Source organism: Kitasatospora sp. Xyl93 (genome assembly GCF_055383135.1).
The window spans coordinates 7,386,174-7,440,955 of record NZ_AP029185.1; the positions used below are offsets into that span (position 1 = coordinate 7,386,174).

51 protein-coding genes and 2 pseudogenes (2 of these 53 cut by a window edge) are annotated in these 54,782 nt (G+C 74.5%); 26 read left to right on the plus strand and 27 right to left on the minus strand.

Annotated elements, in window-relative coordinates; genetic code table 11:
- From ACZ5GH_RS32085 to ACZ5GH_RS32095, 3 genes are all read left to right on the plus strand, one after another.
- A protein-coding gene (locus ACZ5GH_RS32085) for a cytochrome P450 family protein (protein WP_387753927.1) crosses the window boundary here: on the plus strand, nt 1–711 show its 3' portion. Its footprint begins 483 nt before the window's first position; 711 of the gene's 1,194 nt are visible here — the last part of the coding sequence; the start codon falls outside the window, past its left edge; it ends in the stop codon at nt 709–711.
- Nucleotides 712–949: 238 nt separating this feature from the next.
- Entirely contained in the window at nt 950–2,065 is a 1,116-nt protein-coding gene (locus ACZ5GH_RS32090; protein ID WP_464336023.1) for a TerD family protein, read from the plus strand.
- A 129-nt stretch (nt 2,066–2,194) separates the two neighbouring features.
- Nucleotides 2,195–2,806, plus strand: coding sequence for an SUKH-4 family immunity protein (locus ACZ5GH_RS32095; RefSeq protein ID WP_464336024.1), 612 nt, complete (start codon nt 2,195–2,197; stop codon nt 2,804–2,806).
- 71 nt (nt 2,807–2,877) lie between these two features.
- Here ACZ5GH_RS32095 and ACZ5GH_RS32100 read toward each other — a convergent pair whose 3' ends face one another.
- Complete coding sequence (locus tag ACZ5GH_RS32100; RefSeq protein WP_464336025.1) at nt 2,878–3,597, minus strand: TetR/AcrR family transcriptional regulator; 720 nt, start codon at nt 3,595–3,597, stop codon at nt 2,878–2,880.
- A 135-nt stretch (nt 3,598–3,732) separates the two neighbouring features.
- On the opposite strand from ACZ5GH_RS32100, the gene ACZ5GH_RS32105 reads away from it, so the two are divergent.
- On the plus strand, nt 3,733–4,770 hold the full coding sequence (locus tag ACZ5GH_RS32105) for an aldo/keto reductase (RefSeq protein WP_387754075.1): 1,038 nt from the start codon (nt 3,733–3,735) through the stop codon (nt 4,768–4,770).
- 141 nt (nt 4,771–4,911) lie between these two features.
- On the opposite strand, the gene ACZ5GH_RS32110 is transcribed toward ACZ5GH_RS32105, so the two are convergent.
- Complete coding sequence (locus ACZ5GH_RS32110) at nt 4,912–5,880, minus strand: NAD-dependent epimerase/dehydratase family protein (protein WP_464336026.1); 969 nt, start codon at nt 5,878–5,880, stop codon at nt 4,912–4,914.
- 383 nt (nt 5,881–6,263) lie between these two features.
- Here ACZ5GH_RS32110 and ACZ5GH_RS32115 point away from each other — a divergent pair, with 383 nt between their 5' ends.
- The 7 genes from ACZ5GH_RS32115 (at nt 6,264) to ACZ5GH_RS32145 (ending at nt 15,580) form a co-directional block, all read left to right on the plus strand.
- Entirely contained in the window at nt 6,264–9,023 is a 2,760-nt protein-coding gene (locus ACZ5GH_RS32115) for an SdrD B-like domain-containing protein (RefSeq protein ID WP_464336027.1), read from the plus strand.
- 147 nt (nt 9,024–9,170) lie between these two features.
- Nucleotides 9,171–10,181 (plus strand): hypothetical protein, encoded by a 1,011-nt coding sequence (locus tag ACZ5GH_RS32120; protein WP_464336028.1) that lies wholly within the window; start codon nt 9,171–9,173, stop codon nt 10,179–10,181.
- Nucleotides 10,182–10,332: 151 nt separating this feature from the next.
- Nucleotides 10,333–11,223 carry an ABC transporter substrate-binding protein gene (locus tag ACZ5GH_RS32125; RefSeq protein ID WP_387753910.1) on the plus strand — a complete coding sequence of 297 codons (891 nt, stop codon included), beginning with the start codon at nt 10,333–10,335 and terminating at the stop codon, nt 11,221–11,223.
- A gap of 31 nt (nt 11,224–11,254) precedes the next feature.
- The gene (locus ACZ5GH_RS32130) at nt 11,255–12,262 is read left to right on the plus strand and encodes an amino acid ABC transporter permease (protein ID WP_464336029.1); all 1,008 of its coding nucleotides are present in this window, start codon (nt 11,255–11,257) and stop codon (nt 12,260–12,262) included.
- The gene (locus tag ACZ5GH_RS32135; protein ID WP_464336030.1) at nt 12,259–13,059 is read left to right on the plus strand and encodes an amino acid ABC transporter ATP-binding protein; all 801 of its coding nucleotides are present in this window, start codon (nt 12,259–12,261) and stop codon (nt 13,057–13,059) included. Before ACZ5GH_RS32130 ends, ACZ5GH_RS32135 begins: the two co-directional genes overlap by 4 nt.
- Nucleotides 13,060–13,067: 8 nt before the next feature.
- Nucleotides 13,068–14,714: an N-acyl-D-amino-acid deacylase family protein gene (locus ACZ5GH_RS32140; RefSeq protein WP_464336031.1), complete on the plus strand. Its 1,647-nt coding sequence runs from the start codon at nt 13,068–13,070 to the stop codon at nt 14,712–14,714.
- A complete protein-coding gene (locus ACZ5GH_RS32145; RefSeq protein ID WP_464336032.1) occupies nt 14,711–15,580 on the plus strand; it encodes a serine hydrolase in 870 nt (289 codons plus the stop codon). Before ACZ5GH_RS32140 ends, ACZ5GH_RS32145 begins: the two co-directional genes overlap by 4 nt.
- 96 nt (nt 15,581–15,676) lie before the next feature.
- On the opposite strand, the gene ACZ5GH_RS32150 is transcribed toward ACZ5GH_RS32145, so the two are convergent.
- Both ACZ5GH_RS32150 and lysA read right to left on the minus strand, forming a co-directional pair.
- Nucleotides 15,677–16,600: a LysR family transcriptional regulator gene (locus ACZ5GH_RS32150; protein WP_387753900.1), complete on the minus strand. Its 924-nt coding sequence runs from the start codon at nt 16,598–16,600 to the stop codon at nt 15,677–15,679.
- Between the two features lie 66 nt (nt 16,601–16,666).
- Nucleotides 16,667–18,079, minus strand: coding sequence for a diaminopimelate decarboxylase (lysA, locus tag ACZ5GH_RS32155; RefSeq protein WP_464336909.1), 1,413 nt, complete (start codon nt 18,077–18,079; stop codon nt 16,667–16,669).
- 183 nt (nt 18,080–18,262) lie between these two features.
- On the opposite strand from lysA, the gene ACZ5GH_RS32160 reads away from it, so the two are divergent.
- Together ACZ5GH_RS32160 and ACZ5GH_RS32165 are read left to right on the plus strand one after the other, a co-directional pair.
- The gene (locus tag ACZ5GH_RS32160; protein WP_387753896.1) at nt 18,263–18,931 is read left to right on the plus strand and encodes a GntR family transcriptional regulator; all 669 of its coding nucleotides are present in this window, start codon (nt 18,263–18,265) and stop codon (nt 18,929–18,931) included.
- A gap of 85 nt (nt 18,932–19,016) precedes the next feature.
- Nucleotides 19,017–20,264: an MFS transporter gene (locus ACZ5GH_RS32165; RefSeq protein WP_387753894.1), complete on the plus strand. Its 1,248-nt coding sequence runs from the start codon at nt 19,017–19,019 to the stop codon at nt 20,262–20,264.
- A 364-nt stretch (nt 20,265–20,628) separates the two neighbouring features.
- On the opposite strand, the gene ACZ5GH_RS32170 is transcribed toward ACZ5GH_RS32165, so the two are convergent.
- A complete protein-coding gene (locus tag ACZ5GH_RS32170; RefSeq protein ID WP_464336033.1) occupies nt 20,629–22,695 on the minus strand; it encodes an MDR family MFS transporter in 2,067 nt (688 codons plus the stop codon).
- 185 nt (nt 22,696–22,880) lie between these two features.
- Here ACZ5GH_RS32170 and ACZ5GH_RS32175 point away from each other — a divergent pair, with 185 nt between their 5' ends.
- Nucleotides 22,881–24,386: an MFS transporter gene (locus ACZ5GH_RS32175; RefSeq protein ID WP_387753890.1), complete on the plus strand. Its 1,506-nt coding sequence runs from the start codon at nt 22,881–22,883 to the stop codon at nt 24,384–24,386.
- Nucleotides 24,383–25,024 (plus strand): maleylpyruvate isomerase N-terminal domain-containing protein, encoded by a 642-nt coding sequence (locus tag ACZ5GH_RS32180; RefSeq protein ID WP_387753888.1) that lies wholly within the window; start codon nt 24,383–24,385, stop codon nt 25,022–25,024. Before ACZ5GH_RS32175 ends, ACZ5GH_RS32180 begins: the two co-directional genes overlap by 4 nt.
- Nucleotides 25,025–25,037: 13 nt before the next feature.
- On the opposite strand, the gene ACZ5GH_RS32185 is transcribed toward ACZ5GH_RS32180, so the two are convergent.
- The gene (locus ACZ5GH_RS32185; protein WP_464336951.1) at nt 25,038–25,352 is read right to left on the minus strand and encodes a hypothetical protein; all 315 of its coding nucleotides are present in this window, start codon (nt 25,350–25,352) and stop codon (nt 25,038–25,040) included.
- On the opposite strand from ACZ5GH_RS32185, the pseudogene ACZ5GH_RS32190 reads away from it, so the two are divergent.
- A pseudogene (locus ACZ5GH_RS32190) lies at nt 25,309–25,398 on the plus strand (DNA-binding response regulator); the annotation flags it as partial. The gene ACZ5GH_RS32185 and the pseudogene ACZ5GH_RS32190 sit on opposite strands and share 44 nt — an antisense overlap.
- Before the next feature lie 99 nt (nt 25,399–25,497).
- Here ACZ5GH_RS32190 and ACZ5GH_RS32195 read toward each other — a convergent pair.
- From ACZ5GH_RS32195 to ACZ5GH_RS32215, 5 genes are all read right to left on the minus strand, one after another.
- Nucleotides 25,498–26,337 (minus strand): SAM-dependent methyltransferase, encoded by an 840-nt coding sequence (locus ACZ5GH_RS32195; protein ID WP_464336034.1) that lies wholly within the window; start codon nt 26,335–26,337, stop codon nt 25,498–25,500.
- Between the two features lie 114 nt (nt 26,338–26,451).
- A complete protein-coding gene (locus ACZ5GH_RS32200) occupies nt 26,452–27,201 on the minus strand; it encodes a hypothetical protein (protein ID WP_464336035.1) in 750 nt (249 codons plus the stop codon).
- A gap of 373 nt (nt 27,202–27,574) precedes the next feature.
- Complete coding sequence (locus tag ACZ5GH_RS32205) at nt 27,575–28,585, minus strand: SdpI family protein (RefSeq protein WP_387753882.1); 1,011 nt, start codon at nt 28,583–28,585, stop codon at nt 27,575–27,577.
- A complete protein-coding gene (locus tag ACZ5GH_RS32210) occupies nt 28,582–28,929 on the minus strand; it encodes a GntR family transcriptional regulator (protein WP_464336036.1) in 348 nt (115 codons plus the stop codon). Before ACZ5GH_RS32210 ends, ACZ5GH_RS32205 begins: the two co-directional genes overlap by 4 nt.
- A 75-nt stretch (nt 28,930–29,004) precedes the next feature.
- Nucleotides 29,005–30,795, minus strand: a complete 1,791-nt coding sequence (locus tag ACZ5GH_RS32215; protein ID WP_464336037.1) for an oleate hydratase — start codon at nt 30,793–30,795, stop codon at nt 29,005–29,007.
- Nucleotides 30,796–31,067: 272 nt separating this feature from the next.
- Here ACZ5GH_RS32215 and ACZ5GH_RS32220 point away from each other — a divergent pair, with 272 nt between their 5' ends.
- Nucleotides 31,068–31,631: a universal stress protein gene (locus ACZ5GH_RS32220; protein WP_464336038.1), complete on the plus strand. Its 564-nt coding sequence runs from the start codon at nt 31,068–31,070 to the stop codon at nt 31,629–31,631.
- Nucleotides 31,632–31,944: 313 nt separating this feature from the next.
- Here the strand turns inward: ACZ5GH_RS32220 and ACZ5GH_RS32225 are convergent, their stop codons facing one another.
- Both ACZ5GH_RS32225 and ACZ5GH_RS32230 read right to left on the minus strand, forming a co-directional pair.
- A complete protein-coding gene (locus ACZ5GH_RS32225; protein WP_387753872.1) occupies nt 31,945–32,373 on the minus strand; it encodes an RNHCP domain-containing protein in 429 nt (142 codons plus the stop codon).
- A 31-nt stretch (nt 32,374–32,404) separates the two neighbouring features.
- The gene (locus tag ACZ5GH_RS32230) at nt 32,405–32,773 is read right to left on the minus strand and encodes an RNHCP domain-containing protein (RefSeq protein WP_387753870.1); all 369 of its coding nucleotides are present in this window, start codon (nt 32,771–32,773) and stop codon (nt 32,405–32,407) included.
- Between the two features lie 314 nt (nt 32,774–33,087).
- Between ACZ5GH_RS32230 and ACZ5GH_RS32235 the strand changes: the two genes are divergently transcribed.
- Together ACZ5GH_RS32235 and ACZ5GH_RS32240 are read left to right on the plus strand one after the other, a co-directional pair.
- Nucleotides 33,088–33,732, plus strand: a complete 645-nt coding sequence (locus tag ACZ5GH_RS32235; protein WP_464336039.1) for a GNAT family N-acetyltransferase — start codon at nt 33,088–33,090, stop codon at nt 33,730–33,732.
- A gap of 165 nt (nt 33,733–33,897) precedes the next feature.
- Complete coding sequence (locus ACZ5GH_RS32240) at nt 33,898–34,818, plus strand: Clp protease N-terminal domain-containing protein (RefSeq protein WP_387753866.1); 921 nt, start codon at nt 33,898–33,900, stop codon at nt 34,816–34,818.
- 84 nt (nt 34,819–34,902) lie between these two features.
- Here ACZ5GH_RS32240 and ACZ5GH_RS32245 read toward each other — a convergent pair whose 3' ends face one another.
- Complete coding sequence (locus tag ACZ5GH_RS32245; RefSeq protein ID WP_387753864.1) at nt 34,903–35,319, minus strand: DUF3592 domain-containing protein; 417 nt, start codon at nt 35,317–35,319, stop codon at nt 34,903–34,905.
- A gap of 163 nt (nt 35,320–35,482) precedes the next feature.
- On the opposite strand from ACZ5GH_RS32245, the gene ACZ5GH_RS32250 reads away from it, so the two are divergent.
- Both ACZ5GH_RS32250 and ACZ5GH_RS32255 read left to right on the plus strand, forming a co-directional pair.
- Nucleotides 35,483–36,469 (plus strand): right-handed parallel beta-helix repeat-containing protein, encoded by a 987-nt coding sequence (locus ACZ5GH_RS32250; protein WP_464336040.1) that lies wholly within the window; start codon nt 35,483–35,485, stop codon nt 36,467–36,469.
- A 210-nt stretch (nt 36,470–36,679) separates the two neighbouring features.
- Nucleotides 36,680–36,847, plus strand: a complete 168-nt coding sequence (locus tag ACZ5GH_RS32255) for a hypothetical protein (protein WP_387753861.1) — start codon at nt 36,680–36,682, stop codon at nt 36,845–36,847.
- A gap of 159 nt (nt 36,848–37,006) precedes the next feature.
- Here ACZ5GH_RS32255 and ACZ5GH_RS32260 read toward each other — a convergent pair whose 3' ends face one another.
- The gene (locus ACZ5GH_RS32260) at nt 37,007–38,371 is read right to left on the minus strand and encodes a hypothetical protein (RefSeq protein WP_464336041.1); all 1,365 of its coding nucleotides are present in this window, start codon (nt 38,369–38,371) and stop codon (nt 37,007–37,009) included.
- A complete protein-coding gene (locus tag ACZ5GH_RS32265) occupies nt 38,361–39,131 on the minus strand; it encodes a hypothetical protein (RefSeq protein WP_464336042.1) in 771 nt (256 codons plus the stop codon). The genes ACZ5GH_RS32260 and ACZ5GH_RS32265 overlap by 11 nt, the downstream gene beginning before the upstream one ends.
- A gap of 29 nt (nt 39,132–39,160) precedes the next feature.
- Between ACZ5GH_RS32265 and ACZ5GH_RS32270 the strand changes: the two genes are divergently transcribed.
- Nucleotides 39,161–40,039: a glycosyltransferase family 2 protein gene (locus ACZ5GH_RS32270; RefSeq protein WP_387753855.1), complete on the plus strand. Its 879-nt coding sequence runs from the start codon at nt 39,161–39,163 to the stop codon at nt 40,037–40,039.
- A gap of 23 nt (nt 40,040–40,062) precedes the next feature.
- On the opposite strand, the gene ACZ5GH_RS32275 is transcribed toward ACZ5GH_RS32270, so the two are convergent.
- The 3 genes from ACZ5GH_RS32275 to ACZ5GH_RS32285 are packed head-to-tail and all read right to left on the minus strand — an operon-like array spanning nt 40,063 to nt 43,370.
- Nucleotides 40,063–41,226: a DegT/DnrJ/EryC1/StrS family aminotransferase gene (locus tag ACZ5GH_RS32275; RefSeq protein WP_464336043.1), complete on the minus strand. Its 1,164-nt coding sequence runs from the start codon at nt 41,224–41,226 to the stop codon at nt 40,063–40,065.
- Nucleotides 41,223–42,278, minus strand: coding sequence for an NAD-dependent epimerase/dehydratase family protein (locus tag ACZ5GH_RS32280; protein WP_464336044.1), 1,056 nt, complete (start codon nt 42,276–42,278; stop codon nt 41,223–41,225). Before ACZ5GH_RS32280 ends, ACZ5GH_RS32275 begins: the two co-directional genes overlap by 4 nt.
- 18 nt (nt 42,279–42,296) lie before the next feature.
- On the minus strand, nt 42,297–43,370 hold the full coding sequence (locus ACZ5GH_RS32285; protein WP_464336045.1) for an NAD-dependent epimerase/dehydratase family protein: 1,074 nt from the start codon (nt 43,368–43,370) through the stop codon (nt 42,297–42,299).
- 127 nt (nt 43,371–43,497) lie between these two features.
- Here ACZ5GH_RS32285 and ACZ5GH_RS32290 point away from each other — a divergent pair, with 127 nt between their 5' ends.
- Nucleotides 43,498–44,859 (plus strand): tetratricopeptide repeat protein, encoded by a 1,362-nt coding sequence (locus tag ACZ5GH_RS32290; RefSeq protein ID WP_464336046.1) that lies wholly within the window; start codon nt 43,498–43,500, stop codon nt 44,857–44,859.
- Between the two features lie 89 nt (nt 44,860–44,948).
- Here the strand turns inward: ACZ5GH_RS32290 and ACZ5GH_RS32295 are convergent.
- The 5 genes and pseudogenes from ACZ5GH_RS32295 to ACZ5GH_RS32315 form a co-directional block, all read right to left on the minus strand.
- Nucleotides 44,949–45,830, minus strand: a pseudogene (locus ACZ5GH_RS32295) (IS256 family transposase); the annotation flags it as partial.
- Nucleotides 45,831–45,941: 111 nt separating this feature from the next.
- Complete coding sequence (locus ACZ5GH_RS32300; RefSeq protein WP_464336047.1) at nt 45,942–47,207, minus strand: NAD(P)/FAD-dependent oxidoreductase; 1,266 nt, start codon at nt 47,205–47,207, stop codon at nt 45,942–45,944.
- A 187-nt stretch (nt 47,208–47,394) separates the two neighbouring features.
- Nucleotides 47,395–47,826 carry a nuclear transport factor 2 family protein gene (locus tag ACZ5GH_RS32305; protein ID WP_387753842.1) on the minus strand — a complete coding sequence of 144 codons (432 nt, stop codon included), beginning with the start codon at nt 47,824–47,826 and terminating at the stop codon, nt 47,395–47,397.
- A gap of 7 nt (nt 47,827–47,833) precedes the next feature.
- On the minus strand, nt 47,834–48,637 hold the full coding sequence (locus ACZ5GH_RS32310) for an MBL fold metallo-hydrolase (protein ID WP_387753839.1): 804 nt from the start codon (nt 48,635–48,637) through the stop codon (nt 47,834–47,836).
- A 180-nt stretch (nt 48,638–48,817) separates the two neighbouring features.
- On the minus strand, nt 48,818–49,405 hold the full coding sequence (locus ACZ5GH_RS32315) for a hypothetical protein (RefSeq protein WP_464336048.1): 588 nt from the start codon (nt 49,403–49,405) through the stop codon (nt 48,818–48,820).
- Between the two features lie 164 nt (nt 49,406–49,569).
- Between ACZ5GH_RS32315 and ACZ5GH_RS32320 the strand changes: the two genes are divergently transcribed.
- The 3 genes from ACZ5GH_RS32320 to ACZ5GH_RS32330 all read left to right on the plus strand — a co-directional run bounded on the left by ACZ5GH_RS32320 (nt 49,570) and on the right by ACZ5GH_RS32330 (nt 52,950).
- Nucleotides 49,570–50,427, plus strand: a complete 858-nt coding sequence (locus ACZ5GH_RS32320; protein ID WP_387753835.1) for a PhzF family phenazine biosynthesis protein — start codon at nt 49,570–49,572, stop codon at nt 50,425–50,427.
- 66 nt (nt 50,428–50,493) lie between these two features.
- On the plus strand, nt 50,494–52,020 hold the full coding sequence (locus ACZ5GH_RS32325) for a phosphotransferase family protein (RefSeq protein WP_464336049.1): 1,527 nt from the start codon (nt 50,494–50,496) through the stop codon (nt 52,018–52,020).
- A gap of 9 nt (nt 52,021–52,029) precedes the next feature.
- Entirely contained in the window at nt 52,030–52,950 is a 921-nt protein-coding gene (locus tag ACZ5GH_RS32330; protein WP_464336050.1) for a LysR family transcriptional regulator, read from the plus strand.
- Between the two features lie 7 nt (nt 52,951–52,957).
- On the opposite strand, the gene ACZ5GH_RS32335 is transcribed toward ACZ5GH_RS32330, so the two are convergent.
- The 3 genes from ACZ5GH_RS32335 to ACZ5GH_RS32345 all read right to left on the minus strand — a co-directional run.
- Nucleotides 52,958–54,172 carry an MFS transporter gene (locus ACZ5GH_RS32335; protein ID WP_464336051.1) on the minus strand — a complete coding sequence of 405 codons (1,215 nt, stop codon included), beginning with the start codon at nt 54,170–54,172 and terminating at the stop codon, nt 52,958–52,960.
- A 176-nt stretch (nt 54,173–54,348) separates the two neighbouring features.
- A complete protein-coding gene (locus ACZ5GH_RS32340; RefSeq protein ID WP_387753827.1) occupies nt 54,349–54,606 on the minus strand; it encodes a ferredoxin in 258 nt (85 codons plus the stop codon).
- Nucleotides 54,603–54,782, minus strand: partial view of a cytochrome P450 gene (locus tag ACZ5GH_RS32345; protein WP_387753825.1) — the end only. It continues 1,035 nt past the right edge of the window; only the last 180 of its 1,215 coding nucleotides appear in the window; its start codon lies off the right edge, out of view — the gene reads right to left on this strand; its stop codon occupies nt 54,603–54,605. Before ACZ5GH_RS32345 ends, ACZ5GH_RS32340 begins: the two co-directional genes overlap by 4 nt.

The following is a 54,782-nucleotide window of genomic DNA, read 5'->3' on the forward strand; positions in this document are numbered from 1 at the left end:
TGGACCGACTCCCTGATCACCCCCGACCCCGACCGCCCCGAGGCGGCCAGGGCCGCCGTCAAGGCGATGCTCGGCTTCTTCACCGGCCTGATCGAGCGCAAGCGCACCGAACCCGGCGACGACCTGCTCTCCGACCTGATCGCCGCCCGGGACGACCAGGAGGGCGGCGGACGGCTCAGTGAGGACGAGCTGACCTCGCTCGCCTTCCTGATCCTCTTCGCCGGCTACGAGAACACCGTCCACCTGATCGCCAACGCCGTCCTGGCCCTGCTCACCCACCCCGGGCAGCTGGCCGCCCTGCGCGCCGAACCGGAGCTGATCGGCGGAGCGGTCGAGGAGTTCGCCCGCTTCGACGGCCCCGCCCCGCTGGCCATCCGGCGCTTCCCGCGCGAGGACCTCGCCATCGGCGGCGTCACCGTCCCGGCGGGGGAGACCGTGCTGCTCGCGCTCGGCTCCGCCAACCGCGACCCGGAGCAGTTCACCGACCCCGACCGGCTCGACCTGCACCGCCGGGAGACCGGCCACCTCGCCCTCGGGCACGGCATCCACTACTGCCTGGGCGCGCCGCTCGCCCGGATGGAGACCGCCCTCGCGCTCACCGCGCTGCTGCGCCGCTTCCCCGGACTCGCCCTGGACGTGCCGGTCGAGCGGCTGCGCCACCGGCCCACGCTGCGCGCCCGGGGGCTGTTGGAGCTGCCCGTCCGGTACTGAGACCGGTGCCGAGACCGGTGCCGAGACCGGTGCCGGGAGGGCCGCCGAAGGGCGCCCGGGGCGTCGCCCCAGGCGCCGCTCGGGGTCTTCCGGCGCCGGTCGGGCGGGGTTCCGCCGCTGGTGGGGCGGTGTTCCGGCGTTGACGGAAAACCGACGGTTCGCCCGGGAACCGATGCGAGTTCTACAGCGTTGTCGAGGTTGAAACAGCGGTACTCGTACGGTGGTGGAGGAAGTTTCCATGAGCGTGGCCCTGACGAAGGGCGGCAACGTCTCCCTGGGCAGGCAGGCCCCCGGGCTGCAGGTGGTGCGAGTGGGCCTCGGCTGGACGGCCGGGGCCGGGTACGACCTGGACGCCAGCGCGCTGCTCTGCGGGGCGGACGGGAAGGTCGCCTCGGACCAGCACTTCGTCTTCTTCAACAACCTGCGGAGCCCGGACGGCTCGGTACGCCACCAGGGCGCGACCGGCGGCGGCGCGGACCGGGAGCAGATCGAGGTCCGGCTCGCGGAGGTCTCCGCCGCGGTGGAGCGGATCGTCTTCGCGGTGGCGATCTACGACGCGGCGCAGCGGCGGCAGTCCTTCGGGCAGGTCCGCGGCGCCCACATCCGGGTCGTCGACCCGGACGGCGGCGCCGAGGTGGCCCGGTACGACGTGGCGCCGGAGGCCGGCAGCGAGACGGCGATGGTGTTCGGCGAGCTGTACCGGCACGGCGCGGACTGGAAGTTCCGGGCGGTCGGGCAGGGGTACGCCGCGGGGCTGGCGGGCATCGCCGCCGACTTCGGGGTGGACGTCCTGCAGCCGGCGCCCGCCGCCGCCCCGGCCGTGCCACCCGCCCCGCCCGCCCCGCCCGCCCCGATCGCACCGCCAGCCCCGCTCGCTCCGGCGAAGCCGCCGGTCGCGCCGCCCGTCGTCCCGGTCGCGGCGGTGGCGGCGCCGGTGCCCGCCGTGGCGCCCGCCGCCGCACCCGCCGTTCCGACGGCCTGGCCCGGATCAGGGAGTTCCCCCGTGACGTGTTTCTTCGACCCCTCGCACGGCGCCGGCACCGCGGCGGTGCTCTGGTCCCCGCAGTGGGGCGCGCCGCGCCAGATCGAGGCCTGCGCGGCCTGCGCCCAGCGGGTGCAGACCACCGCGCCGCCGTTCTACACCCCGGCGCAGGGCGGCTACCCGCAGCCGGTCCCGCAGGGCCAGCCGCAGTCCCCCGGCCAGCAGGCCCAGGGCGGGCGGCGCTTCGGGGCCGGCGCGCTGATCGGGGCGGGCGCGGCCGGCCTGGTCGGTGGCGCGCTGCTGAACGAGGCCTTCGACGACGACCCGCAGGTGGTCGTCAACAACTACTACGAGGACGACGGCTTCTTCTAGGAGGCTTCCGCCAGGCCGTCAGGCCGTGGTCCCCGGAGGGGCCGCCGGGGACGCCCCCGGCGGCCCGCGCCGTCGGTGCGGTGCGCTTGAATGCCCGGGAGCACCGTTCCGACCGGGGGAGATGTACCGATGACCACGTCCGACGCCGAACTGGCGGCCGCCGCCGCGAACCCCACCGCGGCCTGGCTGGAGTCCTGCTTCGGGCCGGGCGCGCTGTGGCGGCCCGAGCCGGGGGAACTGCCCGGGCGGCTGACGTCGCAGGGCGCCCGGGCGTTCCTGACCGAGGTCGGCCTGCCGGCCGTCGAGCTCGGCTTCCTCGGCTTCGACGCCACCGACCTGCCCGAGCGCGGGATGTGGGAGGCGGATCTGGACGACCTGTTCGGCGAGCGCACGCCGGACGACGACACTCCGCCGAGCAACTGGGGTTACTGCGTCGGCACCTTCGACGCGTGGCACCTGATGGTGGCCGGCGACGGCGCCGTACGGATCTACAACGCGGACGGCTGGGACCACGGGCGCGGCTACGGCGGCTGGGCGGCCGACTCGCTGCCCGCGCTGGTCGGCGCGCTGGCGGTGCTGGCCCGGCTGGAGGAGCGGATCCGCGAGGGCGACGCCGGGGCCGCGCTGGACGGGTTCGCCGCGCTGGTGGCCGAGTTGGGGCAGGGGCCGGACGACTCGGACCTCTGGGTGCGGCTGCTGGAGGACCTGCGCGAGGAGTACGCGGAGCCGGACGAGGACTGACCGTCCCGTGCCGGGCGGCCGCACAACGCTTCTGCGCTGTGCGGCCGTCGGCGTTCTCGCCGGCCGTGCGGTCAGGCTCCCCGGCGCCGGTACGCCCCGGCCCGGGCCGCCGCCACGGCGGCCTCCGCCGCGCGGTCGGCGGCCGCCTCGTCCAGCGGTTCGGCGGTGGTGAGCATCCGGTAGTAGAGCGGCGCCGAGACCGCCCGGACGACCTCGAACTCATCTGTGTCCGCCGGGAGTTCGCCGCGTTCGACGGCCGCGGTGACGCACGGCGCCCACTCCTCGACCCGGCGCCGGTAGAAGTGCCGCAGCGCCTCGGCCGCGTCCGGGTCGCAGGTCGCCGCCACGATGACGGCGCGGAACAGCGCGCCCTGCCGGGGGTCGGCCAGGGTCTGCTGGACGAGCCGGGCGTTGGCCCGCAGGTCCCCGGCGAGGGAGCCGCTGTCGGTGCGCGGCAGCGACTGTTCGGCCATGTCCGCGAGGAGGTCCGCGACCAGTGCGGTGGTGCCGCCCCAGCGGCGGTAGACGGTGGTGCGGCCGACCTCGGCCCGCTGGGCGATGTCGCCGAGGTCGAGGCCACTGAAGCCGTGCTCGACCAGGGCGTCCTCGGCGGCGCGCAGGACGGCGGCGCGCACCCGGGCGGTCCGGCCGCCGGGGCGGACCGTGCCGGGCGTCGTCGGCTCGGGCGTCGAAGGCTCGGGTGTCGTCGGCTCGGACGGGGACGATTCGGACCGGGACGAGTCGGGCGGGGACGGCTCGGACGACGGCGCCGGCGGGGAGGGCTCGACCATTAACGGGATTCCTGTTCCATTAGGCGGCTGGACTCTGCTAGGTTCGAGGCATCCTAACGGAACGGGAGTCCCATTAGGGGCTTCGAGGGGAGAACCGTCATGACCGACACCACCGGCACCGCAGGCACCACCGCCATGGAGTACCGCCGCCTCGGCGCGTCCGGCCTCAAGGTGCCCGCACTCAGCCTCGGCACCGGCACCTTCGGCGGCCGCGGCCCGCTGTTCGGCGCCTGGGGCACCACCGACGTCCAGGAGGCCCGCCGGCTGCTCGACATCGCCATCGACGCCGGGGTCACCCTCTTCGACACCGCCGACGTCTACTCCGACGGCGCCTCCGAGGAGGTGCTCGGCCAGGCCGTCCGCGGCCGCCGCGACCAGGTGCTGATCTCCACCAAGGCCGGACTGCCCACCGGCGACGGCCCGCAGGACGCCGGCACCTCCCGCGCCCGGCTCGTCCGGAGCGTGGACGACGCGCTGCGCCGCCTCGGCACCGACTACCTGGACCTCTTCCAGCTGCACGCCTACGACGCCGGCACCCCGATCGAGGAGGTGCTCGCCACCCTGGAGGACCTGGTCCGGGCCGGCAAGATCCGCTACACCGGCGTCTCCAACTTCTCCGGCTGGCAGCTGATGAAGTCCCTCGCCCTCGCCGACCGGCACGGCCGCCCCCGGTACGCCGCGCACCAGGTCTACTACTCCCTCGTCGGCCGCGACTACGAGTGGGAGCTGATGCCGCTCGCCCGGGAGGAGGGCGTCGGCGCCCTGGTCTGGAGCCCGCTCGGCTGGGGCCGGCTCACCGGGAGGATCCGCCGGGGGCAGCCGCTCCCGGCCGGCAGTCGGCTGCACGACACCGCGGACTACGGCCCGCCGGTGGAGGACGAGCTGCTGTACCGGGTGGTCGACGCGCTGGACGGGATCGCCGCCGAGACCGGCCGCACCGTCCCCCAGGTGGCGATCAACTGGCTGCTGCGCCGCCCGACCGTCTCCTCGGTCATCATCGGCGCCCGCAACGAGGAGCAGCTGCGCCAGAACCTCGGCGCGGTCGGCTGGTCCCTGACGGAGGAGCAGGTGGCCCGGCTGGACGCGGCCAGCACCCGCACCGCGCCGTACCCGTACTTCCCCTACCGCCGGCAGGAGGCCTTCGCCCGGCTGAACCCGCCGCTGGCCGGCTGAGGTCCCGGTCGGGGGACACTACGCACCGTCACCTCGCAGCGTTCCCGGCCACGCGCGGTGAGACCGGATCGGCGCGTGTTGCCGGGGTGGGGAGGTGTCGTAAGGCTGATGGCCCCGCAGGAGCGAGGGTGACGGCGGGCCCTAGCGGCGGTGCCAGGCGGCGAGGAGCGCGGCCTCCCGGGCGGGGTCGAGGGTGCCCGGTACGGGCGGGAACGGCTGGATGTCCCGGGCGGTGTCGGCCACCGGGCGCAGGGCCAGGCCGGTGGCGAGGGCGGCGGCCGGATCGGCGGTGCTGGTGGCGCGGGTCTCCGGGGTGGCCGGCCAGAGCGGGAGCGCCTGTTCCGTGACCCCGGCCGCGCGGAGGAACTCCTCGTCCACCCAGGTGAGAGCGGTGCCGGGCGGGGCGACCGCCGAGGCGACGGCGTCGAGCAGGTCGCCCAGACCGAACGGCGGGGGAGTGGCGGCGTGGTACGCGCCGGAGGCGCCGCGCTCCAGCAGGGCGAGCATCCAGGCGGCGAGGTCGCGGGCGTCGACCACCTGCACCGGTGCGTCCGGCCGGCCGGGGGCGAGCACCTCGCCGCCGCGGGCGAGGCGTTCCACCCAGTAGTCGAAGCGGTGGGTGTAGTCGTGGGGGCCGATCACGTACGTCGGGCGGATCAGCAGCGCCCCCGGGCCGAAGGCCTCCCGGGCGGCGCGCTCGCACTGGACCTTGAGGACGCCGTAGCTCCCGGCGGTGACCTCCTCGGCCTCCGGTCCGTCGGCGGGCAGCAGCGGGGAGTCCTCGGCGTAGCCGGGGGCGGCCGGGACGTCGTACACCGCGAGCGACGAGACCAGCAGGTAGCGCCCGGCGCTGCCGGGGTCGAGGGCGGCCGCCAACTCCCGGACCTGGCGGGGGAAGTAGGCACAGAGGTCGACGGTGGCGTCCCAGCTGCGGCCGCGCAGCACGGACAGGTCGGCGTCGCGGTCGGCGATCAGGTGGGTGGCGTCCGGGAGCAGTCCGGCGCCGGACCGGCCCCGGTGCAGCACCGTGACGTCGTGCCCGGCGGCCAGTGCCGCCTCGGCGAAGTGGAGACCGATGAAGCGGGTGCCGCCCATGACCAGAATGCGCATCAGAACATCGTGCCAGCCCGCCCGGTGCCGGTGCCAACCGGCGCCGGATTGGTGCCCGAGTTGTGGGTGGGGTGCGTGAGTCCGTGGGCGGTGTGTACGGTTCCGGGGGGAACCGTGTTCGACGGCCGACGACATCGAACGGCGGCCGTCGGCCCTGGTGGAACGCGGTGGGCCCGATCGTCGCTGGTCGGCCGCCCGGCGGCGGCGCGGCGAAGCGGAACCGTGACGGCCTCGTAACTCCTGATGCGCCGTCAAAGTTCCTTGTTTCCCGGCGAACTTGTGTGAAGGCCCTTTAAGCTCCCGTTAACAATGGCGGTTTTTCGCCGCTCACGAACTCCCTCACGAGGTCGGGCGGAAGGCCCAACTGAACAATGAGAGCAGGGATGACGACGACGACTGAACGAACGGCCGGTGGCGCGCGCGGCCCGGACCGTCGGCGACACGGCGGGGCCGGTCGCACCGTGGCCGGTGCGGCGGCCCTGGCCGTGGTGATCGGCGCCGGCGCGTTGGCGGCGGCCCCCGCGGCCTTCCCGGCGGCCGGCGACGGGACGGTGACGGTCCGGGTGATCCGGGCCGTGGACACCGACGGGGTGTGGTCGCCCGGGCTGGAATCGACCATGGCGGGCGTGCGGGTGACGCTCACCGACGACGCCGGGGTGGCCGTCGAGGGCACCACGGCGGCCGACGGCACGCTGACGCTGTCGCCGGCCACGAGCAAGCTGACCGGCGGCAAGTACCGGGTGCAGGTGGTGAACCCGAAGCCGGGCGTGCTCCACCCGGCCTTCGCCTCGCGCCAGGGCCTGGACGGCGCGCCCAACCAGCTGAGCTCCAACGAGGAGTTCGTCGACCTCTCCGGCGGCAAGAAGGTCGAACTCACCACGGGGCTGTGGAGCCCGGGTGACTACTGCCAGAAGAACGCGCCGCTGGTGTCGACCTGTCAGAACCCGCCCGGGGAGGGCGACGCGCAGCACACGCTGGTGTCCTTCCCGTACCAGTCCCGGGGGACGGCCGGCACGGGCTTCACCCTGACCGACGTGGCCACGGCCGGGCAGACCGGGAACCTCTACGGCATCGCCTGGAACAAGGCCGACCGGCGGGTGTTCTCCTCGGCCCAGGCCAAGCGGACGACCGCCTACGGCCCCGGCGGCCCCGGCGGCGTCTACGTCACCGACTGGGACACGAAGAAGACCACGCTGTTCACCACCGTCCCGGACGCGGGCACCACCCCGCACGGCCCGGGCAACGACGACGGCTTCCTGGCCGCGGTCGGAAAGGAGAGCCTCGGCGGCATCAAGATCACCGACGACGGCAAGGACCTGTTCGTCGTCAACCTCCACGACCGCAAGCTCTACCGGTACGACGCCACCGCGGCGACGGCGGCCGCGCCCAAGGCCGCCTACGCCATCCCGGACCCGGGCTGCCCGGCCCCGCGGGACTGGCGTCCGTACGGCCTCGGCATCCAGGACGGCACCGGCTTCCTCGGCGGTGTCTGCTCCGGCGAGTCCACCGGCAAGGCCGCCGACCTGCGGGCCGTGGTGCTGCCGTTCGACCTGGCCACCGGCGCCTTCAAGCCGGCGGTGCTGAACCAGCCGCTCGACTACCCGCGCGGCACCACGGTGGGCGGGCCGTGCCCGGGCACCGGCTGGTTCCCGTGGCAGGACACCTTCCCGACCACCCAGAACGGCCAGGCCTGCGGGGACAACTACCTCGCCAACCCCGAGCCGGCGGTGGCCGAGATCGCGTTCGAGACGGACGGCTCGATGCTGCTCGCCTTCCGGGACCGCTTCGGAGACCAGTCGGCGGCCAACCCGACGGGCAACGTGATGGCCAAGGTGCTGCCCGGCGGTGACCTCCTCAAGGCCTGCCTGTCGAACGGCACCTACGTGCTGGACACCAACCTGGGCTGCGGTTCCACGGCCCGGGGCCAGCGGTTCTTCGACAACGCCCGGATCGGCCACAACAACCCCGCCAACGCCGGGATGGCGTTCTCGAAGGTCGAGGACTCCATCGTGGCCTCGGGCTACGACAGCGACAGCCGCGCCTACGGGTACGGCAGCGCCTTCCAGAAGCGCAACGGCAAGGCGGACGGCGGCGTACGGCTCAACGCGGGCGCGGGCATCCCGCCGTTCGGCAAGGGCGCCGCGATGGGCGACCTGGAGGTCCTCTGCGACCAGGCACCGCTCCAGATCGGCAACCGGGTCTGGTACGACCCCGAGCGCAGCGGCCTCCAGCTGCCGGGCCAGCGCCCGGTGCCGGGTGCCACCGTCCACCTGTACGACGCGGCGGGGAAGCTCGTCGGGACGACCAGGACGACCAAGCGCGGCGAGTACTACTTCGACGACAGCAATGTCGAGGGCGGCCTCAAGCCGCGGACCAAGTACACGATCAAGCTGGACAACCCGGCGGACTACGCCAAGGACGGCCCCCTCTTCCAGTGGGTGCCGACCGCCAACGAGGTCGGTGACAACCACTTCATCGACTCCAAGGGCGTCGTCCCGAAGGACGGCAGGTACCCGGAGCGGGCGCTGACCACCGGCGGCCCCGGCGAGAACGACCACACCTACGACTTCGGCTTCCGCCAGCAGGAGGGCGCGCTGCGCCTGGTCAAGCACGACCAGGACGGCAAGCCGCTGGCCGGCGCCAAGTTCCAGTTGTGGCACGAGACCAACGGGACCGACGGGCTCCAGTCGACCGGCGACAAGCCGGACGCCAAGGTCGGTGCCCCCTGCACGACCGGGGCCGACGGCATCTGCCGGGGCACGGGCGTACCCGGCTCGTACTACTGGCAGGAGCTGAGCCCGCCGGACGGCTACGCGGCGCCGGAGGTCACCGTCTTCGGCCCGCTGAAGCTGACCTCGGCGAACCTCGACGCCGGTGTGGAGGTGACGGCCGTCAACAAGCTGATCCCCACCCCGACGCCGACGCCCACCCCGACCCCGACCCCGACCGTGACGCCGACCCCGGCGCCGACGTCGGCGGCTCCGGTGCCGCCCGCACCGCAGCCCCCCGCACCCGGGCACCTGCCCAACACCGGTGCGGGCGAGGGGATGCCGATCGCGCTGACCAGCGCGGCGGCGCTGATCGTCCTCGGCACCGCCATGGTGCTGGTGGTCCGTAGGCGCAAGGCCGCCCAGCGCGGCTGACCCTGACGGGCGCCCGGAAGCGGGGCGCCCGTCGTGGGGCCCGGTGCGGGGAGACCCGTCCCGGGCCCGATCGGGCGGGTTCGTGGGACCTCTGGTCCCCGGGCCCGCCCGACTGTCGTGTCCGACCGAGGAGAGGGAGCGGGCCGTATGCCCCGCAAGACGAAGGCCGACGGTGTGCCCCGCGAGGCGCAGGCCGCGGACGTCCCGCGCAAGGCGCAGGCCGCGGACGTCCCGCGCAAGGCGCAGGCCGCGGACGTCCCGCGCAAGGCGCAGGCCGCGGACGTCCCGCGCAAGGCGAAGGCCGGCGGTGGGTCCCGAAAGGCGGAGGCCGGCGGGGGCGGGCGCGGGCCCCGGCGGTCCGGCTGGCTCAAGGCGCTGGTCGCGGTCGTGGTGTGCGGCACCGCGGCGGGCGGCCTGGCCGTCTACCGGACGGTCTCCGACGAGGCCGCCGAACGCCCGGTGACCACCGACGAGGCGGGGCGGCTCGCGCTGTCCCGCCTGAACCTCTACCAGGCCAGCCCGGTGGCGGTGGCGGTCACGGCCGACGAGGGCGGCGGCGTGAGCATCCGGGTCGAGGGGGTCGTCGACTACCGCAACCACCGGGGGGTGGGCCGCTACCGGACCACGGGCGCGAGCGGACCGCTGGACCACGGCCTGATCGTCTGGGACACCGGCGGCCTGGGGCTGGCTCCCGAGCCGTCCGCCGGCACCGCCGCCTCCGGTACTGGCGGCCCCGGTACCGGCAGCCCCACCAGTGCCGCCCCCGACACCCCGGCCTGGCAGCAGGCCGAGCACATCCCGCGCCAGGGCTGGTCACCGCGCGGCTACACGGCGGACCCGCTGGACGCCGGGCTGAACCTGCTGGTCCAACTCGGTGCGGACCGTCCCGACAACCCGCTGCTGGTCGGCCAGTCCGGGGCCCGCTGGCTGGGCCGGGACCGGATCGACGGCCGGAGCTACGACCGCATCGCCGGGCCGCGCGCCCAGGGCGCCGCACCCGACGGGGCCCGCTCGCCGCTCACCTACTGGGTCGACGGCGACGGCGGACTGCGCCGGGTGACGATGCGGATGCCCGGGCTGGGCACCCCGACCACCGTCGAGTTCACCGGACGGCAGCCGGACGCCAAGCTGCCCGAGGCTCCGTGGCTCACCGGCTGAGCCGGTTGACCAGCCCCTGCCGCAAGCCCGCAGGACAGCGCGGTCAGCCGTACAAAAACCGTTGGTGAGGCAGCAATAGCTTCATCATCTTCCGTTCACCCGGACTCGGCTGCCAGCATCGGCGCACCGTCACCGCCCGAGGGAGTAGCCGATGAACCGCCCCCGTTCCCTGCGCTGTCTGGCCGCACTGTCCCTGGTCGTCCTGGCCGCCACCGCCTGCGGGCGCTCCGACCAGGGCGGCGCCACGGCCGCCGGCGCGGCGCAGGCCGGGCAGGACTCCGGGAAGAGCGCCGCCGAGCTTCTCCCGGCGAAGAACAGGCAGAGCGGTGTGCTCAGGGTGGCCACCTCCGTCGGCTACCCGCCGATGGAGATGTACAGGACCGGGACCACCGAGCTGACCGGGGTCGACCCGGACCTCGCCGCCGCCCTCGCCGGAAGGCTCGGCCTGAGGCTGGAGCTCTCCAACTCCTCCTTCGACGGCCTGATCCCCGGCCTCCAGGCCGGCCGCTACGACCTGGTGATGTCCTCCATGACGGACAGCGCGCAGCGCCGCCAGGCGGTCGACTTCGTCGACTACTTCCGCACCGGCGGGGTGATCATGACGAAGAAGGGCAACCCGGAGGGCATCAAGTCCCTCGACGACCTCTGCGGCAGGAAGGTCGTCCTCGCCAAGGGCAGCTCCAACCTGGAGATCGGCGAGCAGCAGAACGCCGAGTGCGCCACCAAGATGGCGATCTCGCAGAGCGAGGACGCCCCGACCGGCCTGCTCCAGCTGGACAGCGACCGGGCGGTGGCCACGATCGTGGACTACCCGGTGGCGCAGATGTTCGTGCGGAACAGCGGCTCCTACGAGGTGCTGCCGGAGCAGTACGGGACGGCGCCGTGGGGCATCGCGGTGGCGAAGAAGGACTCCGGGCTGCGCGACGCGGTGCGGAAGGCGCTCCAGGAGCTGATCGAGAGCGGCGAGTACCGCAAGGTCCTGGACACCTACCAGGTCGGCGGCAGCGCGGTGGAGCGCGCCACCGTCAACGCGGCGCAGTGAGAACGGCGGCACCGACGAGATGAGCACCGACATGAGAGACCCTTCGAAGCCCGCCGACCCCGCGAAGCCCGCCGACTCCCTGAAGCCCGCCGACCCGCCGGAGCCCGCCGCGGCCGCCGAGGACGACCTGGCCTTCGAGGTGACCGGCCGGCCCCGCCCGGCGCGCTGGTTCGCCGTGCTGGCGGCCGCCTTCACCGCCGTCTGGCTGGCCTGGACCGTCATCGTCAACCCCAACCTGCACTGGGACGTCGTCGCCAGGTACCAGTTCGACGGCGTGGTCCTGGAAGGACTCTGGGTGACGGTCCAACTCACCCTGATCTCCCAGGCGGTGGGGATCGTCATCGGCGTGGTGGCCGCGGTGATGCAGCTGTCCGACAGCCCGGTGCTGCGGACCACCGCCGGGGCGTACACCTGGTTCTTCCGCGGCACCCCGCTGCTGGTCCAGCTGATCTTCTGGTTCAACCTGGCGCTGCTCTTCCCGGAGATCAGCATCGGCATCCCGTTCGACGGGCCCAAGCTGGTCAGCTGGCAGTCCAACACCCTGATCACCGGCTTCGTGGCGGCGCTGCTGGGCCTGTCGATCAACGAGGGCGCCTACATGTCCGAGATCGTCCGGGCCGGCATCCAGAGCGTCGATCCCGGGCAGCGCGAGGCGGGCGCCTCGCTGGGCATGTCCAACCGGCAGATCCTCACCCGGGTGGTGCTGCCGCAGGCGATGCGGGTGATCATCCCGCCGTTCGGCAACCAGTTCATCTCGATGCTGAAGACCACCTCGCTGGTCTCGGTCATCGCCGGCGCCGACCTGATGACCGTCTCGCAGCACCTCTACCTCGCCAACTTCGAGGTGATCGCGCTGCTGATCGTCGCGTCCGTCTGGTACCTGGTGCTCACCACCGTCGCGAGCGTCGCCCAGCACGCGGTGGAACGGAAGTTCAACCCGGCCGGCGCCCCGCCGGCGCTGCACCGCCGGGTACTGGCCAACCTGCGCCCGGGGCGCGGCGGAGCGCGCAAGCGCGTACGGAAGGGGGAGGGCGAGTGAGGAGCGCGGACCTGGAGAAGCAGGCCGGCGAGGTGGTCCTGTCGGCCCGGAGGGTGCGCAAGCGCTTCGGGGACCTGGAGGTGCTGCGCGGCATCGACCTGGAGGTCCGGGCGGGGGAGGTGCTCTGCGTGATCGGCCCCTCCGGCTCCGGAAAGTCCACCCTGCTGCGCTGCTTCAACCACCTGGAGAAGATCGACGCCGGGCGGATCGAGGTGGACGGCGAACTCGTCGGCTACGAGCCGCACGGCGCCTCCGGCAGCGGGCTGCGCGAGCGCCGGCCGCGCGACATCCGCCGCCAGCGCGAGCGGATCGGCATGGTCTTCCAGCGCTTCCACCTCTTCCCGCACCGCACCGCGCTGCAGAACGTGATGGAGGGCCCGGTCGCGGTCAAGGGCCGCCCGCGCGCGGAGGCCGAGCGGCAGGCCCGCGAACTGCTCGCCCGGGTCGGCCTGGCCGACCGCGCCGACCACTACCCGGGCCGGCTCTCCGGCGGCCAGCAGCAGCGGGTGGCGATCGCCCGGGCGCTGGCCATGGAACCGACCCTGATGCTCTTCGACGAGCCCACCTCCGCGCTCGACCCGGAGCTGGTCGGCGAGGTGCTCGGGGTGATGCGCGACCTCGCCCGCAGCGGCATGACGATGATCGTCGTCACCCACGAGATGGGGTTCGCCCGCGAGGTCGCCGACCGGGTCGTCCTCATGGACCGGGGCGCCGTCGTGGAGGCGGGCCGCCCGGCCGAGTTCTTCACCGCCCCGCGGCACGACCGCACCCGGGCCTTCCTCTCGACGGTGCTCTGATGGGAGCCATGGGACTGATGGGAGCGGACGTGGCCACGACCCCGGCCGACCTGCTGCTGCGCGGCGCCGCCCTGGTGGACGGCACCGGGGCGCCCGCCCGCCCGGCCGACCTCGCCGTCACCGCGGGCCGGGTCACCGTCCTGCCACCGGGCACCGCGGTGGCCGCGACCGAGACCCTGGACGTCACCGGACGGGTCGTCACCCCCGGCTTCATCGACGTCCACACCCACTCGGACGCGCTCGCCGCCCGCTTCGGCGGCGGCCACCTCGACGACGAGGCCCTGGACGAGCTGCGGCTGGCCCCGCTGCTCCAGGGCGTCACCACCGAGATCAGCGGCAACTGCGGGATCAGCCTGTTCCCCGCGCTGCCCGGGCGGCTGCCCGAGCTGGCCGGGCACCTGCGGGTCTCCTTCGGCCTCGGGCCGGTGCTGCCCGCCGAGGACTTCGACGCCTTCGCCGCCGGCCAGCGGCCCGAACTGCGCCGCAACCACATCGCCTCGCTGGTCGGCCACGGCACGCTGCGCGCCGGGGTGATGGGCTTCGAGGACCGCCCGCCCACCGCTGAGGAGCTGGCCGCCATGTGCGGGCTGCTCGACCGGGCGCTGGCCCAGGGCGCGGCCGGACTCTCCACCGGTTTGATCTACCCGCCCGGCGTCTACGCCGGCACCGAGGAGATCGTGGCCCTGGCGAAGGTCGCCGCGCGGCACGGCAAGCCGTACGTGACGCACCTGCGCGACGAGATGTCCCAGGTGGAGAAGGCCCTGGAGGAGGCGCTGGAGATCGCGGCGCGCTCCGGCGCCGCGCTCCAGGTCTCCCACCACAAGACCGCCGGGCGGCACGCCTGGGGCGCCACCCTGCGCACCCTGCCGCGTCTGGAACGGGCCCGCGCGGAGGGCGTGGACGTGCTCTGCGACGTCTACCCGTACACCGCCGGCAGCACCGTGCTGCACGCGATGCTGCCGCCGTGGACCAGCGAGGGCGGGCCGGCCGCCCTGCTGGAGCGGCTGCGCGGCGGGGAGGTGCGGGACCGGATCCGGGCGGACATCGCCCACGGCGTCGAGGGCTGGGAGAACACCGTCGGCAACGGCGGCTGGGACCTGATCTCGGTGGCCGCCGCCCCGGCCCGCCGCACGGCCGAGGGCCGCCGGATCGCCGACCTGGCCGCCGAGGCCGGCACCGACCCGGTGGACTACGTCTGCGACCTGCTGCTGGAGGCGCGGGGCGAGGTCACCATCATCAGCCACTCGATGCGCGAGGACGACGTCCGCCGGGTGCTGGCCAGCCCGCTGTCGATGATCGGCTCGGACGGGGTGCCCAAACCCGGCCGCCCGCACCCCCGTTGGGCGGGCAGCTTCGCCCGGGTGCTCGGCCACTACGGGCGCGGGCACGGGCTGCTGTCGCTGGAGTCGGCGGTGCACAAGATGACCGGTCTGCCCGCCGAGCGCTTCCGGCTGGCCGGGCGGGGCGTGGTCCGGGACGGCGCCGTCGCGGACCTGGTGGTGCTGGACCCGGCGGCCGTCCTGGACGGCGCGACCTTCGAGCAGCCGCTGCTGCCGCCGGTGGGCGTGGAGACCGTGGTGGTGGCCGGGCGGGTCGCGGTGCGCGACGGCCGGCCGACCGCCGACCGGGCCGGAGAGGTGGTGCGGGTCCGATGAGCCTCGCCCAGGTCGCCGCCGCCGCGCGCAGCTCGGCGGCGCTCCCGCTGACCCTCGCGGTGGCCGCCGTCGACGTGGACGCCCCTGCGGAGGACGAAGCGGTCGGCGGCGCGGCGGTGGGGGTGGACGACACCGTCGTGCTGCCCGTCGCCAGCGCCTCCAAGCTGCTGCTGCTGGCCGAGGTCGCCCGACGGCTGGACACCGGAGAACTGACGGCCGGGCAGCCGGTGGAGATCCTCCCCGAGGACGTCACCGGCGGCACCGGCCTGCTCGGCCGGCTGAGCCGCCCCGGCTGGACGGTGGAGGACCTGGCCTGGCTGACCGCCGCGGTCAGCGACAACACCGCCACCAACGCGCTGCTGCGGCTGGTCGGCCTGCCGGCCACCGCGCGGCTGGCGGCCGGGCTCGGCCTGGACCGGCTCACCCTGCACGACCGGGTGCGCGACGAGCGCGGGCCCGACGTCCCGCCGGTCTTCGCCACCGGCACCGCCCGCGACCTGGCCCGCCTGGTGGCCCTCGCGGTCCGGGGCACCATGGCGTCCCCGGCGGCCTCGGCCCGGCTGCTCGGCTGGATGCGCGCCAACACCGACCACGGCCTGGTGCCCGCCCTGATCGACCACGACCCGTACGCGCCCGGCTTCCCCGAGCCGCTGCCCGGCCGCCTGCTGGTGGCCAACAAGACCGGGACGGACACCGGGGTGCGGGCCGACGCGGGCGTCATCGTGGGCGCCCGGCGGGTGGCCTACGCCGTCGTCGCGCACTGGGACGTGGCGCTCGGGCCGAGCACCGAACGGACCGCCGTGCACGACATCCGGGACGTCGGCCTGGCCCTCGCGGCCTGGGCGCAGCGGCCCGCCCGGACCTGACCGGTCGCCGCCGGGGAGCCGGTCCGGACCGGGCCCTCGGACCGGCCGGCTCCGGGTCGGGCGGGCCGTGAGCGGGGAGGAGCCGAGCCGGAGGGATCAGGCCCACCGCATGTCGAGCAGCGACCTGATCTCCCCGGCGGCGGCGCCGAGTTCGGCGAGGAAGGCGCGCAGCACCGGGTTGCGGTTGGTGGCCCGGGTGGCCACCCCGATCCGGCGGTGCAGCTGCGGGTGGTCCAGCCGGCACACGTGCACCCCGGCGCTGTCGGCCAGGCCGAGCGCCGGGATCAGCGCGACGCCCATGCCGGCCCGCGCGAGGTTGATGGTCACCTGGTAGTGGTCGCTGCGGCAGCGCACCCGGGGGCGGAACCCCTCGGCCGCGCAGGCGCGTTCGAGCACCGGCTCGCCGGTGCTGCCGCCGTGGGTGCCGATCCAGCTCTCGCCCTCCAGCTCGGCCAGCCGCACCACCGAGCGCCGCCCGAGCCGGTGCCGCAGCGGCACCACGACCAGCTGCGGCTCCTCGAAGTACATCCGCACGTCCACCGCCGCCCGGCGGCACCACGGGTCCAGCGGGTGCTCGAAGACCACGGCCGCGTCCAGCCGGCCCGCCTCCAGGTCCGGGACCAGTTCGTGCGGCTGGCCCATGATGAGCTCCAGCTCCACCCGCGGGTTCCCGGCGGCGAACGAGGCCAGCGCCCGGGGCAGCAGGTCCAGCCCCGCGGAGGCGAAGAAGCCGATCCGCAGCACACCGGCCGCACCCTGGGCGTGCGCCCGCAGGTCGTCCTGGGCGACGGCCATCAGGTCGGCGATCGCCTGGGCGTGCTCGGCCAGCCGGATCCCGGCGGGCGTCAGGCGCAGGGACTGCGGCGCCCGTTCCACCAGCGCGACACCCAGCTCCTGCTCCAGACGGGCGAGTTGGTGCGAGATGGCGGACGGGCTCAGGTGCAGCGCCTGCGCCGCGGCCACGATGGTGCCCCGGCGGGCGATCTCCAGGAGGACGAGCAGTCGGGCGCTGTTCAGCATCGGCCCAGGTTACGGCCCGTGTCGTGGCCCGGGCGGGGTTCGCGACGCCGCTCCACCGCGCGGGCCTCAGGACGCGTACGCCCGCTGCGCGGCCGCCGGCTCCCCGGCGCCGGCGGCGGCGGCCACGTCCAGCCTGAGCAGGTCGTGCTCGGTCTCCCGGCGCACGACCGGGCGGGCCTCGCCGTCCCGGACGAAGACCACGGCGGGCCGCGGCAGCTTGTTGTAGTTGGACGCCATGGCGTAGCCGTAGGCGCCGGTCACCGGGGTGGCCAGCAGGTCGCCCACCCGCAGGTCGGCGGGGAGCGCGGCGTCGTCGATGATCACGTCGCCGCTCTCGCAGTGCTTGCCGACCAGCCGGGCGCGCCGCGGCCGGGGAGCCTCGGGGCAGCGCGGCAGGAAGGCCTCGTAGCGGGCGCCGTACAGCGCGGGGCGCAGGTTGTCGCTCATCCCGCCGTCGACGCTGACATACGTACGCACGCCCTCGATCCGCTTGACGGTGCCGACCCGGTAGAGGGTCAGCCCGGCCCGGGCGGCGATCGAGCGGCCGGGCTCGACGCCCACCGCGCCGCTCCAGCCGGCGCCGCGCACCGCCGCGCCGACCCGCTCGGCCCAGACGGCGAAGGAGGGGGCGCTCTGCCCGCCCAGGTAGGCGACGCCCAGGCCGCCGCCGACGGTCAGCCGGCGCAGTCCGTGCTCGACGGCGAACCGGGCCACCGCGGCGGCGCCGTCGGCCAGCTCGGCCGGGTCCAGTACCTGGGAGCCGACGTGGGCGTGGACGCCCTCCAGCCGTACGGCGGCGGAGGCCTCGGCCCGGCGCACCGCGGCCGCGGCGGCGCCGTCGGCCAGGCCGAAGCCGAACTTGGAGTCGTGGCCGCCGGTCCGGATGGCCTGGTGGGCGCCGGCCGCGACGCCCGGCGCCACCCGCAGCCGGACCCGGGCCGGGGGCAGGCCCTCGGCCCGGTGCAGCCGCTCGATCCGGTCCAGCTCGTCGAAGCTGTCCACCACGATGTGGCGCAGGCCGACGGTCAGCGCGGTGCGCAGCTCGGCCTCGTCCTTGTTGTTGCCGTGCAGCACGATCCGGTCCGGGTCGACCCCGGCGTACAGCGCGGTGCGCAGCTCGCCGCCGGAGGCGACGTCCAGCAGCAGGCCCTCCTCGGCGGCGAGGCGGGCCATCGCGGTGCACAGGAAGGCCTTGGAGGCGTAGGCGACGTTGCCCCGGCCGAAGGCGGCCACCGCCTCGCGGCAGCGCCGGCGCAGGTGCTCCTCGTCGTAGACGAACAGCGGGGTGCCGTACCGGCGGGCCAGCTCGTCCAGCAGCACGCCGCCGACGGACAGGCCCTCGGGGCGGGACTCGGCGGTGAGCGGCAGCAGGCCCGGATCGACGGGCGGCAGGGCCGGTGACTCGGACTGCGGCGACTCGGGGGCCGGTGGCTCGGGGTGCAGCGGCCCGGGGTACGGCGGGCCGGGGTACGGCGACACAGGGGACAAGGCTTCCTCCCGACAGAGCTGGTGGCCCGGCCCATCCTCGGCCCTGCCGGAGGGGCTGAGAAAGCGCATTCTTCCGGCGCTGAGCAGTACCGAAACCGTTGCTCCGGCCCGGCCGGGCGGCCCTGCCAGGGATGTTGCATCTAAGCTTGCATCTATGGTGCTACGGTGTGCTCCATGGCCGACACCCCGCCCCCCGCCCGCGTCCCGGCCGCGGACCGCGCGTACGAACTGACCAAGGACCTCATCCTCGGCGGCGGCCTCCCCGGCGGCACGCTGATCAGCGAGGGCGAGATCGCCGAGCGCGCCGCGATCAGCCGCACGCCGGTCCGGGAGGCCTTCCTGCGGCTGCAGGCCGAGGGGCTGCTCCAGCTGTTCCCCAAGCGCGGAGCCGTCGTGGTGCCGGTCGGCCCCGGCGAGGCCGAGGACGTGCTGGAGCTGCGCGAGGCGCTGGAGAGCACCGCCGTCCGCCGGATCACCCGCCGCCCCGACGGCCTCGACGCGCTGGTCCGGCAGCTGTCCGAACTGATCGACCAGCAGCGCGAGCCCGCCCGCCGGGCCGACCTCGGCGCCTTCGCCGACGCCGACGAGGCCTTCCACCGGGGCATCGTGGCGGCCTCCGGCAACCAGCTCGCCGAGCGGTTCTACGGGACGCTGCGCGACCGCCAGCGCCGGATGGCCGTCCAACTGCTCCAGGTGCGGCCGGAGCGGCAGCCGCAGCGGCTGGCCTCGCTGGTCGAGGAGCACACCGTGCTCGTCGAGCGGATCGCGGCCCGCGACGCCGAGGGCTTCACCGCCGCCCTGCGTACCCACCTGGACGCCCACCGCGCCGTCACCGACCGCTGAGCCCGCCCCGTCGCGCGCCGGACGCTCGGGGCGCACGCCCCGACCGACCGCCGGGACCGACCATCCGACAAGGAGCAGCACCGCCATGAGCACCACCCGGCCACCGTCCGCCGGTCCCGTCGCACCGTCCGGCCGGGGACGGCCGTGGCTGGTCGCGGCCCTGGCCATGCTCTGCTGCGGGTGGGGCGGCAACCAGTTCACCCCGCTGCTGCTGATGTACCGCCACCTCGGCGGCTACTCGGAGGTCACCGTGGACGCCTTCCTGGGGGCGTACGTCCTCGGGCTGGTCCCCGGACTGCTGGTCGGCGGCGCCGCCTCGGACCGCTACGGGCGCCGCCCGTTGATGATCGGCGCGGTGGCCGCCTCGCTCGCCGCCAGCGGGGTGCTGTGCGCCGGCACGGCCGGTCAACTCCCCATCTACGCCGGGCGGTTCCTCACCGGCACAGCCGTCGGCATCGCGATGGCGGTCGGCACCAGCTGGGTCAAGGAGCTCTCCCAGGCCCCGCACGACCCGGCCGCCGACGCCGGCGCCGGTGCCCGCCGCGCCTCCCTCGCCCTGACCGTCGGCTTCGGCCTCGGCGCGGGGGCGGCCGGGGCGCTCGCCCAGTGGGGCCCCTGGCCGATGGTCAGCCCGTACCTCGCCCACCTGCTGGTCACCCTGCCCGCGCTGTTCCTGCTCCCGAGGGCCGTCGAGACCCGGGCGCGCTCCGCCGCCGTCCGCAGCCTCGTGGCCGACCTCAAGGTCCCGGCGGCCGGGCACCGGCGCTTCGTACGGGTGGTCCTGCCGATGGCCCCCTGGGTGTTCGGCTCGGCCGGCGTCGCGTACGCGGTGACCCCGCAGCTGGTCGGCGACCGGCTCGGCGACTGGTCGCTCGCCTACGCGACCCTGCTGACCGTCCTCACCCTCGGCACCGGCGCCCTCGTCCAGCCCTTCGCCAAACGCCTGGACTCGCTCTCCTCGGCGCGCGGCGTCATCGTCTCCATGGCGCTGATGGCCTGCGGCATGGCCGTCTGCGCCGCCGACGCCGCGGTCCGCTCCCCGCTGCTCGGCCTGGCCGGCGCCGTCCTCCTCGGCGCCGCCTACGGCATCGGGGTGGTCTCCGGGCTGCTGGAGATCCAGCGCATCGTCACCCCCGACGACCTGGCCGGCATCACCGGCGTCTACTACGCGTTCTGCTACTCGGGCTTCCTGCTGCCCGCCGTGCTCGCGGCGCTCTCCCCGCTGGCCTCCTACACCGTGATGCTCGGCGTGCTGACGGCCCTCGCCCTCGCCAGCCTCACCGTGATAACCGTCTCCTCCCGCCGCCCCACCCCGGCCGAAGCCACCCGTTGACGACGGACTCCGGCACGAGCGGGGCAGGCCCGGAGAACAGACGGTCGGGACACGTCCAATCCCGGTCGGTCGGCCGGCCGTCCGTACGGTCTGGGAGACAATCGGGAAGGGAAGGAGACGCGTTGTGAGTACAGCGCCCCGGGTCCCTGGCGACTACAGCATCGTCAGCGATCCCGAAAGGGCTCTGAAGTACGCGATCCGGCAAACGGCGGGCGACCGCACCGAGATCATCGAGGGCGTCATCACCCCCATGTCGCCGTCATGGGCGCACGAGTCCGTCGCCGAGAGCGGCCCGCATCCCTTCGGCACCCCCGTCCGCCTCCCGGCGCCCTTCGACCTCGATCTCGACCTCGACACCACCCGGCTAGACCTTCGCCACCTCCGTCGGGCGGGCGTGGGCGGGGAGGCCGTTGGTGAGGTCCTCGACGAGGAGGCGCCAGGCGATGGCGTCGGCGGCGGCGCGGAGGCGGGGGCTGCGGGGGCGGCCGGCGTCGGCGTCGAGGCGGGCGTTGAGCCAGTCGGACCAGGCCCGGGCGAGGGCGCGGACCTCGTGGGTGCCGGCCTCGGTGGGGGAGAGGCGGTCGCCGTCGCGGAGCAGGTAGCCCTCGGTGGTCAGCCGGGTGAAGACCGGCTCCAGGACCTCGGGCGGCACCCGCTTGCGGGCGGCGATGAGGTCGAGCGAGGCGTGGCCGACGGCCTTGGTGTGGCCGGCCACCTCCATCAGCGCCCAGGCCCCGGCGAGGTCCACCCGGGTGTCGGCGGTGGAGACGATCGACCGGACGGTGTCGAGATCGACGCCGCGCACGATCCTGCAGACCGAGTACTCCAGGTGCGGGTCGGAGTCGGCGGTGGTCGGCTGGGCGAAGCCCTCGCCCATGTCGGTGGAGCCCGCCCGGGCGGTGTCGCGCAGCTGCACCTGTTTGAGGAAGAGCGCCACCACGAAGCCGACCACGGCGACCGGGATGGTCCACAGGTACACGGTGTGCAGCGCGTCGGAGTAGGCCTGGACGATCGGCGCGGCCTGGTCGGCGGGCAGCTGGTGCAGGCCCTGGGGGCTCTGTGCGGCGCGGCTGAGCACGGCCGGGTCGGCGCCGGAGAGCCGGGCGGCGGTGCCGACCCCGTCGGTGAGCTCGGTCTTCAGGCTGTTGGCGTAGATGGTGCCGAACACCGCGGTGCCGAAGGAGCTGCCGATGGTGCGGAAGAAGGTCACGCCGGAGGTGGCGGTGCCGAGGTCGGCGTAGTCGACGGTGTTCTGCACGGCGATGGTGAGCACCTGCATGCTCAGCCCGATGCCGGCGCCGAGCACGAACATGTAGAGCGAGGCCAGTGCGGTTCCGGTGCCGGGTTCGAGCCGGGAGAGCAGGTAGAGGCCGAGGGCCATCACGGCGGTGCCGACGATCGGGAACAGCCGGTACCGTCCGGTCTTGCTGACGGCGTTCCCGCTGCCGATCGAGGCGATCAGCAGACCGATCACCATGGGCAGCGTCCGGACGCCGGAGACGGTCGCGGAGTCGCCGTCCACGTACTGGAGGAAGGTCGGCAGGAAGGTCAGCGCGCCGAGCATGGCGAAGCCGACGATGAAGCTGAGCACCGAGCAGACCGTGAACACCGGGTTGCGGAACAGCCGCATCGGCAGCATCGGTTCGGCCGCCCGGGCCTCCACCCGGCAGAACAGGCCGAGCGCCAGCGCCCCGCCGGTGAACAGGCCGATGATCACCCCGGAGCCCCAGGCGTACTGGTTGCCGCCCCAACTGGTCGCCAGGATCAGCGCGCCCGCGCCGGCCGCGACCAGCACGATGCCCAGGTAGTCGACGACCGGGCGGGTCGCCGAGCGGACCGCGGGGATGGTCCGGGCGGCCGCGGCGACCACCACGACCGCGATCGGCACGTTGACGTAGAACGCCCAGCGCCAGGACAGGTGGTCGGTGAACAGCCCGCCGAGCAGCGGCCCGACCACCGTGGCCACGCCGAACACCGCGCCGATCGCGCCCTGGTACTTGCCGCGCTCGCGCAGCGGGATGACGTCCGCGATCAGCGCCATGGAGGTGACCATCAGGCCGCCCGCGCCGAGGCCCTGCACGGCCCGCCAGGCGATCAGCAGGGTCATGTCGGTGGCCAGACCGCACAGGAACGAGCCGCCGACGAAGACGATCGCCGAGACCTGGAACAGCAGCTTGCGCCCGTACAGGTCGCCGAACTTGCCGGCCAGCACGGTGGCCACCGTCTCGGCCAGCAGGTAGGAGGTCACCACCCAGGACATGTGGGCGGCCCCGCCGAGGTCGGAGACGATGGTGGGCAGAGCGGTGCCGACGATGGTCTGGTCGAGGGCGGCCAGCAGCATGCCGAGCACGATGGTGGCGAAGACGACGTTCCGCTGCCGGACGTCCAGCACCGGCGGGGCGGAGGGCGCGGTCTCGGTGGCGACGGTCATGCCGTCAGCCTCCGGGGTGCGGACGGCGGTCGCGATCCGGTTCGGCCGTTCGGGTGAAGCGGGCCGTCGCGGCCCGGTCGGCGGCCCGGGTGGCGGCCCCGGGTGGGCCGGGCGACGATGGCCGGACGACGCCGGCCTACGGTCCCCCTGGGCCAGGACGCCCCGGCCCCCGGGAAGAGGCCCCCATGAACGCCGACCCCCCGCGCGGCACCGCGCACCCGACGCACCCCGGCGCCACCGCCGTGGGCGGCCGGGCCGCCGCCCGGCGCTGGCGGGCGCTCGCGGTCTGCCTGGTCGCCGGCTTCATGACCCTGCTGGACGTCAGCATCGTCAACGTCGCCCTGCCGACCGTGCGGGACGGGCTGCACATGTCCGACAGCGGCCTGCAGTGGGTGATCACCGGGTACTCGCTGGCCTTCGGCCTGGTGCTGGTGCCCGCCGGGCGGCTCGGCGACGCGCGCAGCCGGCGGGCCGTCTTCCTCGCCGGGCTCGCCCTGTTCACCGCGGCCAGCGCGCTCGCCGGCGCGGCCCGCAGCCAGGAGTGGCTGGTGCTGGCCCGGCTGTTCCAGGGCGCGGCCGGCGGGGTGCTGGTGCCGCAGGTGTCCGGCTTCATCCAGGTGCTGTTCCAGGGCCCCGACCGCGGCCGGGCCTTCGGCGCCCTGGGCGCGACCATCGGGCTGTCCACCGCCGTCGGGCCGCTGCTCGGCGGGCTGCTGATCCACCTGGTGGGCCCGCAGGACGGCTGGCGCTGGGTGTTCCTGGTCAACCTGCCGATCGGCGTCGCGGCCCTGCCGATCGCCTACCGGCTGCTCCCGGCACCGCCGCCCGCCGCCCAGCGGGCCGGGCACCGGGACTTCGACCCGGTCGGCGTGCTGCTGCTCGGCGCCGGGACGGTCGCGCTGCTGCTGCCGTTCGTCCAGGCGCAGCAGTGGCACGGCGCGACGCGCTGGCTGCTGCTGCCGCTGGCGGCGGTGCTGCTCGCCGCCTTCGTCGGCTGGGAACTGCACTACGGGCGGCGGCGCGAACCGCTGGTGAGCATGGCGCTGTTCACGGTGCGCCCGTACGCGGCGGGGGTGCTGCTGTCGCTGGTGTACTTCGCCGGGTTCACCGCGATCTTCTTCATCTTCACGCTCTACCTCCAGGCGGGCCTGCACTACTCGGCGCTGACGGCGGGCCTGGCGATCACGCCGTTCGCGGTGGGATCGGGGGTGTCCGCGGCGGTGGGCGGTCGCCTGGTCAGCCGGCTGGGGCGGCGGCTGGTGGTGACCGGGCTGGTGATGGTGCTGACCGGACTGCTGGCCGCGGCGCTCGCGGTGCAGCTGTGGTCGGGGCCCCGGGTGGGCTGGACGACGGCGCTGCCGCTGCTGGTCGCCGGGGCGGGCAGCGGGCTGGTGATCGCCCCGAACCAGACGCTGACCCTCCAGCAGGTGCCGGTGGCCCGGGCGGGCAGCGCGGGCGGGGTGCTGCAGACCGCGCAGCGGGTCGGCTCGGCGGCGGGCATCGCCGTCGTCGGCTCGGTGTTCTTCGCCCACGCCGCCGGCCCCCGGCCGGACTGGGCGCTGGCCTTCCAGCTGGGGGTGACGGTGGCGGCCGGCCTGGTGCTGACGGCGCTGCTGGTGGCGGTCGCCGACATGGCGTCGGGCCGGGGGAGTTTCCGGGCCGCCGGGCCGCGGGTAGGGGACGGGCCGTGACGGACCCCCGAACGGACTTCCTGGCCGCCGCCGGCGCGGCCGAGGACCTGCTGCGCCGCCCCGAGGTGGCGCAGGCCTGGCAGCGGCCGAGCGCGCTGGAGCGGTGGAGCGTCGGCGGCCTGGCCGGGCACCTGGCCTACCAGGTCTTCTGCGTGCCGGAGCTGCTGGCCGCCGCCGTGCCGACGGAGCCGGTGGTCGGTCTGCTGGACCACTACGCCCGGTCGGCCTGGGTCGGCGCGCCGCCCGACGCGGACCTCAACGTGCGGATCCGGCAGGGCGGCGAGGCCCTCGCGGCGGACGGCCCGGCCGCCCTGCACCGCCGGCTCGCCGCCGTGCTGCCGGAGCTCGCGGCCGACCTGGCGGCGGCGGACGGCACCCGCCCGGTCCGGCTGCCCTTCTGGGGCCCGTGGTCGCTCACCCTCGACGACCTGCTGGCCACCCGGACGATGGAGCTGGCCGTCCACGGCGACGACCTGGCGGTCAGTGTCGGGCTGCCGAGCCCGGAACTCCCCTGGGACGCCGCCGAGTCGGTGTTCGGCCTGTTGACCCGGCTGGCCGCCCGGCGGCACGGCCGGGCGGCGGTGCTGCGGGCGCTCAGCCGGGCCGAGCGGGCGCCGGGGAGCATCGCGGCGTTCTGAGCCCGCGGTCGGGTCAGTGGTCCCGGCGGTGGACGGCGACCGCCGCGACGGCCACCGAGGCCGGCGACCACACCGCGAAGGTGATCCAGGCGCCGGTGACGGTGGCCGGGTACTCGGACGGGCGCAGACCCGCCAGGGTGGTCCGGGCCAGCCGCTGCCAGGCGGGCAGCGGCAGGGCGTGCAGCAGGTCGGCGCTCCAGCGGTAGCGCTCGGTGATCAGCGTCGCCCTCCGGGCCGGCGCGGCCCGCCGGGTGATCGGCCGTCGGCCGGAGCGGGTCGCCCTGCTGCCGGCCGAGCTCGTCGCCCGGGACCGGGTGCAGCTGGTCATCCTGGCGTACGAGGCGGGCCTGGTCTCGGTCTCGGCGTCAGGCTGACCGGAACCGCCGCGGAAACGACCCGCCGCGGAGCGATTCCGCCGAAGGAACGACCCCGCCGCGGAAACGATTCGGCGGTCGATCGCGAAGCGCCGGCGCTCAGCGCTTGATCGCCACGCCCGCGTACATCGCGATGTCCTGGTCGCGGACGGGCGCGGCGTCGGCGTCCGGGCGCCAGTGGTGCACCAGCGTGACGCCCGGGTCGAGCAGCTCGTAGCCGTCGAAGAACGCCTCCGTCTCGGCCTTGTTCCGGATCTGGAGCGGGATGCCGCGCGCGTTGTACTCGCGGCCGACGCCGCCCACGCCCACCGGGTCGGTGTCGCCGGTGAAGACCGTCAGGGCGAGGAAGCTGCCGGGCGCCAGTGTGTCCATGAAGCGGCGCACGATGCCCTGCGGGTCGTCCTCGTCCAGCACGAAGTGGACGATCGCGATCAGCGACAGCGCCACCGGCTGCGAGAGGTCGAGCACCTCGCGCAGCCGGGGGTCGGCGATGATCGACTCCGGGTCGCGGAAGTCGGCGTCCACGTAACAGGTGCGGCCCTCGGGCGAGCTGTCCATCAGGGCCCGCGCGTGGGTCAGCACGATCGGGTCGTTGTCCACGTACGCGACCCGGGCCCCGGGGGCGACCGCTTGGGCGATCTCGTGCACGTTCGGCGACGTCGGGATGCCGGTGCCGATGTCGAGGAACTGCCGCACGCCGTACTCCTCGGCGAGCCGGCGCACCGAGCGCTGCATGAACTCGCGGGTGGTGCGCATCGAGATCGGCAGCGACGGCCAGGCCTGCACCGAAGCGTGCGCGGCGGTGCGGTCCGCCTCGAAGTTGGTCTTGCCGCCGATGAGGTAGTCGTAGACCCGGGCGGAGTGCGGAACGTCCATCCGCAGGTCCACCGACGGGTAGTCCTCGCGCGGACCGTGCTCCGTCCGGATCTCGTTCGCCATGCTCGTTCTCCCGCTCCTGGACATCCGTTCCCGGACGACCCGTCACCGGCCGCCGTGGTGGCGGTCCACGGTGCGCATGGTAACGGTCGCCGGATACGGCGGGGTGACGGGGTCTCAGGCCGGTGCCTCCGGGGAACTCGGTTCGAGCACGACGGCGCCCGGCTGGCGGGGCACCGCGGCGGTGTCGGCGTCGCGCCGGCCGTGCGCCGCGAGTTCGAGCGCGGCGCCGATCCAGGCGGTGCCGAAGGCCCAGGCCGCCAGCCACTCGGACAGGTAGAGCGGCCGCACCGACCAGTCGGAGCCGACGCCCGCCGCCCCGGCCAGGACGGAGAGCGCCAGGGCGGCCAGGATCACCACCCCGGCCACCAGGTAGGCCCTGCCCACCCGGGCCGACTGGGCGGAGCGGGGATTGCGGAAGGAGTAGAGGCAGAACAGCGCCAGCATGACGAACAGCAGGCCGGCGAAGACCAGGTGGAGCACCCCGATGGTGCGCTGGACGCCGGACGCGCCGTCCGGGGTCGTCGGGCACAGCGCGACCCCGAGCGCGAAGAACCCGGCGGCCGTGCTCCAGCGGTCGTCCCGGCGGTCGAAGCGGTAGCAGATCAGGAACACCCCGAGGGCGCACAGCCCGCCGACGAAGAGGTCCCGGGTGTCGGTGTAGTAGGAGCCGCTCATCGAGTCCGGCCAGAAGCCGTCGGTGCTGCGCCCCATCACCTGGGCGGCCAGCCAGTTGCCGAACGGCAGGGCCGGCGGCAGCAGGATGCCGATCAGGCCGACGCCGAGGCGCAGGATCGCGATGGTCCGAACGTCCTGGGCGCTGTGCCGGACGTCGGGGGAGTGCTGCGTGCGCGAGTCGTTGGGCACGGACGCCTCCTTGCCTTTCGCACGGGCGCGGGGCCCGCTGGTCCTCCGGTCGCGAGGGGACGGCGCGGGGCGGGGCGGACGGGCGCCACCACACACCTGAGCGACCGTCGACTTGTGTACCCGGATCGGCGTTCGAAGCACCACCGATCCAGGCGGTTTACGTCCTCGGTGACCGTCCGGAGAACCAGGGTCACCATCGACCACGGCTGCCCGGGCCGTACCGGTCCGACGGCCCCGGGCGGGTCGGGTCGGCGCTCCGGGAACGGGGGTCGGACCAGCGGACCGGCGGCGCGAAGCGGGGGAGTCCTGACGACGGCGGAGGCGGTCCGGCCACCACGGCCGGACCGCCTCCGCCACTTGCGGCCGAAACGGCTCAGCCGGTGGGCTGCCGGGTGTGCGCGATCAGCGCGTTGAGCAGGGCCGCCCCGCGCTCGGCGTCGTCCACGCTGACCGCGAAGTCCGTGCCCCGGCGGGTGCGGACCACCAGGCAGACACCCCGGCGCAGCATCACGGTGGTGCCGAGCCCGTTGATCCGGTAGCCCCAGCCGCCCGTCTGCGCGGCGGTGCGCTCCTCGGCGCGGGCGGAGTCGAGGTCGGCCGGGGACCAGTGGCGGGCCGGCCAGCCGAACGGGCCGAAGCCGACGGTCAGGCCGCGGGCGGTCACCCGTACCCGCACCGAGCAGCAGGCCAGGCACGCGAGGGAGGCGACGGTGAACGGCAGCACCAGCGGCCAGTCCAGCTCGGAGACCCCGCTCACGACGGCCAGCAGCCCCGCCGCCGCGGCCAGTCCGAACACCGCCGCGGCCAGCTGCAGCCACGGGTTGGCCGCCCGGGACAGCCAGACGAACCGCTCGCCCGCCGGCACCTCCAGCGCCGGCGCCCCGGCCGCCGGGCGCGGATCGGGCCGGCCGCCGTAGCGGCGGCTCGCCAGCCAGACCAGCAGCCCGGCGAGGCCGGTGGCCAGCAGGACGAGGAGCACCTCGACGCCCATCGGTGCGGCGTCCTGCCAGCGGGTGCGGTCCAGGTTGGCGTGCACGATGGAGGCCTGCGCCCCCGTCAGCAGCACCCCGCCGGTCGCCAGCGTGGCCGCCGCCGCCCCCGGCAGCCGACCGGCCCGGTAGCGCTGCAGGGCCACCGCGGTCAGCACCAGCACCGCCCAGAACAGCGCCGGGACGAGCGTGGCCGCCGTCAGCGACATCGAGTCGTTCGGCTTGCGCCCGTCCCAGTGGGTGGCCAGCTGGTCCGGCAGCCGGTGGCGTGCCACCAGCGGCAGGGCGATCAGCAGCGCCAGCACGCCGACCGACCAGGCCGCCGCGGCCCAGACGGCACCGCGTGGTGCCCGCCGCTGCGCCGCCGTCGGCTCCGTCGTTCCCTCGTCCGTCACGACATCCCCCTGATCATGTCCACGAGATCGTTCCTGCTATAGCCGTCCCGGGCCGCGTCCTCGACCAACCGCCGTACCCGCTCGACCAGTTCGGAGCGGGTGTCGGCGCCGGTCGCGATCGTGATGCCGCGGCCCCGGCGGAACTCCAGCACCCCCTCGTCGCGCAGCGTGCGCAGCCCGCGCAGGACGGTGTTGGTGTTCACCCCCAGGGCCCGGGAGAGCTCCCGGGCCGGGGGCAGTTTGTTGCCGGGGGCGCATTCGCCCTCGGCGACGGCGCGTCTGATCGCTCCGGCGACCTGTTCGTGCAGTGGTCGGGTGTCCCCGATGTCCAGCTTCAGCAACATGGTGCTAGTGACGATAGCACCATTCATCGCTGAAGCCATCCTCCCCGCGCCCGCCCGTTCCGCCGCGCGCGGCGACTACCCCCGCTCGTCCCCGATCAGGCCGAACTCCTGCATCAGCTCGCCGATCTCGGTGGCCTCCAGCCGGTGCAGCAGCCGCTTGCGCAGGAACTCCGGCCCGGGCAGGTCGAGTTCGGCGCCGTCCCGGAGCCGGGTGGTGGCGGCGAGCAGCTTGCGCACGTCGTAGGTGGAGTTGAACACCTCGGGCACGCCGCGCTCGACGTCGAGCAGCCGGTAGACGGCCTCCATGCCGGTGCGCACCGAGTACTCGGTGGTGAAGACGCAGTCCCGGGTGGTCTCCGCGAACTGGCCGATGAAGGCGAAGTTGACGGCGCCCTCGGGCACCACGTCCGGCCGGTCGCCCGCGTGCCGGGGCAGGAAGAAGGACGTCACGTACGGCATCATCACCGGCACGCAGCGGGCGGCCCGCGCGGCCAGCTCGGGGATCTCCTCGACCGGCACGCCCAGGTGGTACAGCCACTCCTGGGTGATCTCCTCGCCGGTGCACTCCTGCATCGGCTTCTTCACGAAGTCGCCCGGGCGGTCGACGAACAGCGAGTAGACCCAGGCCACGACCTGGTCGGCGGGCTGCTTCCTGAAGTGCGGCTGGCGGTTGACCGTCCAGCTCAGCAGCCAGGAGGAGTCCCGGGCGGTGACGATGCCGCCGGTGACCACGCCGCCGCCGAACGGGTCGCGCCCGGCGACCTTCCGGATGTAGTGCGGGATGCGCGCGTCCAGGGTGGTGACGGTCGCCGACTCCCACTTGCTCTCGGCGATGTTGCCGCAGAACACCTCGGGGCGGCCGAACGCCGGGTCCTTGGCGGCGATCCGCCGCCACAGGTCCCAGGCCGGGGCCGGGCCCTCGTCCAGCCGGGCCGGGGTGTGCTGGTCGCCGTCGTCGGAGTTCTCGGTGAGCGAGCCGATGGTGGTGAACACCAGGTCGTCCGGGCCGAGGTCCACCCCGCCCTCCCGGCCGGCCTCCCGCCAGTGGATCCGGGTGGCCTGCTTGCGGGCGGGGGAGTCGGCGGTGGCCGGGGTGAGGTCGAAGTCGATGTCGGTGACCTCGACCCCGTAGCGGAACCGCACGCCCTGGTCCATCAGCCAGTGGGTGAGCGGCAGGACCAGGGACTCGTACTGGTTGTACTTGGTGAACTTCAGCGCGGACAGGTCCGGTAGGCCGCCGATGTGGTGGACGAAGCGGTGCAGGTAGAGCTTCATCTCCAGCGCGCCGTGCCACTCCTCGAAGGCGAACATGGTGCGCCAGTACAGCCAGAAGCCGCTGTCCAGGAAGTTCCGCGAGAAGACCTCGTCGATCCGCTTGCCCTCCAGCTCCTCGCGGGTGGCGAGGAAGACCCGGACCAGGTCCTTCTGCGCCTTGTCGTCGAGCGCGAACCGGCCGTCGGTACGGGCGTCCTGGCCGCGGCGCTCGGTGACCCGCTGGAGCGAGAAGTTCGGGTCGTCCTTGTTCAGCCAGTAGAACTCGTCCAGCACGGACGCGCCGTCGACCTCCAGCGAGGGCACCGAACGGAAGAGGTCCCACAGGCACTCCATGTGGTCCTCCAGCTCGCGCCCGCCGCGGACCACGAAGCCCTTCTCGGGCACCTCGATCCCGTCCAGCGCGCCGCCGGCCAGCTTCAGCCGCTCCAGGACGGTGATCCGCTCGCCGGGCACCTGGCCGTCCCGGACCAGGAAGGCCGCGCCGGCCAGGGCCGCGATCCCCGACCCGACGAACCACGCCCGCTTGCGGTCGGCCCCCTCCGGCTTCCTCGGCCGGGCGAACGCCTCGTAGTTGCCGCTGCTGTAGTACAAGCCCGTGCTCCCTAGAAAGTTCGGCATCGAACCGCCCGTCGGGCATGCCGCATCCCGGCGGGCCTCTCCATCCACCCATCCGTTGGTGATCTTCGCCTGCTGAGTAGGCCGAACGGGGGACGCGCGGACGGGCCGGACACCCGGCGGGCCGCGTATGGAGGGCGTTGGGAACACCGCCCGGAACGTCAGGAAGTCGTCAAGGAGCGCAGGTCAGCCCGGCTGCGGCGGTTGGCTGGGGAGCGACGCGGAACACGACCACACGAGGACGGATCATGCACGGCAACGGGCGGCACGCGGACGGCGCGGCGCCCCGGGTGGTGGTCGGGGTCGGTGGGTCGCTGGGAAGCCTGGCGGCCCTGCACCGCGGCCTCGCCGAGGCCCGCGGCCGCGGCGCGGACCTGGTGCCGGTCCTCGCCTGGGAGCCGCCCGGCGGCGAACACGGCTACCGGCGCTCGCCCTGCCCGCCGCTGCTCGCCGCCGTCCGGGAGGCCGCCGAACAGCGCCTGCGGGACGCCCTCGACGCGGCCTTCGGCGGCGCCGACCCCGGCGTCCCGCTGCGCCCGGTGGTGATCCGCGGCGAGGCCGGCCCGGCCCTGCTGCACGTCGCCGACCGGCCGGACGACCTGCTGGTCCTCGGCCGGAGCGGCGGCCCGCTGCACCGCCGGCTGCGGCGCTCGGTGCCCGGCTACTGCTCCCGGCGGGCGGGCTGCCCGGTGCTGACCGTCCCGGTGCCCGAGCTGCTGCACGACCTGCACCGGCTGGAGTCGGCGCGGCGGCGCGCCCGCCGGCACCTGCCGGCCGGTCCGCTGCCAGGGCTCCTCGCGGCGGAGCGGTAGAGCGGTGGTCCGCGGTGCGGACGCACTCGGCCGGCCCGGGGTGTCGCCGCTGCGCTTCGACAGCCCGCGCTGAGCCGCACTCCGCGCTGCGGCGACGCCCCCGTGGACGGTCCGCCGGTGGACGGTCCGCCCGTACGGACGGACCTGACCGAGCACCCGGGGCTCCGGCCGGTATCCGGAGCCCCGGCGAACGGGTGGGGACAGGTGGCCGGACGCGCGGGGCGGTCGCCGGTTCGGATGGCGGCCCCGCCCGTACGGACGGGCCCGCCGCGACCACCCCGCGCGCTCCACTCGGGTCGTGCGGATCGAGCGGTTACAGCGTGAGCAGCGTGCGGTGGGCCAGGGTGGTGTCCCGCAGCGGTTTGAGGGCCAGGCGGACCAGGGCCAGGGCGTTGTCGTCCCCGGCGATCCGGTTGGCGCTCAACTCACCGCAGGACAGGCACTGGTGGATGATCATCCACTCGCCGTCGGCACGGACCGACAGGCTCAGCACCGCCATCCGGCCGCCGCAGCCGGCCGCCCGGTCACCCGGTATCCGGCCGTCGACATGACGGCTGGCCAGGCAGTTCGGGCAGTGGTTGCGATGGGCCGTGCCGGGGGCGTCCAGCGGGACGTCCAGCCGGCAGTCCACGCAGCGGAAGGCGTTCGCCCGGTGGCCGCCCTGCTCGTGCAGGACGTCCTTGTGCCGCTGCGGGCGGCGTTCCCGCCGGCCCCCGCCGTCGGTGTTCTTGCGTCGTGGCATGGTTCGCCGCTCCCTCCTCTCCCTGCGCGGTTCAGAGGGTGCCGAACGCTTCGAGCGGGAACGGCGGTTGGGCGAGCGGCCGGACGGCCATCCGCATCAGGACGAGCTGGTTGTCGTCCGTGCAGACCGGAGTGGACGTCAGCTCGTCGCACCGCACGCACCGGTGGACGACCGTCCAGTCGCCGGTGCGCAGCACGGCGATGGCGATCGGCGACATCCGGCCGTGGCAGTCGCTCGGACCGCCCTCGACCTGGTCGACGACGTGCCGGGAGTGCAGGCAGGACGGGCAGTGGTTGCGCCGCGTGCCGTCGGCGGCGTAGGTGGAGACGGTCAGACCGCACCAGGCGCAGGCGAAGGTGGAGGTCTTCAGGACGGGGGGAGTGCTGGAGGTGCTGGACACCCGGGGTGCTCCTTGCTGGGGGGTTCGTGCGATGGCAGCAAGAGCAGGCCGAGTGGCCTCGACGGTTCGTCAGGCAGGGGCCGTCAGGCGGCGTGGCGAGGCGCACTCGGCGCAAGGCGGGACATCAAGACACCCTCTCGTCGGGCACGCGGCCCGGGTCGTCGACCGGTACGGAACGGCGTCAGCGTAACCACGGCGGTCGCGCCGGCGCCAACGATTTATCCGTCGGCCCGTTCGTCAGCCTGCCCGTCCGCCCCGCTCGTCAACCGGCCCTCGCCGCCGCGCCGGAGATAAAGGGCACGCAGGATGTCCGTATGCAGATGACCAACGTGCCGCAGGCCGCCACGCTCGATGACGCGTCGTCAGTCAGCCGGTCCCTGGCCCTCGCCTTCGCCGACGACCCGGCGATGTGCTGGCTCTTCCCCGACCCGGCCACCCGGCCGGCGGGGCTGGACGGTTACTTCACCACACTGTTCACCCGGCAGTACGTCCGGCACGGGGTGTGCGAGCGGACCGCGGACGCCGCCGCCTTATGGATGCCGCCGCAGGCGCAGGACAAGGCCGTCCCGGACGCGCAGACGCTCGGGGAGCTGACGGCGCTCGTCGGTGACCGGGCCGAGCCGTTCCGGCGCTCCATCGACGCGGCCGCCGCCAACGTGCCGCAGGAGCCGCACTGGTACCTGGCGGTCATCGGCACCGACCCGGCGGCCCAGGGCCGGGGGCAGGGCGCCGCACTGCTGCGCTCCGGGCTGGCCAGGGCCGACGCGGAGGGCCTGCCGGTCTACCTGGAGTCCTCCAAGGAGACGAACCTCGCGGTCTACCGGCACTTCGGGTTCGAGGTGCTGGAGGAGGTCCGGCTGCCGGAGGACGGGCCGGCGCTCTGGGTGATGCGGCGCGGGGCCGGGGCCCGAGGGCAGGACGCGCCCCGGCGCCGGCCCCGGGCAACCCGTCCTCGGTGAAGACCACCGCCGAGCCGAGCGCGTCTGTTCCTCCGCGTCCGTCCGCCGGGTCCGGTCGGGTTCCGCGTCCGAGCCGCCCGGACGCGGTCCCGGTGTGCGGGAAACTCTAAAGAGAAGGAAAAGCGGGCATATGGTTCCAGTAAAGCCGCAGTCGTGGGAGGGCCGATGGAGACGACCATGCTGGAGCCGGACTGGCACGCGCTCGGCGAGCCGGGGGCGGGGCGGCTCGGGACGGAACACCTGTTGCTCGCCGTGGCCGGGGGGACGGGCCCCGCCGGCCACGCCCTCGCCGCCGCCGGGGCGGGCGTGGACACCCTGCGCGCCCTGCTCCGGGAGCGCGAGGGGCGCTGGACGGCCGACGACGGTCCCGCCGCCGTCCCCGCCCGGGAGGTGCTCGGCACCACCGACGAGGACGGGCGGCTGCTGAGCGCGGCCGCCGCCCGGGCGCTCGCCGCCGCGACCGGGCACGCCGGCCGGGACGGCCGTCCGGCCTGTACCGCCGCCGAGCTGCTGCGCGCCCTGCTCACCGACGAGGACGACCGGCCGACCCGCGCCGCCGAACTGCTGCACGCGGCCGGTGTCGCCCCGCAGGCCGTCCTGGACCGGCTGGACGCCGCCCGGCAGCCGGGCGGCGGACTGGACCCGCTGCTGCGACCCACCCGGGAGGCGCTGCTGGCCCGCCGCACCCGGCGGGCCCCGCGCTGGAAGCGCCTGCTGCGGTCGGGCCCGTCCGGTCCGGCGGCCTGGATCCGGCTGGAGGCCGACGCCCAGGCCGAGCGCCTCGGGCGCCGTACGCCCGGCACCGAGCACGTCCTGCTGGCCCTGCTGGCGGTGCGCGAAGTGGCCCGCCACGAACCGGGGTTGGCGGAGGAGCTGGACGCCGGCGAGCTGCTCGCCGGGCTCGGCCTCGACTACGCCCGGGCGCACGCCGCGCTCGGCTCCGGCGTTGTGACGCTGCCCGCCGACCCGCGCGCGGTCGAGGCCTACCTGGCCGAGGCCGAGGGCGCGGGCGGTGATCGGTTGGTCCGGGCGCTGCTGGAGGAGGACACCCGGGCCCGGCGCCTGGTCGAAGCACTGCGGGGCTGAGGAGCTGCCGCGGGGGCGGACCGCAGGGGCGATCCACGTCACCGTCGCCGACGGCCCGCTCGCCGTGGCGACCGGCGCGGCCGCTCAGAGCACCGCGGCGCCGAGCGCGATCGCGCCGAGCACCGCCAGCACCCCGAGCGCGAGGAACCCGTACTCCAGCCCCGCGCGCTCCCGCCCGTCCACCAGCACCTGCCGAGGGTCCGCCGGGTCGTAGCGGACCGGGACGAAGCCGCCGTCCGGCAGCGGGTGGCGGGTGGTGGAGGGGACGGGGGAGAAGACCTCGACCACCCGGCCGTCCGCGGTCTCGAACTGGAGCAGCGGCCGCGGCGGCAGGGTGCGGTCCTCCGGGGCGAGGGCGCGCTCGCGCACCAGCGCCCGGACCGGGACGCCGACCCGGCGCAGCCGCCGCAGGTCGCGCAGGCCGACCGCCCCGGCGAGGTAGGCGACCACGCCGCCCAGCGCGCCGAACACCACCACGGCGAACCCGGCCGTACCGCCCATCGCCGCCTCCCTGTCCGCGAACCCGCCCCGGGCTCCAGTATCACGCGGACGAGGCGCTCTTGACGCCCCGGAGTGGTCCAGTCCACCCTGGGCGACGGCATGTTCCTGTCACCACCGGCCCCGTCGCCCCGGCCGGCCCCGACCACCGCAAGGAGCACCGTCCGTGACCAAGCGCCCCGCCGCCGCCCCCGCCGTCCTCGCCGCGCTCGCCGTCCTCGCCCTCGGCGGCGCCGCCCCCGCGGCCGTGGCCGCCGACGCCGCCACGCCGGCGGTGGTCAGGGTCAGCACCGCCGAACAGCTCCGGAGCGCCCTCGCGGCCGCCGTGCCCGGCCGGACCATCCAACTCGCCGACGGCACCTACTCCGGCAACTTCAAGGCCACCGTCGCCGGTACCGCCACCGCCCGGATCACCCTCGTCGGCTCCGCGAACGCCGTCCTCACCACCCCCACCGGCGGCGGCTACGGCCTGCACCTCGACGGCGCGAGCTACTGGACCGTCCAGGGGCTGACCGTCACCGGCGCCCAGAAGGGCATCATGGCCGACGCCGCGAACCACGTGGTGCTGGACGGCGTGACGGTCCACCACACCACCATGGAGGGCGTGCACTTCCGCAACTCCAGCGCGTACGGCACGCTGCGCGACTCGCGCGTCCACGACACCGGCCTGAGCCGGGACGGCAAGGGCGAGGGCGTCTACGTCGGCACCGCCAACACCCTCTCCGACCACAGCGACCACGTGCGGATCACCGGCAACACCTTCGGCCCGAACATCGGCGGCGAGAACGTCGACCTCAAGGAGGGCACCACCGGCGGCCTGGTCTCCGGCAACACCTTCGACGGCGACGGCCTCACCGGGCGCAACTACGACGACTCCTGGGTCGACGTGAAGGGCAACGACTACGTCATCGAGAACAACACCGGCCGCCGCACCACCGACGACGGCTACCAGACCCACAGCGTCCAGCCCGGCTGGGGCTGCGGCACCGTCTTCCGGGGCAACCGCTCCGACCTCACCGGCGCCACCGGCCCGGACCGGTACGCGATCGACGTGACCGACTACGACGCGGCGAGGTGCAAGGTCACCATCGGTGCGGGCAACACCGTCACCGGGGGCCGGGGCCTGGTGAACCCCGGCGTCCCGGTGGGCTGAGCCCGCGACGGCGCGCCGAGCACCTCCGGCGGACCGCGGACCGCGGACCGCGGCCCGCCGGCTACAGCGCGTCGAGCGGTACGTCCGGGTCGGCAAGCGCCCCGGCGTCCACCACCCGTCCCGAGCGGACCAGTTCGCGGATCGGGTCGGTGACGTCGCTGGATCCTGGCCGCCTAGCCTAGGTGCCCCCTTCTTCTTCGGGGAACCTTCATGCCTCAGATCAACCTGCCCGACGGCACGCCGCCATGGCTCGCCGGGGTGGTTGCCGTCGTCGTCGCGCTCGCCGTGGCCATCCGCCTCCTGGCCGGCGCTGTACTACCCAAGCAGTCAGCGCACCGCCTCACTTGGTGGCGGGAATGGTGGAAGCGGCACAAGTAGCGATCAGCCCCACGACGGCGCCGGGATGCTCATGGCGAGATGTGCACGGTGTCCTGCGAGATGATCGCCAGGCCTTCACCGACAAGGGACCGCAGGCTCTGGTTGTACTCGTCTTCCCCGACACAGAGTTGCCCCGAAGGACGATCAGGGCTGGCCGGCTCACGCCTGAGCTGATGACCGGTTGTTCCATCGCTCCTCCTCCGTCCTGTCGCGCAGGTGCGCGACGAGCCAGGGCACCAGCCGCGGGGCCGCCACGGCCGCCACCCGTTCGGTCGGGTGAAGGAGGCCGAGGGAGCACTGCTCGGCTGTCCAGACGGTCACCCGGGTCAGCGGGGCGGCCGGGTTCACGCCGAGCTCTCCCTTCGGGCCGCAGGTGCTGTTGAAGGGAGCGGTGACGTTCTGGCGGTTCCAGTACGTCCACGCCTCCGCGGCCTTCTCCTGCTCGAAGAGGTGGTAGAGCTGCGGGTACCGGTCCAGGAGACGGACCTCGCGGAACAGGAGCTGGCCGAGCAGCGGGGTGGCCGACGTCCGCAGGTCGTCGGTGGTCGCCGCGGCGAAGGTGAACGTGGAGGCGTCGGCGGCTGGTGTGAGGGCGGTGGCCGCGAAGCGGTGGGAAAGGCGGTCGCGAACGAAGCCGGCGGCCGTCTCGGACAGCCCGGGCTCGATGGTGTCGACGAGCTGGAGCAGTCGACGGTGGCAGGGGTGGAAGCGGCTGAGGTCGAAGAGGGTGCCCATGCCGTCGACGGCGGTGAGGACGAGCTGCCTGTAGAGGTGGTTGTTCATCTCGCCCAGCTCGGCGTAGGACTTCGTCGCGGTGCTCGTGGAGTGGAGCATCAGGTACTCGGCGACGGTCTCGAAGTAGAGGTAGCCGAGGTAGGGCATCACCGGCACGGTGGCGGCCACCTGGTCGAGGAAGTGACCGGCTTCCGGGTGCGTGCGGCCGGCGGCGAGGCCGAGCATCAGGTCGAGCAGCGGTGCGGCGGCGCGCACCCGGTCGGCCACCGACCGGGCCACCTTCTCGTCCTCGGTGGGCGTCAGGGCACGGCGGTGGCGGTCGAAGGCGCGCAGGTGCACGGAACCCAGGCGCAGGTAGTCCAGACCCGCCGCCTCGGCCGTGCGGTCGGGGGTGATCTCGATGACCAGGGGCGTGCTGTCGCGCCTGCTGTCCAGCGCGGGGAGGGTGTCGAGGAGGTGGGCGCCGAGGTTGTGCGGGCGCAGCGCGCCGCCGGGCAGCGGGGTGAGGGGGGAGCCGTAGATCGCGCCGACGAGGCAGCCGGTGGAGGCGAGCAGGTGGCCGCTGGTGCGGACGGCGTCCAGGGAACGGGTCAGGTGCAGCAGGTGCAGGGGGCGGCCGGAGGCGAGGGCGGTGAGCATGGCGTTGCCATCGGGCCGTAGCAGGTGCCCGTTGGGGGTGTGCTGGAGGTAGTGGCGCCAGTGGTCCGGGGTGGCGGCGAGGCCGGCGGGCAGGTGCGTGCCGGTGGGGGAGTCGAGGTCGGTGTGGGCGAGGTCCCAGTCAGATGGCACGGGGCGTCTCCTTTTCGGTCGACAGGGCGCGGAGCGCCAGGTGGACGGCGTGGGTGTCGGTGGCACCGTCGAGGCGGGCCTGTTCGGTGAGCACCACCAGCTCGTGGGCGAGGACGGGTGCCCAGACGGGGACCTGGAGGCGCAACTGGTGGAGGGCGGGCCACCAGCGGGTGGCGGGGAGGCGGTAGCGGTCGAGGGCGTCGGCGGCCTTGAGCAGGTCGACGGCCAGCCGGTGGCGCCGGTAGGCGGCCTGCTGCTCGGGGGTGAAGGCGTGAGGGGGGACGTCGTGGAGGGCGACGGCGGTGATTGCCTCGGCGCTGGGGGTGTGGCCGAACGCGGTGTGGAGGCTGGCGGGGTGCTGGGTGAGCCAGTCGGCGGCGCGCCGGCCGTGGCCGGGGTCGGTGCGGTCGTTGAGGCGGCGGCAGTCGTGGCAGGCTGCCGCCGCGGCGAGCGCGAGCACTCGGCCGGGTGCGAGGTGGTGGCCGACGGCGAGCAGCTGGACAAGGACGGTGACCCGGGCACCGTGCAGGACGCCGTGGATGGAGGTGGTGGTCTCCGTGCGGGCGAACCAGGACCGATCGGGTACCAGGACCGCCGCGGGGTATGGCAGTCTGGGCCGCGCACCCGGACGGACCGGCCGCTGGTCGGCGATCCACGCCAGCGTCGGCCGGTCCATCACCTGGTGGTCGGGCAAGCGGCCCGCGGCCGCCAGCTCGTGCAGCGGCCGGCGGGCGTCGGTGCTGGGTGTCGGAGAGTTCATCGAGTCCTCGAAGGGTCAGGTCGGTTCGCATGGGCGTCACGCTGGGCGTGGTGGTGCTGACGATGGGCAACCGGCCCGCCGAGCTGGCGGCGCTGCTGGAGTCGGTGCAGGCCCAGGACGGCGCCGACACCGGAGTGCGCGCGGTGGTCCTCGGGCAGGGCGTCAAGCTGCCCGAGCTGCCCCAGTGGGTGGACGCGGTGGAGCTGCCGGAGAACCTGGGCATCCCTGGAGGCCGCAACGCCGGCGTGGAGCGGCTTCGCGAGCTCGGCGGCACGGATGTGCTGGTGGTGCTGGACGACGACGGACTGCTGCCGCGCACGGACACCTTCCGGCTGATCCGGGAGGCGTTCGAGCAGGACTCGAAGCTGGGCATCGTCTCCTTCCGGATCGCGGACGAGACCGGGTTCACCCAGCGCCGCCACGTCCCCCGCCTCGGCGCCTCGGACCCGATGCAGTCCGGCCCGGTCACGACCTTCCTCGGCGGCGGCCACGCCATCCGCATGACCGTGATCGACCAGGTCGGCCCGTTCCCCGCACCGTTCTTCTACGCCCACGAGGAGACCGACTTCGCCTGGCGGGCCCTGGACGCCGGCTGGGGCATCGACTACCGCGCCGACATGGTGCTCCAGCACCCCCGCACCGACCCGGCCCGCCACGCCGCCTACTACCGCATGACCGCCCGTAACCGTGTCTGGCTCGCCAAGCGCCATCTTCCCGCCCCGCTGGTGCCCGTCTACCTGGCTTCCTGGATCGGCTACACCCTGCTGCGCCGCCCGCCGATGGAGGGCTTGAAGGCGTGGTGGGGCGGCTTCTTCGAGGGTGTGCGGGTGGCATGCCCGCCGCGACGGCCGATGCGGTGGAGCACGGTGCGCCGGATGGCCCAGCTGGGGCGGCCGCCGATCTTCTGACGGGCGCCCCGGCCAGGGTCGGGTCAGGCCCAGATGGCGTGCATCGCGTTGATGACCCGTTGCACGTCGGCCGCGGTCATGGCTGGGTAGCACGGCAGGGACAGCTGCCGGGCAGCGACCTGTTCGGTGACCGGCAGGTGGCACTCCAGCTGCCGGTACGCCGCGAGCCGGTGCACCGGCGTGAAGTGCACACTGGTGCCGATCCCGTGCACCTCACGCAGTGCGTCGGCCACCGTGTCCCGGGACCGGCCACCGACCGGGTCGATCAGCACCGGGTACAGGAACCAGCCGTGCCGGACCCCGTCGAGGACGGCCGGCAGACGCAGCCCCGGAAGGCCTGCCAGGGACCGGTCGTAGGAAGCGGCGATCCGGCCCCGGGCGGCGGTGAAGTCCTCCAACTTCTCCCACTGCCTGATGCCGACCGCCGCCGTGATGTCCGGCATCACACTCTTGAGGCCGGGTACGGTGACCTCGTAGTCGGCCGTGCGCCGCTCGCCGTGCCGCCGCCAGGCTGAGGAGTCGATGCCGTGCCGGCCCAGCAGCCGCGCCTTCCGGACGAGGTCGCCGTGCCCGGCGAGCACGCCGCCTTCGCCGGTGGTGATGACCTTGTTGGCGTAGAAGGAGAAGACGGCCAGGTCTCCGACGGAGCCGACCCGCGCGCCGTCGCGCCAGGCGTGCAGCGCGTGGGCGGCGTCCTCGATCAGCAGCAGCGCGTGGTCGTCGGCCAGCTTGCGGAACGCGGCGAGGTCGCAGGGCTGGCCGCCGTAGTGCATGACGGCGATCGCCTTCGTCCGCGGGGTGATCGCCGCCTCGGCCGCCGCAGGGGCGAGGTTGAAGGTCACCGGGTCGATGTCGGCGAACACCGGGCGTGCACCACACTGGACGACGGTGTTCGGCACCGCGCAGAACGTCAGGCTCGGCGTGATCACCTCGTCCCCGGGCCCGATCCCGGCCGCGAGCAGCGCCAGGTGCACGGCCGCGGTGCAGGACGACACCGCGAACGCGTCCTGCACACCGAGCGCGTCCCGCACGGCCTCCTCGAACCGGGCTGCCTTCGGTCCGTGGGTCAACCAGCCCGAGCGCAGGGTGTCCAGGACCTCCGTCTCCTCTTCCGGTCCGATCGAGGGCCGGTTCCACGGCAGAAACGGCGCGGTGGTGGCGGGCGTGGCCGGCACGTCAACGGTCATGACGCCTCCCACGCGCTGGTGTACTCGGCGCCGTACCGGCGGCAGGCGGCGCTCTCCAGACGGCCGACCTTCCCGGAGGTGACGGCGCCGAGCAGCCCGCGGTGGTTGTCGTACTGCGCCTGCCCGGGGTCGGTGACGGCGCCGGTCAGCACCAGGTCGGCGATCTCCCGCACACCGTCCTTGAGCGCCGTGGCGCACGCGCCGGGCAGCGCCTGCTCGATCCGGGCGAAGCTCACCCGGTAGTCGCGGGCGTCGGCCTCGTCCCGCTCCGGTCCCCGGTCGATCACCGCGCCCGGCACGACCTCGGCCACCGTGGCGGCGATGTCTCCGATGGTGTGGTTCTCCGGGTCGCTGCCCACGTTCCAGGTACCGGTCAGCCGCTGCTCCAGTACCCCGGCCAGGACCCGCGCCACGTCGCCGACGTGTACGAGCGGCCGGCGCTGGGACCCGCCGTTGAGGGGGATGCGGCCGCTGGAAGCCGCGTGGGACGCCATCTTGTTCACCACCGAGTCCAGCCGCTGGCGGGGCGAGGCGCCGTGCACGGTGGCCAGGCGAAGGCACGCCGGCGCGCTCTGCGAGCCGAGGACGTCCGGGAGCCGCCGTTCGGCCAGCACCTTGGTGCGGGCGTAGACGCCCAGCGGGTTGGGCTCGGTGTCCTCGTCCACGGTGCCCTCGTGCAGCCCGTAGACGCTGCACGAGGAGAAGAAGACGTAGTGCCCGACCCCGGCCGCGGTGGCGGCCTCGGCGGCGATCATCGGGCAGGCGTAATTGAGCTCGACCGCCAGCTGCTCGTCCAGCTGACTGGCCGGCTCGCCGACGATCCCGCCCAGGTGCACCACGGCGTCCGCGTCCGCGCTCACGCGGGCCAGCAGAGCGGCGTCGCGCAGGTCCCCGTGCACGAAGCGGGCGGTACGGGGAAGCAGCGCGGCGGGGTCGTCCTCGCGGTGGTAGATCAGCCCGTCCACCACGGTGACCTCGTGGCCGAGGGCAGCCAGGTGGTGGGAGGCGACGGTGCCCAGGTAGCCGGCACCGCCGAGCAGTACGACATGCATCAGGGGTGATCCCTTCGTTCAGGCGGCCAGCGCGGCCGAGGTCGGGGCGGGGGTGGGGGTGCGAGGAGTGGTGAACCAGTCCGGGATTGCTCCGGGGGAGGCCTTCAGCCAGGCGACGTAGCGGCTGATGCCGTCGGCCAGGGTGATGCCGGGCTGCCAGCCGAGGAGATCGGTGGCCAGGCGGGTGTCGGCGCAGCCGCCGCGCGGGTCGCCCGCGGGCATGGGCGTCGTGATGAACTCCGCGCCCGGGTAGTGGCCGGCGATCAGCTCGCCGATCTGCCGGACCGTCGTGGCCACGCCGGTGCCGACGTTGACGGTCCGCCCGGCCATCCGGTCGGTGACCAGGGCGAGGACGGTGGCGCGGGCGATGTCCTCGACGTGCACCATGTCCCGCACCTGCCGGCCGCCGCCGTTGAGTCGGATCGGCTGCCCGGTGTGGGCGGACATGGCCATCCACGGCACCATCCACGAGTGCGACCCGGGCTTGGGCGCCTGCGGCTCGCCGTAGACGGAGAAGTACCGCACGATCGCGTGTTCCGTCCCGGTGCCGGAGAGCATCAGCCGCACCTGGTGCTCCGCCCAGACCTTGGTGTTGGCGTAGACGGAGATCGGGTCGAGCGGCTGGTCCTCGGCGAACCGGGACGGGACGTCCCCGACCGGGATGCCGTTGCCGTACACGGAGGCGGAGGAGACGAAGACCAGACGCTTCACCGCGGCCCCGGCGACGGCGTCCAGCAGGACCTGCGTGCCGTGCACGTTGGAGGCGAACGCGATGTCGGGCCTGCGGGTGCACGCCGCGACGTCCGCGTACGCCGCCGCGTGAACCACGAAGTCCGCCCGCCGGGCCATCCAGTTCACGGTGGCCTTCTCCCGCACGTCGCCGAGGACGACTTCCGCCGCATGCCGGTCCACCTCGAAGCGGTCCCGCACCGGGTGCGGGTAGGCGTCGAAGCGGTCGAGCACAAGCGAGCTGGCCCCGGCGGCGGCGAGCTGCGCGACGATGCGGCTGCCGACCAGGCCGCCGCCACCGGTGACCAGCACCGTGGCGCCGTCCAGCTGCCGCAACCGCGGATCGGAGGACACGTCAGCCATGAGGAATGAACCTCCTGAGGGGGTGTGGTTGGGTTCCGCCAGTGAAACGCCGGATCACCCGGCAGCGGTACGGTGGCGGCCCACCGACCCCGTTCAATCTGTTCAAGATCGTTCCAGGGAGGTTGAGTTGACTGAACGACAGCAGCGCAACCAGCAGCTCGCCGCAGTCATCGAAGAATCCGGGTACACGTACGAAGCCCTCGCCAAGGCGATCCGCACGGTCGCAGCCGAAGCGGGAGAGCCGCTGCGCACCTCCCGCTCGGCCGTCCACTACTGGGTGGCCGGCGGCACGCCGACCGGCCGGACGCCGGGCTACCTCGCCGAAGCCCTCAGCCGGAAGCTCCGGCGCAAGGTGACGCCTGCCGAACTCGGCCTAGGCTGCGAACCGGTCGAGGACGCCATGCACCCCGATCCGTTGGCCGCCGCCGCCGATCTCAGGAGGCTCATCGTGCACCGCCGCCGGGACTTCCTCGCGCTCGCGTTCTCCACCGCCGCCGTCGCGCTCCCGCTCACCTACGACCACCAAGCCGCCGCCGCCATGCTCCGTGCCGTCGCCAACGGCGGGCGGATCGGGGCCGGCGAACTGGAGACCGTACGACAGTTCACCGAGATGTTCCGCACCGCCGACGAACGGCACGGCGGCGGCCACGGCCTGGCCGCCATCACCACCTACCTCGACGACGTCGTCACCCCCATGCTCCACGCGGGCGCCTTCCCGAACGATGAGATCCGCTGCGGTACCTTCGGCGCGGCCGCCGAGCTGGCCACCCTGATCGGCTGGAAATGCCACGATGCCGGCCGGGAGGGCGCCGCGCAGAAGTTCTACCTGCTCGCCCACCAGCTCGCCTGCGAGGGCGACCCCGCTGGACACGCGGCATGGACGATGCGCGCTCTCGTCCACCAGGCCCTCGACCTGAAACAGCCCACCGGCTGCGTCGACCTGGCTCACGCTGCCCTGGAGCGGGCGCGCGGAAAGGTCGACCCTCAGACCGAGGCACTGCTGCTGATCACGGCGGCCCGCGCCCACGGGGCGGACGGCGACAGCGCGACCGCCGCCAAGCTCATCCTCGCCGCCGAGGACGCCATGCTCGCAGGCGGCGCCGACACCATCCCCGCCTACGCCGCGGCCGCCGGCCCCGCCGTGGCCACCGTGGCCTCCCACACCGGCCGGACCCTGACCGCGATGAAGGACAACAAGGCCGCCGAGCGTCACTACCGCGCCGCCCTGGACAGCCGCCGACCAGAGACCTACCACCGCCTCCGCGGCACCACCCTCGCGAACATCGCCAAGGCCGTCGCAGCCCAAGGACGCTATGAGGAAGCCGTCGGACTGTGGAGCCAGAGCCTTGACCTGATGGACGGCGTCGCCTCCCGCCGCAACCGCACAGAGCTGGACACCATGCACTCCGCCCTCGGCCTCTACGCCAGGCGAGGAGTCCACGGCGCCGCCGAGCTCGCCCGCCGAGCCCAACTGCTGCGCGCGGACTGACCTACGCATTGACCAGCAGGAGGCCAATGAGCACGTTTATGAATTTTCTTGACATGGGTGGTCACGGGTTACGAATTGGAGGGAGGTTTGTCTCGCCGACGCATTGCGCTGGCGAGGGGTCTGTCCAATGAACCGGTGCAGGTCTGCGTGACGGCCTGCGGCCAGACCGCGGCGATGGCGTCCGGCAGGCCTTTGAGGCCGTCGCAGACGACCATGCAGACGTCTGCGACGCCGCGGTTCTTGATCTCGGGCAGCACGTGCAGCCGGTACTTGGCGCCCTCGCCGCCGTCGCCGGCCCACAACCCGAGGATCTCGCGGGTGCCCTCGACCGTGACCGCGAGCGCGACGTAGATCGGCCGGTTGGCGACCTGGCCGTCGCGAAGCTTCACATGCACGCAGTCGATGAACACCACCGGATAGACCGGGTCGAGCGGCCGGTTCTGCCACTCGGCCATGCCCTCGATCACCTGGTCGGTGATGGTGGAGATCGTCTGCCTGGACACGTCCGCGCCGTAGACCTCGGCCAGGTGCGCGGAGATCTCACCGTGCGTCAGGCCACGGGCGGACAGCGAGAGCACCATCTCGTCCACCCCGGACAGGCGCCGCCGGCGCTTGCGGACCAGTCGCGGCTCGAAGGAACCCTCGCGGTCGCGGGGTACCTCGATGGCGACCGGTCCGACCTCGGTCAGCACGGTCTTGGAACGGGTGCCGTTGCGCGAGTTCCCGCTGCCCGCGCCGGTCGGGTCGTGTTTCTCGTACCCGAGGTGGTCCGTCATCTCGCCCTCGAGGGCGGACTCCAGGGTCTTCTTCGTCAGCTGCTGCAGCAGGCCGCCGGCACCGGTGAGCTGCAGCCCGCTCGCGCGGACCCGGTCCACCAGCTGACCGATCAACTGCTCATCCAGCGCGTCCGACTGCAACTCCACCGGCCGCACAGCCTCGACGGCCTCGGCCGAGACGTTGACTTCCTTCATCAGGTGCTTCTCCTTGATCGGGAGTTACACCGTTCTTTTACAGACCCTCCCTCAGCGGTGAACGGACGGGGTCTTGGTTGGCTGCTCGTCGACCAGGGCTCGTGCCGTGTCTCAGACCTCGCCGAGGGGGATGCTCGGGTTCGCCAGGCGGTCGGCGTCCACCGTGCGCTCGGAGACGATCAGTTCGCGGATCGGGTCGGTGACGTCCCAGACGTTGACGTTCATCCCCGCGAGCACCCGGCCACCGGACAGCCAGAACGCGATGAACTCGCGGGTGGCCGGGTCGCCGCGGAACACCACCCGGTCGTAGCCGTCCGGCTCGACGTAGCCGACGTACTCCATCCCGAGGTCGTACTGGTCGGTGAAGAAGTACGGGATCCGGTCGTACACCGCGTCCGGCTGCCCGAGCAGGGCGCGGGCGGCGGTCTGCGGCTGGTTGAGCGCGTTGGCCCAGTGCTCGACCCGCACATGGGTGCCGAACAGCGGGTGGAAGGCGTTGGCGACGTCGCCGGCCGCGTAGACGTCCGGGTCCGAGGTGCGCAGGTGCTGGTCGGTCTTCACGCCGTCGTCGACCTCCAGCCCGGCCGCCTCGGCGAGGCCGGTGGCGGGGGCGATGCCGATGCCGACCACCACCGCGTCGGCCGCCACCGTCGTGCCGTCGGCGAGCCGCACGCCGCTCACCGTGCCGCCCCTACCGGTCAGTTCGGCCACCTTGACGCCGAGGCGCAGGTCCACGCCGTGCTCCCGGTGCAGGTCGGCGAAGACCTGGGCGACCTCCCGGCCGAGCACCCGCAGCAGCGGCAGTTCGAGGGCCTCCAGCACCGTCACCTCGGCGCCCGCCTCCCGGGCCGCGGCCGCCACCTCCAGCCCGATCCAGCCGGCGCCGATCACCGCGATCCGGGCCCCCGGCCGCAGCGCCGCCCTGATCCGGTCGCTGTCCTCGACCCGGCGCAGGTAGAGCACCCCGTCCTGGTCGGCGCCGGGCACCGGCAGCCGGCGCGGCACCGAGCCGGTGGTCAGCAGCAGCTTGGCGTACTCCACCTGGCCGTCGTCGGCGAGCGTCACGGTGTGCCCGGCCGGGTCGATCGCGGCCACCGCCGTGCCCAGCCGCAGCGTGACGTCGTGCTCCGCGTACCACTGCGGCGGGTGGACGTAGATCTTCTCCCGGGACGTCTTGCCCTGCAGGTATCCCTTGGACAGCGGCGGCCGCTCGTACGGGCGCTCGTGCTCCTCGCCGATCAGGACGATGCCGCCCCGGTACCCGGCCTCGCGCAGCGCCTCGGCGGCCTTCGCGCCGCCCAGGGACGCCCCGACGACGACGATCGGGCGCTCCCGCCGGCCGTCCGCCGCGGTGGTCCCGGTGTCCGTGCCCGCCATGCTCGACTCCTCGCTCTGCGGCCGTGGTCGGGGTCAGCCTGCCGCCGTCCGGGTGGTCTGTCGAGACCGCGCCGGGCGCGCCGCGCCGCGCTCGCCCGTACGAGTGAACGCGGCGCCTCGGCGCCCGGCCTCGGGCAGGTCTGCCGCGCTCCTCACGCGGCGCCGGCCGCCCGGCCCGGCGGCGGTCTCACGCGGTCATCGCGTCCCTGACCAGTGCGGTGTCGGTGAACTGTTCGAAGCGCACGATCCGGCCGCCGCGCACGGTGAAGCGGTGGGCGACCCGGACCGCGAGCGGCTTCCCGGTGGCCCGGTGCACGGCGGTGTAGCGGCCCAGCACCACGACGGTCTCGCCGTCCACCACGTAGGTGTCGTCGTGCGCCGTCCAGTCGTGCCACTCGGCGGCCAGCCGCTCCATCACGTTGGCGGTGACGCCCTTCGGGGTGCGGTAGGTGCCGGCCAGCGGGAACCCGGCCATCTCGGTCCACTCCACGTCCTCGGCCAGGGTGCTGCGCAGCGCGGCCAGGTCGCCCCGGGCGGAGGCCAGGTACTGGCGGCGCACCACGTCGGCGGGGGCGGGCGACTCGGCGAAGGACGCGGTGTCCCGGGGGATCTCGATCACCGTCCGCTCACCCCCACGCCATCTCGCCCATGACGACCTTGGTGCCGATGTCCGCCGCGATCCGCAGCCCCAGCTGCGGAAAGCGCCGCTCCAGCGCCTCCTTGGCGGCCGCCGCGTCCGGGGCCCGGCCGATCTCCGTCTCGAAGGCGCGCAGGTAGGCGCGGGTGTGGTCGATGGCGGTGTGGTCGGTGGGTGCGCCGGCGACCCGGTGGCCGGCCGCCACCCAGGTCGGCTGGAGCGCCTCGATGCCGTCCAGCAGGTCGATCCAGGCGGCCCGTTGGGTGGAGGTGGGGGTGTCGGCGGTCCACACGTGCAGGCCCTCGAAGAGCAGCACCCCGCCCAGCACGGCCCGGTGGTGGTGCTGCCAGAGGTAGTGCCGGTCCGGCAGGTGGAAGTCGGCGCCGCGCAGCTCGAAGCGGTGGCCCTCGAAGACCAGCTCGTCCCCGTGCATCACCTCGGGCCGCACCAGCCGGGTGGGCAGCTCCGGCCCCAGGTGCGCCCAGGCCCGCAGCTTGGGCTCGTAGGTCTCCTGGATGTGCTCGACGGTCGAGGCGGTGGCCAGGAAGCGGGCCTGCGGGAAGGCGTCCTGGACCTCCTGGGCGCCGAAGTAGAAGTCCGGGTCGCCGTGGCTGACGAAGACGGTGGTCAGCCGCTTGCCGGCGGCCGCGATCCGGTCCACCAGGCGGCGCCCGTCGGAGCGGGTGAACCCGGCGTCCACCAGCAGCGCGTCGTGCGGACCGGTTACCAGGACCGAGGTCTTGTTGAGCGAGCTGTCCGGGCTGTCGATGATCTCGAAGTCGAGTGCACTCATGCGCCCGCCCCGCTTCGCTCGGCAGGCGCTTCGCGCGATACGCGCCTGCTGGTCGTCCGCTCACTTCGTTCGCTCACGTTCGGTGTCCTTCCTCGGGGCCGGGCACGCCTCGCCGCCAGGATCGGGGGTCGGCGGCCCGTCCGCATCCGGAAGGGCTAAGGCACCGGTGACCCGGAAGGGCTAGGGCACGAGCGACGGGCCCTCACTGCGGGTCCAGAGCGCGAGGTCGCTGCTGGTGGCCACCGCGAGGGTGCGGCCGGTCGGGGAGAAGCCGGCCGCGCGGAAGGCGGACCAGTCGGAGTCGAGGACCGGCCACCAGCTCTCGCCGGGCTCGCCCTGCCACGGCCCCCGGCCGGTGGCGAGCAGCACCCGGTGGTGCGGCCACTCCGGGGCGGCCACCTCGACGTGCCAGCCGCCCTCGGCGGAGGTGTGCAGTCCGCCGCCCCACATCCCCGCCACCGGGACGCGCACGTCGGCGACCTGGCCGAGGCCGGGGCAGGCGAGGTCCGGGCCGTCCGGGTCCTTGGCGGGCTCGTGGTCGCGGGCCAGCTTGAGGCCGGTCACCGCGTCGAACAGGCCGTGGCCGCTGTGCGAGACCGTCAGCACCAGGTCGTGGCCGCTCTCCGGGTGGACGGCGAAACCGATGCCGAGCAGCCCGCCGACGGCGATCGGCCCCCCGCCGACCGGCCGCCACGGCTCCGGCGGGGAGGTCACCCCGGCGGCCGTGATCCGGTCGCGGAGCTGCTGCTGGTAAGGGGTCAGGGCCATGCGGACGATCATCCCATCCGGCGGCCCGCCCCGGCGGCGGACCGGGCGCGGGCGGTACACCCTCCACGGGCTCGACCCGGCGGGCGGCGCCCGGCTCGGACTCCCCCGGGACGGTGCCGCGGTGAGCGGGGAACAGTGATCGCCGCGCGCGCGTTCCTCCGGTCATGACCGACGACGCCGCTCCCGAGATCCTCCGCTACGCCGCCTTCGCCACCCGCCCCGAGGGCGGCAACCCGGCCGGCGTGGTACTCGACGCCACCGGGCTGACCGACGAGCGGATGCTCGCCGTCGCCGCCGAGGTCGGGTACTCCGAGACCGCCTTCCTCACCCCCGGACCGGCCGAAGGGACCTACCGCGTACGGTACTTCAGCCCGCTCGCCGAGGTGCCGTTCTGCGGCCACGCGACGGTCGGCTCCGCCGTCGCCCTGGCCGAGCGCACCGGCCCCGGGCAGTACGTCTTCGCGACCGCGGCCGGGGACGTCCCGGTCGAGGTCGAGCGCGGCGCCGACGGACTGCTGCGCGCCACCCTCACCAGCGTCGAGCCGAAGGTCGAGGAGGTGCCGGCGGCCGACGTGGCGGAGGCGCTCGCCCTGCTCGGCTGGTCCGCCGCGGACCTCGACCCGGCCCTGCCGCCCCGGCTCGCCTACGCCGGCGCCCGGCACCTCGTCCTGGCGGTCGCCACCCGCGAGCGGCTGGCCCGGCTCGACTACGACTTCGACGGCCTCGCCGACCACATGCGCGCCCGCGACCTGACCACCCTGCAGCTCGCCTGGCGGGAGGCCCCCGAGGTCTTCCACGTCCGCGACCCGTTCCCGGTCGGCGGCGTGGTCGAGGACCCGGCCACCGGCGCCGCCGCGGCCGCCTTCGGCGCGTACCTGCGGGACCTCGGCGCGGTGACGGCCCCGGCGGTGCTGACGCTCCACCAGGGTGACGACCTGGGCCGTCCGGGCCTGCTGCGGGTCGAACTGCGGGCCGGGGACACCCGGGTGCGGGTCTCCGGCACGGCGGTGGCCATCGGCTAGCGCCGCCTCCGGCCCTCTGAGCGGGGCCGAACCCCTCGGTGCAGGCCGCCTCCGGAAGAAGCTCCCGTGCTCGACCCCGCGCTCAAGCGATCGCTCCGGCAACTGCGTTCGGTGCGGGCGCGCAGACCCGACGGGAGCGACCCGGCCCGCCTCGCCGGTTGGCGGGAGGAGACGGCGGAGGCCCTGGACGAGTTGGCCCTCCGGCTCGTCTTTGCGTCCGACCGGGCGCGGGCCGCGGCGGAGGCGGAGCGCGAACGGGCGCGGGCCGCGGCCCTCCGGTCGGCGGGCGCGGAAAATCGGTCGCGCCCGTCCGCCCTGGTGGGCGAAGCTGCTCCGATGCAGCGAGCGAGCAACCGGACCGTGACGGTCGATCTGACGTACGGCGACGAGTACTTCGGGCAGCTGGGCCCCTTCGAGGTGGAACTCGGCTGGTGGTCCTCCGTGGACGAGGTGGTCGCCCGGGCGACGGAAGCGGCTGGGGTGCCGGTGCTGGTGGCGCGGTTGGTCGAGGGGCGGAGCGGGGAGCCCGGCCACGGCGGGCGGGTGCGCTACCACGCCGAGGCGCTGCGCCGGCCGACCGGGATCGAGCCCGGGGCCCCGGACGGCGGCACGGCCGCGCTGCTCGGCCCCGCGGAGCACCGGGCAGCCTGGGCCACGCCCGCCGGGCTGCGGGAGGCGCTGGCCTGGGCGGAGGCGGAACTCGCCGCCGTCGGCCGCCCGTTGGCCGCGCCCGCGCGGCAGGTCCGGACGTGGAACCTCTCCGGCCTCTTCCGCCTGCCCACCTCCACCGGGGCCGACGCCTGGCTGAAGACCACGACGCCCGCGTTCAACGCCCGGGAGGGCGAGGTCATCGCGCTGTTCGGCAGCGTCGACCCCCGGCTCGTCCCCACCGTCCTCGCCGCCGACGCCCCGACGGGGCGGCTGCTGCTCGACCACGTCCCCGGCGAGGACTGCTGGAGCCCGTCCGCCGGGACCGTCGCCGAGGTCGTCCCCCGGCTCGTCGCCGCCCAGGCGGCGCTCGCCGACCGCCCGGCCGACCTGGCCGGCCTGCGCGACCGCACCCCCCGCGCCCTGGCGGCCCAGCTGACGGCGCGGCTGGACCGGCTCGCCGAGGAGACCGACCTGACGCCCGAGGAGTTGGAGCGCCTGGCCGGCTTCGCCGCCGAACTGCCCGGGCTGTTGGACCGGCTCGCCGGCTGCGGCCTGCCCGAGACGCTGCTGCACGGCGACTTCCACCCCGGCAACTGGCGCTCCGACGGCACGGGCACGGTGGTCGTCGACTACAGCGACTCCTGCCTCGGCCACCCGGCCCTGGACGGTTTGCGCCCGCGCGCCTACCTCGGCGAGGAGGCCTGGCAGCACCACGCCCGGGTGTGGACGGAGGCCTGGCGGCGGCACGCCCCCGGCTCCGACCCGGGGCGCGCCCTCGAACTCGCCGAGCCGCTCTACCACCTGTCCTACGCCCTGCGGTACCAGGAGTTCCTGGACCACATCGAGCCGAGCGAACGCCCGTACCACGAGGGCGACCCGGCCGCCGAGCTCCGCGCCCTGCTGGCCTGCCGGCCCGCGGACCGGCAGGCCGGCCGGGCGTAGACTGCCGGGGTGGAACGACCGACGCCGGCCCCCGGAGCCTCCGGGACAGCCGTCCTGCCCGAGCTGCCGTTGCAGGAGCTGGAGTGCTTCTCCGTCCTCGTCCACCAGTTGCACTTCGGGCGGACGGCGGAGCGCCTCGGCGTCTCGCAGGGGCGGGTGTCCCAGCTGATCAAGCGGCTGGAGAGCCGGGTCGGCGCCCCGGTGTTCCGACGGACCAGCCGCCGCGTGGAGTTGACCGCGCTGGGACGGGCGCTGGCCGAGCAGGTGGTGCCCGCCTTCGAGCGGCTGCGGGAGGGGTACGAGGCCGCCCGGGCCGGAGCGGCCACCGCCCGGCCGCTGCGGCTGGGCTTCCAGTGCGCGGTGTACGAGCCGGTGGCCCGGGTGATCGCGAGCCTGCCGGAGGGTACGGCGCGGCTGGTCGAACTGCCGTGGGCGGACCCGTTCTCGCAGCTCGCCCGCGGTGAGATCGACCTGGCCATCGTGCTCGCCCCGTGCCGGGAGCCGGGGCTGGAGGTGCTGCTGGAGTTCTCCCGGCAGCCGGTGTACGTGGCGTTCTCCGCGGCGCGGCGCCTCGGCGGGGCGGACGGGGTGAGCGCCGAGGAGCTGGCCGCGCTGCCGCTGGTCGAGCCGCGCGGCCCGGCGCCCGAGTACTGGCGGCGGGTGAACGCGCCCCGGCGGACGCCGGACGGACGGGAGCTGTGCTACCCGGCGGGTGCGGCCACCATCCAGGAGGGACTGTCGATGGTGGCCAGCACCGGCCAGGGGCTGCTGCTGTGCGAGCGCAGCACGACGTACGTCCAGCGGCCGGACATCCGCTTCCTGCCGGTGCCCGAGCTGGAGCCGACCGCGCTGGAGGTGGTCCGGAACGAGCGGCGGCCGCACCGGCTGGCGGCGGAGTTCGTCGAACTGCTGGCCGGGCACGTCGACTGAGCCCGGGCTACACCGGCTGCCGGCCCTGCCGGCCGGGCCGCCGCTCGCGCGGCCGGGTGAGCAGGGCGAGCAGCAGCCCGACGGCCGCCAGTCCGGCCGCGGTGAACAGGACCGCGCGGTTCCCGGCCCGGTCGACGACCAGGCCGCCGACGAAGGAGCCGAGCGCGATGCTCGCGTTGAACACGCCCGCCCAGACCGCCGCCGAGGCCTCGAACCGGGCCGGGGCGGCGGTGCGGACCCAGGTCTGGGTGGAGACCGACACCCCGCCGTACGAGGCGCCCCAGATGACCAGGACGAGCAGCACGGCGACGACGCCGGTGGCGTACGCGAGCAGGGCGGCGGCCAGGGCGACGCCGCTGAGGGCGAGGGCGACGGCCGTCTTCGGGCGGCGCCCGGACAGCGGGCCGAGGGTGAAGTTCCCGGCGACGCCCGCGAGTCCGTACACCAGCAGGCAGGCGGCGAGCACGCCGCTGCCGAGGCCCGCCTCGGCTTCCAGGACCGGCCGGACGTAGGTGTAGCCGGCGAAGTGGCCGAGCACGACGAGGCCGGTGATCGCGATCCCGGCGGCGACGCCCCGGTGGCGCAGCGCGCCGGCCAGTCCGCCGAGCCGTCCGCGCTCGTGCGCGGGCAGCGCGGGCAGCGTGGCGGCGAGCACGGCGGCGGACCCGGCGCCGAGCAGGGCGAGCGCCCAGAACGCGGCGCGCCAGTCGAGCAGGGCCGCCAGGTAGGTGCCCAGCGGGACGCCGAGGACGGAGGCGATGGAGATGCCGGAGAAGACCAGTGTCATGGCGAGCGCGATCCGCGGACCGTCGGCGAGGCGCGGACCGATGCCGGCGGCGAGGCCCCAGACGATGCCCATGGCGACGCCGAGCAGGACGCGTCCGGCGGCCAGGACGGCGAAGTCCGGTGCCAGCGCGGTCACCGCGTCGGCCAGGGCGAGGAGCAGCATGAAGGCGACCAGGACGGTCCGGCGGTCGCGCCGGCCGACGAGCAGCGGGGCGAACGGGGAGAGGACGGCGGCGATCAGGCCGGTGATGGTGAGGGACAGGCCGGTGACCCCGTCGGTGACCCCGAGGCTGCGGGACATCGGGGTGAGCAGGCCGACCGGCATCATCTCGGAGGACACCACGGTGAAGGTGGCGAGCGCGACGGCGAGGACCGGGGACCAGCGCAGGCCGGTGGATGAACCGGCCGGTGGGGCAAGGGTTTCGGCGTTCGTCATGCGGCCAGCTCACCAGCCGGCGAAGGGGCCGAACAAGATCGATGAGCTCATCGACCCATTAGCCGGGCTCATCGATCAGTCGGCGTGCCGGAGGTTCCCGGTGGCGCCCGTCGCCGTCGCCGCCGTCGCCGCCGTCGCCGTCGTCGGCGGAGCGGGCGGGCGCCACCGGGGCGGACTCACTCCGCGGGGTCGATCCGGTAGCCGCCGCGGGCCGAGTGGAGGCTGAGCGCCTCCACCGGGCAGAAGTCCACCGCCTCGCTCAGCCCGTCCGTCAACTCCGCGCCGCCGTCCGCGTACTCGGCCAGCGGTGCGGCCAGCCCGTCGGCGCCCAGGGCCAGCGAGTCGGGGGCGCTGCGGGCGCACATCCCGGAGCCGATGCAGCGGTCCCGGTCGACCCGGACGAGCACCGGCTCGGTGTCGGCGCGGCCCGTCACCAGACCACCCGCAGGGCGTTCGGGCTGCGGGTGAGCAGACCGCGCCGCCAGTCGATCAGCTCGACCGGGTCGGCCAGCCGCAGGGCGGGCAGCCGGCGGGCCAGCCGGTGCAGGGCGAGCTCCAGCTCCATCCGGGCCAGCCAGGCGCCCAGGCAGTGGTGCGGCCCGGCGCCGAA

Excerpts from the sequence above, each read along its gene's own strand:
- ACZ5GH_RS32090 (WP_464336023.1), top strand. The coding sequence starts at position 950 with ATGAGCGTGGCCCTGACGAAGGGCGGCAACGTCTCCCTGGGCAGGCAG.
- ACZ5GH_RS32095 (WP_464336024.1), top strand. The coding sequence starts at position 2,195 with ATGACCACGTCCGACGCCGAACTGGCGGCCGCCGCCGCGAACCCCACC.
- ACZ5GH_RS32100 (WP_464336025.1), bottom strand. The coding sequence starts at position 3,597 with ATGGTCGAGCCCTCCCCGCCGGCGCCGTCGTCCGAGCCGTCCCCGCCC.
- ACZ5GH_RS32105 (WP_387754075.1), top strand. The coding sequence starts at position 3,733 with ATGGAGTACCGCCGCCTCGGCGCGTCCGGCCTCAAGGTGCCCGCACTC.
- ACZ5GH_RS32110 (WP_464336026.1), bottom strand. The coding sequence starts at position 5,880 with ATGCGCATTCTGGTCATGGGCGGCACCCGCTTCATCGGTCTCCACTTC.
- ACZ5GH_RS32115 (WP_464336027.1), top strand. The coding sequence starts at position 6,264 with ATGACGACGACGACTGAACGAACGGCCGGTGGCGCGCGCGGCCCGGAC.
- ACZ5GH_RS32120 (WP_464336028.1), top strand. The coding sequence starts at position 9,171 with ATGCCCCGCAAGACGAAGGCCGACGGTGTGCCCCGCGAGGCGCAGGCC.
- ACZ5GH_RS32125 (WP_387753910.1), top strand. The coding sequence starts at position 10,333 with ATGAACCGCCCCCGTTCCCTGCGCTGTCTGGCCGCACTGTCCCTGGTC.
- ACZ5GH_RS32130 (WP_464336029.1), top strand. The coding sequence starts at position 11,255 with ATGAGAGACCCTTCGAAGCCCGCCGACCCCGCGAAGCCCGCCGACTCC.
- ACZ5GH_RS32140 (WP_464336031.1), top strand. The coding sequence starts at position 13,068 with ATGGGACTGATGGGAGCGGACGTGGCCACGACCCCGGCCGACCTGCTG.
- ACZ5GH_RS32145 (WP_464336032.1), top strand. The coding sequence starts at position 14,711 with ATGAGCCTCGCCCAGGTCGCCGCCGCCGCGCGCAGCTCGGCGGCGCTC.
- ACZ5GH_RS32150 (WP_387753900.1), bottom strand. The coding sequence starts at position 16,600 with ATGCTGAACAGCGCCCGACTGCTCGTCCTCCTGGAGATCGCCCGCCGG.
- ACZ5GH_RS32160 (WP_387753896.1), top strand. The coding sequence starts at position 18,263 with ATGGCCGACACCCCGCCCCCCGCCCGCGTCCCGGCCGCGGACCGCGCG.
- ACZ5GH_RS32165 (WP_387753894.1), top strand. The coding sequence starts at position 19,017 with ATGAGCACCACCCGGCCACCGTCCGCCGGTCCCGTCGCACCGTCCGGC.
- ACZ5GH_RS32170 (WP_464336033.1), bottom strand. The coding sequence starts at position 22,695 with ATGACCGTCGCCACCGAGACCGCGCCCTCCGCCCCGCCGGTGCTGGAC.
- ACZ5GH_RS32175 (WP_387753890.1), top strand. The coding sequence starts at position 22,881 with ATGAACGCCGACCCCCCGCGCGGCACCGCGCACCCGACGCACCCCGGC.
- ACZ5GH_RS32185 (WP_464336951.1), bottom strand. The coding sequence starts at position 25,352 with ATGACCAGCTGCACCCGGTCCCGGGCGACGAGCTCGGCCGGCAGCAGG.
- ACZ5GH_RS32195 (WP_464336034.1), bottom strand. The coding sequence starts at position 26,337 with ATGGCGAACGAGATCCGGACGGAGCACGGTCCGCGCGAGGACTACCCG.
- ACZ5GH_RS32210 (WP_464336036.1), bottom strand. The coding sequence starts at position 28,929 with ATGTTGCTGAAGCTGGACATCGGGGACACCCGACCACTGCACGAACAG.
- ACZ5GH_RS32220 (WP_464336038.1), top strand. The coding sequence starts at position 31,068 with ATGCACGGCAACGGGCGGCACGCGGACGGCGCGGCGCCCCGGGTGGTG.
- ACZ5GH_RS32225 (WP_387753872.1), bottom strand. The coding sequence starts at position 32,373 with ATGCCACGACGCAAGAACACCGACGGCGGGGGCCGGCGGGAACGCCGC.
- ACZ5GH_RS32235 (WP_464336039.1), top strand. The coding sequence starts at position 33,088 with ATGCAGATGACCAACGTGCCGCAGGCCGCCACGCTCGATGACGCGTCG.
- ACZ5GH_RS32240 (WP_387753866.1), top strand. The coding sequence starts at position 33,898 with ATGGAGACGACCATGCTGGAGCCGGACTGGCACGCGCTCGGCGAGCCG.
- ACZ5GH_RS32245 (WP_387753864.1), bottom strand. The coding sequence starts at position 35,319 with ATGGGCGGTACGGCCGGGTTCGCCGTGGTGGTGTTCGGCGCGCTGGGC.
- ACZ5GH_RS32255 (WP_387753861.1), top strand. The coding sequence starts at position 36,680 with ATGCCTCAGATCAACCTGCCCGACGGCACGCCGCCATGGCTCGCCGGG.
- ACZ5GH_RS32265 (WP_464336042.1), bottom strand. The coding sequence starts at position 39,131 with ATGAACTCTCCGACACCCAGCACCGACGCCCGCCGGCCGCTGCACGAG.
- ACZ5GH_RS32270 (WP_387753855.1), top strand. The coding sequence starts at position 39,161 with ATGGGCGTCACGCTGGGCGTGGTGGTGCTGACGATGGGCAACCGGCCC.
- ACZ5GH_RS32275 (WP_464336043.1), bottom strand. The coding sequence starts at position 41,226 with ATGACCGTTGACGTGCCGGCCACGCCCGCCACCACCGCGCCGTTTCTG.
- ACZ5GH_RS32280 (WP_464336044.1), bottom strand. The coding sequence starts at position 42,278 with ATGCATGTCGTACTGCTCGGCGGTGCCGGCTACCTGGGCACCGTCGCC.
- ACZ5GH_RS32285 (WP_464336045.1), bottom strand. The coding sequence starts at position 43,370 with ATGGCTGACGTGTCCTCCGATCCGCGGTTGCGGCAGCTGGACGGCGCC.
- ACZ5GH_RS32300 (WP_464336047.1), bottom strand. The coding sequence starts at position 47,207 with ATGGCGGGCACGGACACCGGGACCACCGCGGCGGACGGCCGGCGGGAG.
- ACZ5GH_RS32310 (WP_387753839.1), bottom strand. The coding sequence starts at position 48,637 with ATGAGTGCACTCGACTTCGAGATCATCGACAGCCCGGACAGCTCGCTC.
- ACZ5GH_RS32315 (WP_464336048.1), bottom strand. The coding sequence starts at position 49,405 with ATGGCCCTGACCCCTTACCAGCAGCAGCTCCGCGACCGGATCACGGCC.
- ACZ5GH_RS32320 (WP_387753835.1), top strand. The coding sequence starts at position 49,570 with ATGACCGACGACGCCGCTCCCGAGATCCTCCGCTACGCCGCCTTCGCC.
- ACZ5GH_RS32335 (WP_464336051.1), bottom strand. The coding sequence starts at position 54,172 with ATGACGAACGCCGAAACCCTTGCCCCACCGGCCGGTTCATCCACCGGC.